At 37.6% G+C, this 43,887-nt stretch carries 40 protein-coding genes and 1 other annotated feature; of the genes, 32 read left to right on the forward strand and 8 right to left on the reverse strand.

Annotation, left to right across the window (positions count from 1 at the left end):
- The first annotated feature begins 94 nt into the window (after positions 1-94).
- From HMPREF0381_RS06180 to HMPREF0381_RS06210, 7 genes are all read left to right on the forward strand, one after another.
- On the forward strand, positions 95-706 hold the full coding sequence (locus tag HMPREF0381_RS06180) for a hypothetical protein (protein WP_008751064.1): 612 nt from the start codon (positions 95-97) through the stop codon (positions 704-706).
- Between the two features lie 20 nt (positions 707-726).
- Complete coding sequence (locus HMPREF0381_RS06185) at positions 727-2,514, forward strand: leucine-rich repeat domain-containing protein (RefSeq protein WP_008751065.1); 1,788 nt, start codon at positions 727-729, stop codon at positions 2,512-2,514.
- 39 nt (positions 2,515-2,553) lie between these two features.
- Positions 2,554-4,242 carry a leucine-rich repeat domain-containing protein gene (locus HMPREF0381_RS06190; protein ID WP_008751066.1) on the forward strand — a complete coding sequence of 563 codons (1,689 nt, stop codon included), beginning with the start codon at positions 2,554-2,556 and terminating at the stop codon, positions 4,240-4,242.
- A 139-nt stretch (positions 4,243-4,381) separates the two neighbouring features.
- The gene (locus tag HMPREF0381_RS06195; protein WP_008751067.1) at positions 4,382-4,792 is read left to right on the forward strand and encodes a hypothetical protein; all 411 of its coding nucleotides are present in this window, start codon (positions 4,382-4,384) and stop codon (positions 4,790-4,792) included.
- Between the two features lie 53 nt (positions 4,793-4,845).
- The gene (gene radA, locus HMPREF0381_RS06200; RefSeq protein WP_008751068.1) at positions 4,846-6,210 is read left to right on the forward strand and encodes a DNA repair protein RadA; all 1,365 of its coding nucleotides are present in this window, start codon (positions 4,846-4,848) and stop codon (positions 6,208-6,210) included.
- Between the two features lie 86 nt (positions 6,211-6,296).
- Complete coding sequence (gene ybaK, locus HMPREF0381_RS06205) at positions 6,297-6,764, forward strand: Cys-tRNA(Pro) deacylase (RefSeq protein WP_008751069.1); 468 nt, start codon at positions 6,297-6,299, stop codon at positions 6,762-6,764.
- A 7-nt stretch (positions 6,765-6,771) separates the two neighbouring features.
- Positions 6,772-9,381, forward strand: a complete 2,610-nt coding sequence (locus HMPREF0381_RS06210; protein ID WP_008751070.1) for a translation factor GTPase family protein — start codon at positions 6,772-6,774, stop codon at positions 9,379-9,381.
- Between the two features lie 24 nt (positions 9,382-9,405).
- Here HMPREF0381_RS06210 and HMPREF0381_RS06215 read toward each other — a convergent pair whose 3' ends face one another.
- The 4 genes from HMPREF0381_RS06215 to HMPREF0381_RS06230 form a co-directional block, all read right to left on the reverse strand.
- Complete coding sequence (locus tag HMPREF0381_RS06215) at positions 9,406-9,546, reverse strand: FeoB-associated Cys-rich membrane protein (RefSeq protein WP_008751071.1); 141 nt, start codon at positions 9,544-9,546, stop codon at positions 9,406-9,408.
- 27 nt (positions 9,547-9,573) lie between these two features.
- On the reverse strand, positions 9,574-11,733 hold the full coding sequence (gene feoB / locus HMPREF0381_RS06220; RefSeq protein WP_008751072.1) for a ferrous iron transport protein B: 2,160 nt from the start codon (positions 11,731-11,733) through the stop codon (positions 9,574-9,576).
- A 9-nt stretch (positions 11,734-11,742) separates the two neighbouring features.
- Complete coding sequence (locus tag HMPREF0381_RS06225) at positions 11,743-11,967, reverse strand: FeoA family protein (protein WP_008751073.1); 225 nt, start codon at positions 11,965-11,967, stop codon at positions 11,743-11,745.
- A 103-nt stretch (positions 11,968-12,070) separates the two neighbouring features.
- Positions 12,071-12,283, reverse strand: a complete 213-nt coding sequence (locus tag HMPREF0381_RS06230) for a FeoA family protein (RefSeq protein WP_008751074.1) — start codon at positions 12,281-12,283, stop codon at positions 12,071-12,073.
- A gap of 293 nt (positions 12,284-12,576) precedes the next feature.
- Between HMPREF0381_RS06230 and HMPREF0381_RS06235 the strand changes: the two genes are divergently transcribed.
- The 5 genes from HMPREF0381_RS06235 to thrS all read left to right on the forward strand — a co-directional run bounded on the left by HMPREF0381_RS06235 (position 12,577) and on the right by thrS (position 19,075).
- Entirely contained in the window at positions 12,577-12,834 is a 258-nt protein-coding gene (locus HMPREF0381_RS06235; protein WP_008751075.1) for a DUF6110 family protein, read from the forward strand.
- A gap of 144 nt (positions 12,835-12,978) precedes the next feature.
- A complete protein-coding gene (locus tag HMPREF0381_RS06240) occupies positions 12,979-15,015 on the forward strand; it encodes a heavy metal translocating P-type ATPase (protein ID WP_008751076.1) in 2,037 nt (678 codons plus the stop codon).
- 138 nt (positions 15,016-15,153) lie between these two features.
- Positions 15,154-15,519, forward strand: coding sequence for a metal-dependent transcriptional regulator (locus HMPREF0381_RS06245; protein WP_008751077.1), 366 nt, complete (start codon positions 15,154-15,156; stop codon positions 15,517-15,519).
- 94 nt (positions 15,520-15,613) lie between these two features.
- Positions 15,614-16,849 carry an FAD-dependent oxidoreductase gene (locus HMPREF0381_RS06250; RefSeq protein ID WP_008751078.1) on the forward strand — a complete coding sequence of 412 codons (1,236 nt, stop codon included), beginning with the start codon at positions 15,614-15,616 and terminating at the stop codon, positions 16,847-16,849.
- A 37-nt stretch (positions 16,850-16,886) separates the two neighbouring features.
- Positions 16,887-17,076: a binding site (T-box leader), on the forward strand.
- Positions 17,077-17,119: 43 nt separating this feature from the next.
- The gene (gene thrS, locus HMPREF0381_RS06255; RefSeq protein ID WP_008751079.1) at positions 17,120-19,075 is read left to right on the forward strand and encodes a threonine--tRNA ligase; all 1,956 of its coding nucleotides are present in this window, start codon (positions 17,120-17,122) and stop codon (positions 19,073-19,075) included.
- Between the two features lie 47 nt (positions 19,076-19,122).
- Here thrS and HMPREF0381_RS06260 read toward each other — a convergent pair whose 3' ends face one another.
- Positions 19,123-19,599, reverse strand: coding sequence for an RNHCP domain-containing protein (locus HMPREF0381_RS06260; RefSeq protein WP_040461224.1), 477 nt, complete (start codon positions 19,597-19,599; stop codon positions 19,123-19,125).
- 228 nt (positions 19,600-19,827) lie between these two features.
- On the opposite strand from HMPREF0381_RS06260, the gene HMPREF0381_RS06265 reads away from it, so the two are divergent.
- Positions 19,828-20,634, forward strand: a complete 807-nt coding sequence (locus tag HMPREF0381_RS06265) for a CAP domain-containing protein (protein ID WP_008751081.1) — start codon at positions 19,828-19,830, stop codon at positions 20,632-20,634.
- A gap of 57 nt (positions 20,635-20,691) precedes the next feature.
- Here the strand turns inward: HMPREF0381_RS06265 and aroA are convergent, their stop codons facing one another.
- Both aroA and HMPREF0381_RS06275 read right to left on the reverse strand, forming a co-directional pair.
- Complete coding sequence (aroA, locus tag HMPREF0381_RS06270; RefSeq protein WP_008751082.1) at positions 20,692-21,942, reverse strand: 3-phosphoshikimate 1-carboxyvinyltransferase; 1,251 nt, start codon at positions 21,940-21,942, stop codon at positions 20,692-20,694.
- A gap of 10 nt (positions 21,943-21,952) precedes the next feature.
- Positions 21,953-23,044, reverse strand: coding sequence for a prephenate dehydrogenase (locus tag HMPREF0381_RS06275; RefSeq protein ID WP_008751083.1), 1,092 nt, complete (start codon positions 23,042-23,044; stop codon positions 21,953-21,955).
- 304 nt (positions 23,045-23,348) lie between these two features.
- Here HMPREF0381_RS06275 and HMPREF0381_RS06280 point away from each other — a divergent pair, with 304 nt between their 5' ends.
- The 4 genes from HMPREF0381_RS06280 (at position 23,349) to htpG (ending at position 30,115) form a co-directional block, all read left to right on the forward strand.
- A complete protein-coding gene (locus HMPREF0381_RS06280) occupies positions 23,349-25,451 on the forward strand; it encodes an elongation factor G (protein ID WP_008751084.1) in 2,103 nt (700 codons plus the stop codon).
- Positions 25,452-25,581: 130 nt separating this feature from the next.
- A complete protein-coding gene (locus HMPREF0381_RS06285; protein ID WP_008751085.1) occupies positions 25,582-26,109 on the forward strand; it encodes a sortase B protein-sorting domain-containing protein in 528 nt (175 codons plus the stop codon).
- Between the two features lie 296 nt (positions 26,110-26,405).
- A complete protein-coding gene (locus tag HMPREF0381_RS06290) occupies positions 26,406-27,929 on the forward strand; it encodes a 4Fe-4S dicluster domain-containing protein (protein WP_008751086.1) in 1,524 nt (507 codons plus the stop codon).
- A 125-nt stretch (positions 27,930-28,054) separates the two neighbouring features.
- Entirely contained in the window at positions 28,055-30,115 is a 2,061-nt protein-coding gene (gene htpG / locus HMPREF0381_RS06295; RefSeq protein ID WP_008751087.1) for a molecular chaperone HtpG, read from the forward strand.
- Between the two features lie 46 nt (positions 30,116-30,161).
- On the opposite strand, the gene HMPREF0381_RS06300 is transcribed toward htpG, so the two are convergent.
- Positions 30,162-30,575 (reverse strand): TOBE domain-containing protein, encoded by a 414-nt coding sequence (locus tag HMPREF0381_RS06300; RefSeq protein WP_008751088.1) that lies wholly within the window; start codon positions 30,573-30,575, stop codon positions 30,162-30,164.
- 206 nt (positions 30,576-30,781) lie between these two features.
- Here HMPREF0381_RS06300 and HMPREF0381_RS06305 point away from each other — a divergent pair, with 206 nt between their 5' ends.
- From HMPREF0381_RS06305 to HMPREF0381_RS06375, 15 genes are all read left to right on the forward strand, one after another.
- Complete coding sequence (locus HMPREF0381_RS06305) at positions 30,782-31,624, forward strand: DegV family protein (RefSeq protein WP_008751089.1); 843 nt, start codon at positions 30,782-30,784, stop codon at positions 31,622-31,624.
- Positions 31,625-31,737: 113 nt separating this feature from the next.
- Positions 31,738-33,024, forward strand: coding sequence for a galactokinase (locus HMPREF0381_RS06310; RefSeq protein ID WP_008751090.1), 1,287 nt, complete (start codon positions 31,738-31,740; stop codon positions 33,022-33,024).
- A gap of 12 nt (positions 33,025-33,036) precedes the next feature.
- Positions 33,037-33,432, forward strand: a complete 396-nt coding sequence (locus HMPREF0381_RS06315) for a DUF4190 domain-containing protein (RefSeq protein WP_242824399.1) — start codon at positions 33,037-33,039, stop codon at positions 33,430-33,432.
- A gap of 18 nt (positions 33,433-33,450) precedes the next feature.
- The gene (nrdR, locus tag HMPREF0381_RS06320; protein ID WP_008751092.1) at positions 33,451-33,903 is read left to right on the forward strand and encodes a transcriptional regulator NrdR; all 453 of its coding nucleotides are present in this window, start codon (positions 33,451-33,453) and stop codon (positions 33,901-33,903) included.
- Positions 33,900-34,421, forward strand: coding sequence for a YqeG family HAD IIIA-type phosphatase (locus tag HMPREF0381_RS06325; RefSeq protein ID WP_008751093.1), 522 nt, complete (start codon positions 33,900-33,902; stop codon positions 34,419-34,421). The genes nrdR and HMPREF0381_RS06325 overlap by 4 nt, the downstream gene beginning before the upstream one ends.
- Positions 34,414-35,289 (forward strand): shikimate dehydrogenase, encoded by an 876-nt coding sequence (gene aroE / locus HMPREF0381_RS06330; protein ID WP_008751094.1) that lies wholly within the window; start codon positions 34,414-34,416, stop codon positions 35,287-35,289. Before HMPREF0381_RS06325 ends, aroE begins: the two co-directional genes overlap by 8 nt.
- Positions 35,286-35,726: a type II 3-dehydroquinate dehydratase gene (aroQ, locus tag HMPREF0381_RS06335; protein ID WP_008751095.1), complete on the forward strand. Its 441-nt coding sequence runs from the start codon at positions 35,286-35,288 to the stop codon at positions 35,724-35,726. The genes aroE and aroQ overlap by 4 nt, the downstream gene beginning before the upstream one ends.
- A 75-nt stretch (positions 35,727-35,801) precedes the next feature.
- On the forward strand, positions 35,802-36,362 hold the full coding sequence (efp, locus tag HMPREF0381_RS06340) for an elongation factor P (RefSeq protein WP_008751096.1): 561 nt from the start codon (positions 35,802-35,804) through the stop codon (positions 36,360-36,362).
- 105 nt (positions 36,363-36,467) lie between these two features.
- Positions 36,468-38,240, forward strand: coding sequence for an arginine--tRNA ligase (argS, locus tag HMPREF0381_RS06345; RefSeq protein WP_008751097.1), 1,773 nt, complete (start codon positions 36,468-36,470; stop codon positions 38,238-38,240).
- 461 nt (positions 38,241-38,701) lie between these two features.
- Positions 38,702-40,048, forward strand: a complete 1,347-nt coding sequence (gene rsxC, locus HMPREF0381_RS06350) for an electron transport complex subunit RsxC (RefSeq protein WP_008751098.1) — start codon at positions 38,702-38,704, stop codon at positions 40,046-40,048.
- Positions 40,048-41,007, forward strand: a complete 960-nt coding sequence (locus HMPREF0381_RS06355) for an RnfABCDGE type electron transport complex subunit D (protein ID WP_040461736.1) — start codon at positions 40,048-40,050, stop codon at positions 41,005-41,007. Before rsxC ends, HMPREF0381_RS06355 begins: the two co-directional genes overlap by 1 nt.
- Positions 41,004-41,615, forward strand: a complete 612-nt coding sequence (locus HMPREF0381_RS06360) for an RnfABCDGE type electron transport complex subunit G (RefSeq protein WP_008751100.1) — start codon at positions 41,004-41,006, stop codon at positions 41,613-41,615. The genes HMPREF0381_RS06355 and HMPREF0381_RS06360 overlap by 4 nt, the downstream gene beginning before the upstream one ends.
- Positions 41,616-41,624: 9 nt before the next feature.
- A complete protein-coding gene (gene rsxE, locus HMPREF0381_RS06365) occupies positions 41,625-42,446 on the forward strand; it encodes an electron transport complex subunit RsxE (protein WP_008751101.1) in 822 nt (273 codons plus the stop codon).
- Positions 42,446-43,024, forward strand: a complete 579-nt coding sequence (gene rsxA, locus HMPREF0381_RS06370; protein WP_008751102.1) for an electron transport complex subunit RsxA — start codon at positions 42,446-42,448, stop codon at positions 43,022-43,024. Before rsxE ends, rsxA begins: the two co-directional genes overlap by 1 nt.
- Before the next feature lie 10 nt (positions 43,025-43,034).
- On the forward strand, positions 43,035-43,850 hold the full coding sequence (locus HMPREF0381_RS06375; protein WP_008751103.1) for an RnfABCDGE type electron transport complex subunit B: 816 nt from the start codon (positions 43,035-43,037) through the stop codon (positions 43,848-43,850).
- The last annotated feature ends 37 nt before the right edge of the window (positions 43,851-43,887 follow it).

Here is a 43,887-nt window from a genome sequence, read left to right on the forward strand (position 1 = left end):
GGTATGATATGGACAGTGAGATAAGGTTAACAGAAAAAAGAAGCTTAAAATTATTATAATAATATCTTTTGTACTGACATTGCTTTTCTCAACAATGGATATTGCAGGATATCTAAATGACAGAAGGATAAATAGAGCGGAGAAATATAGTGTTGAGGCAGGAGTTATTGCAATGCTTGCAGATTTACTAAGAGCGGATCTTGAGTGCATCGACAAGAGAGGAAAGGTTCATGATGTATACAAGGGTAATGATAAGTCATATGCGGTTGAACGGGATATTTCAGATTACATTTACGGGCAAAGTAGGATTCTATATAGATATAAGATTGTAGAAGATGAAAATACACAGAAGTTTATAGATTTTTTTAATGATAATATGAAGCATCTGAGAGTGTGTAAAAGAGATAAAAACGGTAAGCTTACATCACCGCAAACCATATCTGAAGCCGAAGGACTGGAGGAGTTTAAAGAGGTAAATAATTTGGATGAACTTATAAAATATATGTATAAAACAACAGAGGACGGTAAATATTATCTGTATGTTCTTAAATACATGGATTATGACGATTCTGAGTTTAAGGGAAAAATAATATATGAAAGAGAAGACGGGACAGAAAAAACTCTATTTGAGGATAGGGCCATAAGTATATGGGATTTGTTTACTAACAGAGATTATTTATATGTAGCTGTTAAGGTGGTGAAGTAAAATAAAGGGGAAATTTGTGTATGAGCAAAGGAAGAAAAATTAGGCTGATTATTTTAATATTATTGATTGTGTTTATTGCACAGTATGTAATTACTCATGCAAAAAGAAAACTGATTATAGAGGATAATATATTCTATGGTGTTGAGGAAGGAATATTTGAGAGCAAGTTCAGCATGAAGGAGCTGATTGTACCTGCCGGGGTTAAATCAATATCTGCGTATTCCCTTGTAGGATGTGAAAATCTGGAAGCCGTAGAATTGCCTGATACACTTGAAAGCATTGGAGAACTTGCATTTATGGGCTGTAGAAAACTTGAGTGTATTAAAATACCCGGAAATGTGAAAGATATTGAATCATCAGCATTTTACGGTTGTTCACAACTAAAAAATGTAGAATTATCGGATAGTTTGGAAAAACTGGGAAGGGGAGCATTTAGTGATTGTACGGCTTTGGAAAAAATAAATATCCCTGCCGGAGTGGAGGAGATTGGTGGATCAACCTTTTTAAACTGTAAAAATTTGGAGTCAGTAGAACTGAATGAGGGTCTAAAAAAGATAGGCAGTGAGGCTTTTTTAGGCTGTGGGAAAATGCAGAGCATAAAAATTCCGGATTCTGTGGAGGATATAAATGACTTTGCTTTTAAAGATTGTAAGGACCTTTCAAATATAGAAATGTCCAAGGGTATAAAATATATCAGAGAAGGTGCATTTGAAGGTACAAAGTATTATGAGAGAGGTCTGTGGGAAGATGAGGATGGCATATATATAGGTGATGCTCTGATAAAATATGAGAATAAAGGCAGTGAGATAAGGGTAAGAGAGGGCACAAGAGTGATTGCAAGTAAAGCCTGTGCCGATTTGCCTGATTTACATACGGTTGAATTGCCTGAAAGTATTATCATTATAGGAAACGGAGCTTTTGTAAACTGTAAAAGTCTTAAAAATATAAATCTGCCTAAGAATTTAGAATATATTGAAAGCAATGCATTTTTTGAATGTGATATAGAAAGCCTGATTATACCTGTAAAGGTAAAGAGTATAGGAAGCGAGGCATTTGCCAATTGCAGAAATTTATCGAATGTGGATATGGAAAAGACTCCGGATATAATAGATGCAGGAGCATTTGAAAATACATATTGGCTTGATCATTTGGAAAAAGATGAATATGGCTGTAAGTATTTTCAAAATATACTCTTTGATTATGTGCAGGGAGAAAGCCATGTTAAAGTCAGGGAAGGAACAAAAAGCATAAGTGGTGAGGCGTTTTTAAATTCCGACAGATTGGAAAAGATAGATATCCCCAAAAGCGTGGAAATGATAGGCATGGAAGCTTTTAGCGGATGTAAAAATTTAAAGGAATGTATATTTGAAGAAGAAAGCAATATTAAGATAATTTATATCGGAGCTTTTAAAGAATGTACAAGTCTTAAAGAAATAGAGATTCCTGAAAGTACGAAATATCTGGGTGCTCAAGCCTTTAAAGACTGTAGCTCTTTGGAAAAGATTGTATTTAGAGAAGGATGCGATATTAAAGAATTAAATATGGAAGCATTTTCAGGTTGCTCTAATTTAAGAGAGATAAGCTTACCGTCAAAATTGGAAGAGATAAATTATATGGCTTTTTCATATTGTAAAAGCCTGGAAGAAATAAGATTTCCTGAAAGTATAAAGTATATAGACAGTTCATCCCTTTTTATATGTAATAATCTAAAGCGAATAGAAGCACCTTCAAGTATAAAAAATGATTTTAGAATAATCGAAAAAAGGCTTAATTTTGAGAAGGTATACCCTGAAGTTATATATTATTAGGATTTTTTAGATAAAGACGAATCGGAGGGGAGGATTGCTGTGAATCAAAAAAATAAAAATGCTAAAATATATGCAATTACTATAACAGGTATAGTAATTATCATATTTTTATGTTTCTTTCTGAGTAATTTAAAATGTAAGCAGCTTATAGAAGATAAGGTTTTTCTGGGGATAAAAGACGGTCTTTTGGAAAAAAGAAAAAGTATTACAAAAGTGGAAATACCGGAGGGAGTCACAGCTATAGGTGATAGAGCATTTTATGATTGTATTAATCTGAAAAGTATTATTATACCGGAAGGAGTCACAATCATAGGCGAAAGAGCATTTTATAATTGCATTAATCTGGAAAGTATTGTTATACCGGAAACTGTTAAAAAAATAGATATTCATGCTTTTGATAATTGTGTAAAAATAGAGTATATGAAATTACCTGATAATTTGGAAATAATACATACAGGGGCATTTAATAATTGCAGTTCATTAAAGAGTATAGAAATTCCCAAGACTGTGAATGCTGTTTATCCTGAAGTATTTTTAGATTGCAACTCTTTAGAGGAGGTTTCCTTTTTAGGAAATATAATTGAAATAAATAAAAGTGCTTTTGAGGGTTGTGAGAAACTTAAAACAATAAAATTGCCGGAGAGCCTTGAAAAAATAGATGAACTTGCCTTTAATAATTGCAGCAGCTTATCAGATATAGATATACCGGAAGGGATAAAAGCTGTGGGGGAAGATGCTTTCTCGGGAACGGATATTCTTAAAAAAACAGATATTGATGAATACGGTTGTGCATACATGGGAAAGGTATTGATATACAGTAAGGAAGAAAAAGAGTATATTAAGATTAAAGATACCACCAAAGTAATTGCAGATGATGTATTTGATGATTATGAAAATTTAAAGCAGGTCGAATTTCCTGACAGCTTGGAGAGAATAGGAAATAACAGCTTTAGATCTTGTAAATCTTTGGAAGAAATAAGTATACCTGAGGGAGTAAAGAGCATAGGAGAATCCGCATTTATGTATTCGGGATTAAAAAAGGTGAGTTTACCTGATACTGTAGTGGATATAGGTGATTATGCGTTTATGGAATGTATACATTTATCTGAAATAAATTTGCCGAAGAATATAGAAAATATTGGGCATTGGTGTTTTAGTAATACTGACTATCTGCTGGACATGGAGTCTGATGAGTATGGCTGTAAATATGTTGGTGATATACTTCTTGGATACACAGGTAAAGGTGCTAAAAGAATAAAAATTAGAGACGGAACAAGACTGATAGCGGCAGGGGCTTTTGAAGACAGGGAGTTTATAGAAGGGGTATATATACCTAACAGCGTTGAGATAATGGGAGGGGATGTATTTTATAATTGTTTCGCCTTAAAAGAGGTATTTTTTCAGGAAGGCAGTAGGTTGAGTGAACTAAAGCCGGTGACATTCGGACAATGTATATCTTTGGAAGAAATAGAATTACCGGAGAACTTAAAGAGAGTACAAGATCATGTCTTTATAAATTGTGCTTTTAAAACTATAACAATGCCTGAAAATGTAGAATATGTAGATCCTTATGCTATCAGTGAATATGATATGCTTGAAGAAGTCAGAGTACCGAAAAAACTGAAAGGTGAGTATTATTTTGGGGACACATATATTATAGACAGTGAATATCATCCGGGGGATAAATTAAATAAGACTCAAAAAAAACCCGATATTGTATTTTATTAAAATACCGAGATAAATGAATATTAAACTTAATATAATAACTCATATACACCTTATTAATTCTTAATAATATACTTGTTTGGAGTTTTTAAATGTTGTATACTATTCATACAAAAACAACATAGCTTGGTAGGAGGTTGATATGCCGGTAGTAGAGAGTTTGATTTGCAAAGAGGCAGATGGTAAACTTAGTTTTGGCAATTATATTCTTGGTACAAAATCAAAGGTAGAGGATTTTGGACATGATGGAGATGTATACAAGGTGAAGACTTTTAAAGAGATCACAAAGCTTGAAAAGAATTCAGCATTTGTATATGAGTCGGTTCCGGGAAGTACAGTAATGGGATTCGAGACTACCCCAAATTTGACCACATTTGAATTATACGGCTTTGGAGATACTCAGATTACCATAGGGTTGGAAGAGGATACGGAATATGAGGTTTATGTTGATGATGTAAGTATAGGAGGCATGAAGACAAATCTGTCAGGTAAACTTATATTTAGTGTAGAACTGAGTGAAAAAGGCACAAAGGTTTTAATCAAAAAAAGATAGTTACAGGGGGCATCCGGTTTAGAAGATGCCCCTTTTTAAATAGAAAGGTTTTTATGGCAAAAGCAAGTAAAAGCGCATTCTTTTGTAAAGAATGCGGATATGAGTCGCCGAAGTGGCTTGGTCAATGCCCTATATGTAAGGCATGGAACAGTCTTGTAGAAGAGCCTGTAGTAAAGACAAAGACTGTTGCCAAAGGTTTGTCCGGCAATGCCTATAAAAAGCCCTCAAGACTCTCTGAAATACAGTTGGAGGAGGAAGACAGATTCCACACAGGATTTGAAGAACTTGACAGAGTACTTGGAGGCGGAGTGGTAAGAGGCTCACTGGTTTTGGTAGGAGGAGACCCGGGAATAGGAAAGTCTACACTGCTTTTACAGGTCTGTAAAAATATCTCGGACAGTAAAAAGAAGGTTTTATATATCTCAGGAGAGGAAAGTTTAAAGCAGATAAAGATGAGAGCGAAAAGGATTGGAGATATTACTGAAAACTTAAGCTTTCTTTGTGAGACAAATCTGAATATTATAAAAGAAACAGTATTTAGTGAGAAGCCTGATGTGGTGGTAATCGACTCTATACAGACAATGTTTAATGAAGAGGTGGCATCAGCACCCGGAAGTGTAAGTCAGGTAAGAGAGTCCACCAATCTTTTGATGCAGGTGGGTAAGGAAAATAATATTGCAATATTTATTGTAGGTCATGTTACCAAGGAGGGGCAGGTGGCAGGTCCCAGAGTTTTGGAGCATATGGTAGATACTGTGTTATACTTTGAAGGCGATAGATTTGCCTCATACAGAATACTTCGTGCAGTCAAGAACAGATTCGGCTCTACAAATGAGATAGGTGTGTTTGAAATGCAACAGGCAGGTCTTATAGAGGTGAAAAATCCGTCAGAGTTTATGCTTTCAGGCAGACCTGATAATGCTACCGGAGCGGCTGTAGCCTGTTTGATGGAAGGAAGCAGACCTATTTTGGTGGAAGTACAGGCTTTGGTGGTACCTACAGCATTCGGACTTCCAAGAAGGACATCTACAGGAACTGATGTAAACAGGATAAATCTTTTGATGGCTGTAATAGAAAAAAGATGTGCACTTGCTATGAGCAGATATGATGCCTATATAAATATTGCTGGAGGACTTAGAATAAACGAGCCTGCGCTTGACCTCTCAATCATAATGTCGCTTATTTCAAGTATGAAAAACAGGGCAATAGATGAGAAAACCGTAATATTCGGGGAGGTGGGTCTTTCAGGCGAGGTCAGAGCTGTAAGTATGCCTGAAATCAGGATAAGGGAAGCGATGAAGCTTGGATTTGAGGTGTGTATACTGCCGAAAGTGAGCCTTGAAAAGATATCATTTAAAGGAAATATTAAGCTTATAGGTGTAAAAAACATCAATGAGGCTGTGTCATTACTTAGCTGACAGAAGATTTATAAAGATAATGCAAGCCTGATTATAATATATTCAGTGTCATGCAAAATATTTATTGATATAGAAAAGAGAGAAATATGGAAGAGAAAACCAATGTAATGCGACTTTTAGATCAAAAGAAGATAAAATATAATCACTATTCATATGTAGATACTCCGTCCACCAATGGAGTTGAAGTGGCTAAGTTATTGGGGCAGGATGAAAACAGAGTATTTAAGACCTTGGTGACTGTGGGTAAGTCAAAGGTAAACTATGTCTTTGTAATACCGGTTGCAAAGGAACTTAATCTGAAAGAGGCCGCCAAGGCTGTAGGTGAGAAGTCTGTTGAGATGCTCAAGGCTAAGGACTTATTGCCGCTTACAGGCTATGTGCATGGGGGCTGTTCACCTATAGGAATGAAAAAAAGGTTTACAACCGTACTGGATGAGACGGCAGGTGACTATGAGAACATAATATTCAGCGGCGGAAAGATAGGTTATCAGGTGGAGATGTCTCCAAGAGATTTGGATAAATTCGTTCCGGTAAGTTTTGCACCGCTTACATAGGTGAAATATGATAAATATCGGTGTATTGGCACATGTAGATGCCGGAAAGACTACATTGACAGAAGCTATACTCTATAAAACCGGGAAGTTGCGCAAAGTAGGCAGAGTGGATTTTGGTGACAGTTTTCTTGATACGGATGAATATGAGAGAAAAAGAGGTATAACCATTTTTTCAAAGATTGCAAGAACGAAGATAGGAGATATGGATATAAACATTATAGATACTCCGGGACATATTGATTTTGGTGCGGAGATGGAAAGATGTATATCCGTACTTGATATGGCAATTCTTGTTATAAGCGGAAGTGAAGGGGTGCAGTCACATTCACATACACTTTTTAAACTGTTGAAGGAGGCAAATATACCTGTACTTATCTTTGTAAATAAGACAGACAGTGATAAGTTTGATAAAGATAAGGTAATGGAAGGCTTGAAAAAGTCACTCTCAAACAATGTAGTGGACTTTTCGGCAGATAAAAAGATGCTTGAGGAAGAAGTGGCAGCATGTGATGAAAGTTTGATAGAAAAGTTTATTAAAGGTGAGAAAATAACAAAGGAAGATATAACAGAATGTATACAGTCGACAAAGGTATTTCCGGTTATTTTCGGTTCAGCTCTTAAGCTTATAAATATAGAGGGTATACTTGACTTTATAAAAGAGTATATACAGGAAAAGACTTATCCGGATGAGCTTGCCGGAATAATATATAAGATAAAATATGATGAGACCGGAAACAGGCTTTCGTTTATAAAGTTGACGGGTGGAAGCCTTCATGTAAAGGACATTCTAAATGATGAAAAGATAAATCAGATAAGAGTGTATGACGGCGAAAAATATGCTGCAATTGATGTAGCAAATCCGGGAGATATTGTGGCTGTGACAGGACTTACAAAATCACATGCTGGTGATACCTTCGGCAATATAAAAAAACCTGTATCAAAACTTTTGCCTGTACTAAGCTACAATATGATATTTCCGGATACTGTCGGTATAAATCAAATCTATCCGAAGCTTGCACAGATATTTGATGAAGTACCTGAGATAAGAATGGAGTATGATGAGGCACTTTCAAGGATTAAGGTAAATCTGATGGGAGAAGTTCAGATAGATCTTATAAAGAACCTTGTAAATGAGAGGCTTCATATAGGTTGTGAACTTGTAGACGGAGGTATTATCTACAAGGAGAGCATAGTGGGAAGCGTTGAAGGAGTAGGGCATTTTGAACCTATGAAGCATTATGCCGAGGTACATATACTAATCTCTCAAGGCGAGAGTGGCAGCGGTATAGTATATAAAAATGATGTATCTGATGATGAACTGCCAAAGAACTATCAAAGTCAGATAAGAAATATTGTAGAAAACTCCAAGTTTAAGGGTGTGCTTACAGGCAGTGAGCTTACAGATGTGGTGCTTACTTTGGTTGCGGGGAAAGCACATGAGAAGCATACTGAGGGCGGAGATTTTCTTGAAGCGGTACATAGAGCAATCAGGCATGGACTTATGTATGCAAAATCCATATTGCTGGAACCATACTATGACTTTGAAATAAATATCCCTATAGAGAATCTTGGCAGACTTTTAAACGACCTGAACAATATGAATGCCGAAAAGATAAGTTATGAAGGAACAAATGTACTAAGTGTAACCGGATTTGCGCCCACTGTTAATATCCAAAACTACGGAAGTGTACTTTTATCCTATACTAAGGGGCTTGGTCGGATTGCATTCAGCCTTAGAGGTTTTTTGCCATGTCACAATGCAGATGAGGTTATTGCAGAGTATAATTATTATCCTGAGTTTGATGTTAAGAATACACCGGATTCTGTATTTGCTTCACATGGTGAGGGTTTTATAGTACCTTGGAGTGAAGTCTTTAACTATATGCATCTGCCGCTTAAAAGATTTGAGCTTGTAAAAGAAGAAGAAAGAATAGAAACTGTTCGCTCCACCTATGATGCCGCTAGGGCTGACAGTGAAGAGCTGATGGCAATCTTTGAGAGAACATACGGCAAGGTGACTCCGAGAATAGGAGACCGGGATGCCCCTGTTAAGAAGACAACTGAAAGAGAATATATATATAAGGAAAGAGAGAAGAAAAAACACTATCTGCTTGTAGACGGATACAATATTATATTTGCATCAAAGTCACTTAGTGAACTGGCGGATGCAAATATTGACGCGGCAAGAGACAGACTCTTAGAGCTTTTGATTGACTATAAGGCATATAAGGATTATGAGATAATACTTGTTTTTGATGCCTATAGACTCAAAAATCATCCTACAGAGGTGCTGAATTTTTCAGGAGTATATGTAGTCTATACAAAGACTGCCGAAACTGCGGACCAGTATATTGAAAAGACCACACATGAGATGATAAAAAAATATGATGTAACTGTAGCAACATCTGACGGTATTGAACAGATTATAATAAGGGGCAAGGGGGCCATACTTATATCGGCAAGAGAGTTCTTATGTGACCTTGAAGAGACAAAAGAAAACTTCAGAAAAGAACATATAGAAAAACAAAGTGTAAGCAACAGGCTTTTTGATTCACTGGAAGGTGAGTTAAAACAGCAGATAGAAGATATAAGACTTGGAAATAAAAAAGAGCCGTAGCTTTTGCTGCGACTCTTAATTTTTTTAGTGATGACAGCTGCCTGAACAACCGCCACAGCCACCTCCACAGGATGACTTTCCGTTTTTCTTATCATTGTATATAGTTCTTACAATAAGACCTACCACACCGACCAATACAGCTGAAATAATAACTGTTGCTGCCATAATGTTCTCCTTTCTTTAGTAAAACAACTATGCTCTTGCACCTGCCTTTTGTTCAGGATGTCTCTCTTCATAAGGCTTACGTACAAGACCGTAAATAATAGCAATAATACCGATAAATCCGAATATTGTACCGATACCGAACTTACCTGTAATTATAAGTGATCCTATCTGATATATAATCATTCCGACTATATATGCAAACCCACATTGATATCCTACAGCAGTCCAGAACCATTTTACACTGCTCATCTCTCTTCTGATAGCACTCATCGCTGCAATACAAGGAGCACATAAAAGGTTGAATATGAGATATGAGTAAGCCGTTAGAGGAGTGTAGTCAGCTCTAAGAAGTTGCCAGATACCCTCACCTGTATCTTTATCAAAATTTGAAACATGGTATAGAATACCGAATGTACCTACGACATTCTCTTTTGCCATAAGTCCTGTGATAGCTGCAACTGCCGGCTTCCATGTACCCCAACCGAGAGGAGCAAAAATCCAGGCAAAAGTATTACCGAAATGTGCAAGTAACGATACATCCATCTGTTCTTCTGTAAGATATGTGAAAGCACCGTTTACAAAGCCGAAGTAGCTTAAAAACCAAACAAGTATAGTGGCAAGAGTGATGACTGTACCTGCTTTTTTAACAAAGCTTGTTCCTCTCTCAGCCATTGATCTGATTACGGAACCTGCTGTAGGGATATGGTATGCAGGAAGCTCTATAACAAAAGGTGAAGGATCACCTGAAAACATCTTGGTCTTCTTAAGCATGATACCGGAGACGACAATAGCGGCAATACCTACAAAGTAAGCTGATGAAGCAACCCACGGGGAGTTATCAAACAATGCACCTGATATAAGTGCTATAACAGGAAGCTTTGCAGAACATGGAATAAATGTGGTTGTAATAACCGTCATTCTTCTGTCATGTTCACTTTCAATAGTTCTTGAAGCCATAATTCCAGGAACACCGCAACCTGTACCGATAAGAATCGGGATAAAGCTCTTACCTGAAAGACCGAATCTTCTGAATACTCTGTCCATAACGAAGGCGATTCTTGCCATATATCCGCAACCTTCCAATATAGCAAGGAAGAAGAACAGTGTAAGCATCTGAGGAAGGAAACCGAGAACGGCACCTACACCGGCTACAATACCGTTTACAATAAGTCCTACAAGCCACTCGGCGGCACCCACAGACTCTAAAAAGCCTTGAATGCCCGGCTGTATAATGTTTGCGATCAATTCATCATTTACCCAGTCGGTCATTCCTGTACCGATAGTGGTAATAGAGATATAGTAAACCAAGAACATGATGGCTGCAAATATCGGAAGACCTAAGATTCTGTTTGTAACGATCTTATCAATCCTGTCTGAAACACTCACATAATCTTTGTTCTTAACCTTGTAGAAGCTTGCAATTACATTTGAGATATAGTTGTATCTCTCGGATGTGATAATACTCTCGGCTTCATCATCCATAGCATCTTCACAAGTTGTAATTATCTTTTCAATCTTATTAAGTGTGTCATCTGATATATTAAGTTGTTCAATAGCCTTTGCATCTCTTTGGAAAAGCTTAACACCGTACCATCTCTTTTGAAGATCAGGTACACTGCTTGGTAAAAGTGCAATAATATCCTTTACAGCTACTTCAACGTTTTTATCAAAGACATGTCGCTCCTTTGGAAGAGTATGACTCTTTGCAAGTGAAATAGCCTTTTCGGCAGCTTCCATAATTCCTGTACCCTTAAGTGCGGAAATCTCTACAACAGGACATCCGAGACTTTCACTCATTTTATCAAGGTCAAGCTTGTTTCCGCTCTTTTCAAGTACATCAAGCATGTTTACCGCTATAACCACAGGAACACCAAGCTCGGTAACCTGTGAAGTAAGATATAAGTTTCTCTCAAGGTTTGTACCGTCAATTATATTCAGCACGGCATCAGGCTTTTCATTGAGAATATAATTTCTGGCTACAACTTCTTCCAATGTATATGGAGAAAGAGAATAAATACCCGGAAGGTCGGTAATAATAACATCTGAATGTCCCTTTAACTTACCTTCCTTTTTTTCAACTGTAACGCCCGGCCAGTTACCGACAGTCTGATTGGAACCTGTCAGGGCATTAAATAATGTAGTTTTACCGGTATTCGGATTTCCGGTAAGTGCAATTCTGATTGCCATATTAGCTCCTTATCTGGTGATTTCAATATTTTCCGCATCGGCTTTCCTAATAGAAAGCTCATAACCTCTAACAGTAACCTCAATAGGATCACCAAGAGGTGCTACCTTGCGTACATGTATGCTTGTGCCCTTTGTAACACCCATGTCCATGATTCTTCTCTTTACAGGGCCTTCGCCATGAACTCTGGCAACTGTGACGGTGTCACCGATTTTTACATCTTTCAAAGTATCCATTCATTCTCCTTTCCGTAATCTGTAATATAAAGCAACCTCAAAAGTGAACAATGGAAAAAATCCATTGCTATGTAAATAAAAATATTCACATGGTAAACACTAACTAGACCATAATCTTTGATGCAAGTTCTTTACTGATTGCCACTCTGGAATCCTTAACGTTTACTATCAAGTTTCCCGACATGGCATTTACAACAGAAATCTTACCGTCAATAACAAATCCGAGAGTCGCCAAAAAGGTTTTATCCTTCTCACGTCCGTTGATCTGCTTTATTATGTATTCTTCGCCTAAGTTAGCCATAAGTAAAGGCATCATATAACCCAACCCCTCCTTTTCTTTATGTCAAAATACATTCTATAGGTTAGCATACGCTAACATTAATTGCAAGAGATTTTTAAGAAAAAGTTAGAGATTAATTACTAAGTTTATTGACTATTAGCAAAAACTAACTAAAAAGTACTTAAAAAAATACAATATTAGCAGGTAAAAGACAAATTTTGCGTCTATTCCCTATTTACAAGAATACTACTTTATGATATATTATCTGCGTAGTAAATTTTACAAAATAAAATTGTTAATATTAATGAACGCTAACTAGGAGGTATAATATGTTTTTAATTGATTGGAAGAAGATAGGTTTATTTGCAGCAGGTACACTTTTTGGAACAGCAGGAATTAAATTGCTTTCAAGCAAGGATGCCAAGAAGGCTTATGCACAGGGTACAGCAGCCGTACTTCGTATGAAGGAATGTGTGATGGATACAGTTTCATGTGTTCAGGAGAACGCCAGCGATATTTTAGCCGAGGCTAAGGATATCAATGAAGAGCGTGCGGCAAAAGAAGAAGAGGCTAAGATAGAAGAGTAAGAATAGCAGTAACTTTTAAGAAAATATAGTTTTGATAATAAGGAAGAGTCTGACTCTTCCTTAAATTATAATAGTATAATAGATTAGAGGGTTAAAGTGAATTGTAAGATTTTACATGAGTCAAGTAAGCGAATGCGTGTACGCATGGCTCAAAAGAGAATGACTATAAAAGAAGCCGATATGCTTCAATATTATTTAGAGGGTTTTGACTTTGTAAGAAAAGTCATTGTATATGAAAGAACTTGTGATGTCGCTATTTATTATAAGGATAATAAAAGAGAATCTGTTATAAAGAGATTAAAGAAGTTTAACTATAATGATATCGCACTTCTTGAAAATATGCCGAATACTTCAGGCAGACAGATTACAAGAGAATTTCAAGAGAAAATGGTCGGAATGCTTTTATCCTTCGGTGTGAGAAAGATGTTCTTTCCAAATATCCTTAACAGTATTTATACTGTTATTAAGGCGGCTCCGCTTGTATGGAAGGGAATTAAATGCCTTGTTAAGATGAGGCTTGAGGTTGATCTGCTTGACGCTCTTTCGGTAGCAATATCTATCGTACAGGGCAACTATTCAACAGCAGGTTCTTTGATGCTTTTACTTGATATAGGTAATGAGTTGGAGGATTGGACACATAAAAAGTCTGTAGACGATCTTGCAAGAAGTATGTCACTTAATGTGGATAAGGTATGGCTTGTTACAGACAATGAAGAGGTATCTGTACCTATTTCACATGTAAAGACAGGTGATCTTATCAGAGTACATACAGGTAATGTAGTACCGCTTGACGGCGATATGGTAAGCGGTGAAGCAATGTTAAATCAGGCATCACTTACAGGTGAGTCCGTTCCGGTAGAAAAAAGAGCAGGTTCAAGAGTATATGCGGGAACTGTAGTGGAAGAGGGTGAATGTCTGCTTAGAGCAACCGTTACAAACGGTCAGAGCAGATATGACAAGATTGTATCTATGATTGAGGACAGTGAGAAGCTTAAATCCAATACTGAAAATATGGCAAACAGACTTGCCGACAGACTTGTACCGTATTCACTTCTTACAACAGGACTTACATATTTATTTACAAGGAATATAACAAGAGCGTTGTCAGTGCTTATGGTTGACTTTTCATGTGCGCTTAAGTTGTCTATGCCTCTTGCAGTACTTTCAGCGATGAGAGAGGCGGGAAATGACAGGATAACCGTAAAGGGCGGTAAGTTTATGGAGGCGATAGCCAAAGCGGATACCGTTGTATTTGATAAGACCGGTACACTTACCTATGCTTGTCCGAAGGTACAAAAAATCATTGCAATTGACGGAGATGATGAAAATCAGTTGTTAAAGATTGCCGCCTGTCTTGAAGAGCATTACCCGCACTCTATTGCAAATGCTGTAGTAAAAGAGGCCAAGGAGAGAAAAATACGCCACAAAGAGATGCACTCTGAAATTCAGTATGTTGTTGCACATGGTATTGCAAGTACAATTGAAGGTGATAAGGTTGTAATAGGAAGTTATCATTTTGTAATTGAAGATGAAAAGGCACAGCTCAGTAAAGATGCAAAAAGAAAGCTTGAGAACCTTGACCACAGATATTCACATCTGTTTATGGCTATTGCGGGAAGGCTTGCGGCTATTATTGAGATTGCAGATCCGCTTAGAAAAGAAGCTAAGGATGTATTAAAGAAGTTAAAAGCACTTGGTATTAAAAAGACTGTTATGATGACAGGTGACAATCAATATACCGCCGAGGCGATTGCAAAAGAAGTGGGTGTAGATAAGTACTATGCGGAAGTATTGCCTGAGGATAAGGCAAGTTATGTTGAAAAAGAGAAGGCAAAGGGTAGAACCGTAATAATGATAGGTGACGGTATCAATGATTCACCGGCTCTGTCAGCCGCCGACTGCGGTATCGCTATCAGTGAAGGTGCAGCCATTGCCAGAGAAATTGCGGATGTATGTATTTCTGCAGATGATCTGAATGAACTTGTAAAATTAAAGGAGCTTTCAAACAAGCTTACAAAGCGTGTTGAGTCCAACTTCAGATTCATTATGGGATTTAACGGTTCTTTGATAGGTCTTGGTATACTCGGTATACTGGCACCCGGAACATCATCACTTCTTCATAATGCATCTACAGTGGGTATAGCACTTTCAAGCATGACAAATCTGTTGCCTGAAAACTAGAAAATGCATTTGTATTCGGACATCTTAGGATGTCCGTTTTTGTAAAATATACGAACAATTGTAAACAATTGATTTTTATACCGGTTTTAGGTATAATGTTGTTTAAACAGTATTGTGTATTATAAATAAGGAGGATATATGGTTATACAAGAGGCTGCTGAGATGTATTTGGAGACTATTCTCAGATTAAAAAACAGAACCGGTGTTGTAAGAGCGGTGGACATTGCCAGAGAGATGGGTTACTCTAAGCCTACTATAAGTGAACAGATGAAAAAATTCAGGGAGAACGGATATGTCGAGGTAAATAATGAGGGACATATCACACTTACCGACAAGGGAATGGAGATTGCGAGGTCTACACTGGAAAGGCATAATGTACTGGGCAGAATTTTACAAAAGATTGGGGTAAGTAAGGATACCGCTATAGAAGATGCCTGTAGAATAGAGCATTATATCAGCGAAGAGACTTTCAGATGTTTTAAAAAATATTTTGATGAAGAATAAGTTTGTATTTTATCAGATACTTTATTGAAAAATCCGATTTAACACTGTAAACTTAACCCATCTTTATGAAGTATATAGAAGTAAGAGGTAAAAAATGGGATTACATATAGTAAATGAAGCAAATAAATGTTTGCAGTGTAAGAAGCCGCTCTGTAGTATGCATTGTCCTGTGACAACATCAATACCGCAGGTAATATCACTTTTTAAGGAAGGAAAGATAATGGAAGCCGGTGAGATTCTTTTTGAGAATAATCCGTTATCGCTTGTATGCTCAATAGTTTGTGACCATGAAGCTCAATGTCTTGGGAACTGTATAATGAACAGAAAGAACAATCCGGTCAGATTTTGTGATATAGAAAGGTTTATATCAGATTTCTATCTTGACAGAATGGAGTTTGTAAAAAAACCGAGAAAAAATATTATGGTTGCCGTAATAGGCGGAGGTCCCGCAGGAATGACTGTAGCCATCAAGATGATAAAGGAAGGCTATGATGTAACTATTTTTGATGAGAAAAACAGCATCGGTGGAGTACTTCAGTACGGTATTCCTGATTTTAGACTTCCAAAGTCACTGATGAAGAGATACTATGACAAAATGGAAGAGATAGGCATCAAGATAAGAAATAATACCGCTGTAGGCGGTGCCTTAGAGATAAAGGATCTCTTTAGAGACGGATATAAGGCTGTATTTGTCGGTACAGGTGTATGGAGAGCAAAGACTCTGGGTATTGCAGGTGAGAGTTTGCCGAATGTTCATTTCAGTGTTGACTATCTTGCAAATCCTGACGGACATAAGCTTGGTGAGAGTGTTGCAATCATCGGAATGGGAAATGCGGCAATGGATGTTGCCAGAACGGCTCTAAGAAGAGGTTCAAGATCTGTCAGGCTTTATGCCAGAAGCAAAAGAGTTGCAGCAAACTCGGTTGAAATCGAGTCTGCAAAGTATGAGGGTGCGGAGTTTATCTTCGGAAAAGCTATAGAGTCTATCACTTATGACGGACCTGTATTTAAGACTGCCATATTTGATGAAGAAAACAATGTAGTCGGATATGAAAAGGATCTTGACTATGTAGATGCCGATTCTACAATTATTTCTGTAAGTAACGGGCCGAAGAATAAGCTTGTACTTACAACTCCCGGACTTAAAGCATCTGATAAGGGTCTTTTGGTAGTTGATGAAAACTGTATGACAACTGTTGAAGGTGTATTTGCGGCAGGTGATGTGGTACTCGGTTCAAAAACTGTAGTAGATGCGGTAGGTCAGGCTAAGATAGCTGTAGAGGGAATGCTTAGATATTTAGAGGATTTAGAAGCGAAAAAGATTGAATAATGCTTGACAAAGGTAAAATCAAGTAATATTATATTTGGCATAAACGAGGAAGAGAAGAGTAGCATATATTGAATTTACAGAGAGAGTTGGAGGCTGAGAGCAACTTATGGATTTGTATGTGAAGACCGTCTCGGAGTGGCTTTAATAAAGCACGGTGATTCCGTTATAATCAAATGAGGGATATTATATATCCGAATTAAGGTGGAACCGCGTAAATCGCCCTTAAACGAGAGTTTAAGGGCGATTTTTTATAGTTTGAATGGAGGAAATATGAAGATAACATTAAAGGACGGCTCGGTAAAAGAGTATGAGAGTAAGAGAAGTATTATTGATATAGCAAGGGATATCAGTGAGGGGCTTGCAAGGAGTGTAGTAGCAGGCGAAGTAAACGGTGTAATTTGTGATTTAAGAGATGAAATAGAAAGTGACTGTGAATTAAATCTTATCGCATTAAAGGATGAAAAAGGACTCTCGGTTATAAGACATACTGCTTCACATGTGCTTGCACAGGCTGTAAAGAGAATTTTTCCACAGGCAAAACTTGCTATCGGACCAAGTATTGCAGAGGGCTTTTATTATGATTTTGAGCATGAGCCGTTTTCAAGAGATGATCTTGACAAGCTTGAGGCCGAGATGAAAAAGATTATAAAAGAAGGTGAGGCTATAGAGAGATTTGAGCTTCCGAGAGAAGAAGCAATCAAGTTTATGGAAGAAAAAAATGAGCCGTACAAGGTAGAACTTATAAGAGATTTACCGCAAGACGAGAAAATATCTTTCTATAAGCAGGGGGATTTTACAGATCTTTGTGCGGGACCTCATCTTCAAAGGACAAAGGATATAAAGGCGTTTAAGCTTGTTTCATCATCAATGGCATATTGGAGAGGTGATTCAAATAAGGCAAGACTTCAAAGAATCTACGGTACAGCTTATAATACAAAAGAAGAACTTGAAGCATATTTAAAGCACCTTGAGGATATCAAACTTAGAGATCACAATAAGCTTGGCAGAGAGATGGAACTCTTTACTACAGTAGATGTAGTCGGACAGGGACTGCCGCTTATGTTACCTAAGGGTACAAAGATGATTCAAAAACTTCAAAGATGGATTGAGGATCTGGAGGACAATGAGTGGGGCTATGTAAGAACAAAGACACCTCTTATGGCAAAGTCGGATTTATATAAGATTTCAGGTCACTGGGATCACTATCAGGACGGTATGTTTATCTTAGGAGACCCGCAACATGACGGTGAAATACTGGCACTTAGACCTATGACTTGTCCGTTTCAGTACTATGTATACAAGAATACACAAAAGTCATACAGAGATCTTCCCTACCGTATGGGTGAAACATCCACACTCTTTAGAAATGAAGATTCAGGTGAGATGCATGGGCTTACAAGAGTAAGACAGTTCACTATTTCAGAGGGTCACAATGTAATCAGACCTGATCAGGCCGAGGAAGAACTGCAAAACTGCCTGAACCTTGCGATATATGTACTTGAGACACTTGGACTTAGAGATGATGTGACATTCAGACTTTCAAAATGGGATAAGAACAATAAGGAAAAATATCTGGGAGATGAGGCTTACTGGGAAGGTACACAGGCTGCACTTAGAAATATTCTTGTTGAAAAAGGACTTCCGTTTACAGAGGCTGACGGTGAGGCTGCATTCTACGGTCCGAAGATTGATATTCAGGCAAAGAATGTATATGGTAAAGAGGACACAATGATTACAATTCAGCTTGATGCCGCAATTGCAGAAAACTTTGACCTCTACTATATTGACCAAAACGGTGCAAAGGTAAGACCGTATATTGTACATAGAACATCACTTGGGTGCTATGAGAGAACACTTGCATGGCTTATTGAGAAGTACGCAGGTAAGTTCCCGACATGGTTATGTCCTGAACAGGTAAGAATCCTGCCTATATCTGATAAGTATGCAGACTATGCAAATTCTGTTTTGAAAGAACTTAAGAAAAACGGTGTGGATGCTACAGTTGATACAAGAACAGAGAAAATCGGTTTTAAGATAAGAGATGCAAGACTTTCAAGACTTCCATATATGCTTGTAGTAGGTGAGAAGGAAGAGGCTGAGGGAAGTGTATCTGTAAGAAGCAGATTTGCAGGTGATGAGGGAAGTAAGAAACTCTCAGACTTTGTAGATATGATCTGTAAGGAGATAAGAACAAAGGAAATCAGAAAAGAAGAAGTAACTGAATAAGTATAAAAGATATGGCAAAGTCCGCTTTAGGTCTTTGCCATATTTGATTATTTTTTTATAACATCCTCCAATAAATGCAGAGGAAATGGTGGTGATGCCAGCGGTTTTACCGCTATTGACATTAAAAGCAGGGGATTGTCATCTGCTGCAATCCTGTTTGTGCCAAGCTTTCCGCATTTTTTACATCTGTGAACAATAGCCCATTCCCCCTTGTCCTTAACCCAGATAGAAATAGGCTCCATAATACCTTTACAATCACTCTTTCTGTCTCCGGGTTCCACATCCACATGAACGGAAGACAGACAGTAGGGACAGTGATTTCTATGATGTGTACCTGCACCTTCAGGCATGATCATCTTTCCACAGCTTGCACATGGGAAAGAGTCATTACAGGCCTCATATCTGTAGTCTGTTTTCAGTTTAACGGCATTCTTCTTTTTTACAGTTCCATTTCTTTTTTGAGGAGCGGCATCGGTATTGAGGTTTTTAAGTGCAGTCTCCAAATCAAATTTTTCTTGACTCATATTTCCTTTCCTTTGTATATATCTTACAATTAAAATCCTAAGATATATATAAATATCCACTATGAAATGTGTTATATATCTGATATAATCGGATTGTATAAAGCCATAATATGTAATATATTAAAGTGCCGGGCAATCCGGTACCGGTCGTATTATACCTAAGAAATTAATATCTGTAAAATATATTTTATGACTGAAATATTGTATTAAAATTATTTAGGAGGAAAGATGAAAAGAGGAATAGTTGTTTTGGCTGCCGCACTCAGTATGAGTATGGGAATGTCGGCAGCTGCATATGCTGCAAGCTGGGAGCATGATTCAAATGGCTGGTGGTATCTGACAGATGATTATAAATATCCGGTATCACAGTGGAGAAATATTGACGGAAATTGGTATTATTTCAATTCAAGCGGTTATACACTTACAGGATGGCAATGGATAGACGGTAAATCATATTTCTTTAATGACGGAAGAAATAAAAGCTTTCCATACAGTGCAATGCTTAAGAATACAAAATCTCCTGACGGATATGATCTGAATGCTGACGGTGCATGGACACAAAACGGAGTTGTAATGACTAAGTCGGGAGAAGCCGGACTTAGTGTAGCACAGGGAATAAGCGGTGAGAACTCAGGAGAGAGAGCGGATCTCTTCCTGAAACTTAATGAATACAGAAAGTCTAAGGGGCTTCCACAGATGGCGGTAAGTAATGAACTTATGATTGCGGCACAGCAAAGAGCAAAAGAAACCGCAACATCATTCTCACATACCAGACCTGACGGACAGAAGTTTTTTACTGTAAATAATATTACAGACCGTTATGAAGGTTTATCTGAGATAATCACAATGGATAACTCCGCATCTACAGATATGAAGATAAACTCATTTAAGAATTCACAAAAACACAATGAATTGATGTTACAGAGTGAGGGCTATATTGAGAATCTTCCGGCTTCTACAATATATGCGGGAGTCGGCTATTATTACAGCAACGGTAACTACTATGTGGTAATGATTTTCGGACATCAAAAATAAATGGAATTATTGCCGTCAACAATAGGATATTGTAAATCCTATTGTTGACGGCATTTTTTATACATTTACTTTATTCAAATCATTGAAAAATTCAGGATATGATATTTCTACACAATTTTTATTATCAAGTCTTATTTCTCCGTCCGATACCAGATTTAAAACGGCAAAAGTCATGGCAATTCTATGGTCATCATGTGTAGCTATGGTAACATTCCCACAAAGCTTGTTTGTGCCGGTAATTTCCATGCCGTCTTCAGTCTCTACCACATCCACACCAAGTTTAGAAAGTTCATTACACATGACATGGATTCTGTTTGATTCTTTTACCTTCAGTTCCCCGGCATCTTTTATAACAGTAGTACCCTCAGCCAGACAGGCAATGGCCGCAAGTATAGGAAGTTCATCTATAAGTGTGGGTATTATATCTCCTTCAACAGTGGTTGAATGAAGCTTGGAATATGATACCGAAATACCAGCTACAGGTTCAAAAGCATCTGTATGATTTATTATTTCAATATTTGCACCCATTTTTTTTAGTATTCTTATAATACCGTCTCTGGTGGGATTGATACCTACATTTTCAAGCACCAGTTCGGAACCGGGAACCAGTATTGCGGCTGCCATAAAGAATGCCGCAGAAGAGATATCGGACGGCACAGCTATATCACTTGCAAAAAGCTCATTACATGGATTTACAGTAACACTGTTTTTAGAGGAAGTAAGGCTTGCACCGAATTTTTTTAACATCAGTTCAGTGTGGTCTCTTGACTTTGCCGGTTCCGTCACAGTAGTAGGGCTTTGTGCATATAGACCTGCAAGAAGTATTGCGGATTTTACCTGTGCACTGGCAACAGGAGATTTATACTCTATTCCATGAAGCTTACTGCCTGTTATTGTAAGCGGTGCAAATCCGTTATTACTTGTTATATTTGCTCCCATCATAGAAAGTGGTGTGATTATTCGGCTCATAGGCCTTTTTTGTATGGAATTATCACCTGTAAGCACTGATGTAAATTCCTGTGCCGAGAGTATACCGCTTACAAGTCTTGTAGTGGTGCCGCTGTTACCGCAGTCAAGTATCTCTTTCGGTTTTTTCAGACCATAAAGTCCGTTTCCATATACCTTGACTGATGTATCATTAAGTTCTATATTAATTCCCATCTTTTTGAATATTGAAACAGTGGATATACAGTCGGCACCTGTCAAAAATCCTTTTATATAGGTAGTTCCTTTAGCTATAGAACCGAACATTACAGCTCTATGTGATATTGATTTATCTCCGGGAACCCTTAATCTGCCTTTTATCATATTGCCTCCTTTATAGTACTATATAATTATATTCTTTTAACAATTTACCTGCCATTTCACAGGAGTCCGCATCATAGAATGAGATATTTAAAGCACCTTCGCCCTTTTCTCTATTGTGATTGATGCCTATATTTTTGATACTTATGGAGTTTGCAGCCAGTATTGCGGAAATAACGGATATTGCACCCGGCTTATCCTGTATATGTACACTTATATCATGCTTTGAAATAATGACACCACGGCTGTTTGAATCAAAGGAGTTTCTGTACTCACCGGATTTTTCAAACATATTGTTAATATACAGCCCCGATTTGTCGGCCAGATGTGAGTAGACATCCTCCAACATATCGATATATTTTCTAAGCATCATATTTATAGGCTGTGAATTTAACATACATATCTGCTCCCACATGATAGGAGAGGCGGATGCAATCCTTGTGATATCCTTAAATCCTCCCGCTGCAACTCTTTTCATTACCTCATCACTGTAATCATTGTCCTTTATAAGATTTACCAAAGTCGCTGCAAGTATATGTGGCAGATGGCTGACAGCAGCTACTACACTGTCATGCTTTTGACAGTCTATCACAAATGGAATTGCCTTTATCTTTGTGATAATATCTGTAAGTATATCAAGTTTTTCTTTGGAAGTCTTTGATGAAGGTGTAATCATATAGTAGGCATTTTCTAAAAGCAGTGCATCGGATGCCGCATAGCCTGTTTTTTCCGAACCTGCCATAGGGTGACCTCCTATAAAAACATCTTCCATATCAAGTCTTTTTGCCAGTCTGTGAATGGATGATTTGGTGGAACCGACATCAGTGACAATACTTTCTTTTTTCACATAGGGTTTTATCTTTTCAAGATAGTATTCATTAAAATCCACAGGAGTACATAAGAAGATAATGTCACATTCTGAAAGTGAAGCATCTATATTATTTAAAATAATATCAATAACTCCGTCACTTTTTCCTTTTAAAAGTTCAGCGCTGTTCTTTGAATAGGCGCAGATCTTTGATGCCAAACCGTATTTTTTTATCGCTTTTGCTATAGAGCCGCCTATAAGTCCGAATCCTATAAAGGCTATATTATTGTACTTCATAATCCTCCGTTCATATATATTGTATCTTAAGTCCGACATATGAAGTCTATTACATTTGAATGTAATAGTCAAACAATTTTACTTTAACGATTTAAAGTATAAAAAATATTAAATATTATTAACTATTTATCTTGACTAAAACAGTCTATTTATACAAAAATATTATAAAAATTTATTACAAATTAACTACAAAAAAATTGCAAAATACATTGTATAAATTGAATATAAAACTTGAAATTTTAATATATGTTTAGTAAAATATCTTTATCAGAAAGTCTATTGACTAAAAAGGAGGGATTCTCTTATGAAGGTTTATGAAACTAAACAAATTCGTAATGTTGCATTACTTGGTCATGGAGGCTCGGGTAAGACTACAGTGGCAGAGGCTATGAGCTTTGTAGCGGGAAATATTTCCAAGATGGGAAGTATTTCAAGTGGAAATACCATAAGCGATTATGACAAAGAAGAAATAAAAAGAGGTTTTTCCATAAGTACTTCTTTGGTTCCGGTTGAATATGAGGGTGATTCCGGAAGTATAAAGATAAATCTTTTGGATACTCCGGGATATTTTGACTTTGTAGGTGAGGTTGAAGAAGCTGTATCAGCTGCAGATGCCGCCGTTATTGTAGTCAACTGTAAAGCAGGAATCGAGGTAGGCACCATAAAGGCATGGGAGCTTTGTGAGGAATACGGATTACCCAGAATATTCTTTGTAACAAATATGGATGATGACAAAGCAAGCTATCGTGAACTGCTTTTAAAGCTTGAGACACGTTTTGGAAGAAAAGTGGCACCTTTCCACCTTCCAATCAGAGAGAATGAGAAGTTCGTAGGATTTGTAAATGTTGTAAAGATGAAAGGCAGAAGATTTACACATCTGTCAGATTATGTTGAGTGTGAGATACCTGATTATGTAGAGGCAAACCTTAAGATTGCAAGAGAGGCACTTATGGAGGCTGTTGCCGAGACCAGTGAAGAGTATATGGAAAGATATCTTTCAGGTGAAGGCTTCAGTGATGAAGAGATTTCGGGAGCACTCAAGGACAATATTTGCAACGGAGATATAGTGCCTGTTATGATGGGTTCAGGAATCGATGCACAAGGATTTAAGGCACTTATGATGGCTATTGAAAAGTATTTCCCGTCACCGGATTTTAAGGAATGTGTAGGTGTGGATGTAAGCAACGGCGAACATTTCACAGCAAAGTATAATAAAGATGTATCACTGTCTGCAAGAGTATTTAAGACAATAGTTGACCCGTTTATCGGAAAATATTCACTGGTTAAGGTATGCACAGGCACACTTAAGCCGGACAGTGTTATCTACAATGTAGGCAAAGAAACGGAAGAAAAGTCGGGCAAGATATATGTGCTTAGGGGTAAGAGCGCTATAGAGGTACCTGAGCTTATAGCAGGTGATATCGGTGCTATGGCAAAACTTAGTGTTACAACTACAGGAGATACCATTGCATTAAAGAGCGCCCCTATACTGTATCATGGTCCGAAGATTTCATCACCATATACATGTATGAGATATAAAATAGCTAATAAGGGTGAAGAGGATAAGCTTTCTTCAGGTCTGTCAAAGCTTATGGAAGAGGATTTAACTCTAAAGCAGGTCAATGATACTGCAAACAGACAGACTCTTATATATGGAATAGGTGATCAGCAACTTGAAATTATAGTAAGCAAACTTTTAGATAGATATAAGGTAAAGATAGAGCTTTCAAGACCTAAGATAGCTTTTAAAGAGACTATCAGACAAAAGGTGGAGGCAGCAGGCAGATATAAGAAACAGTCAGGCGGACATGGGCAATTCGGAGATGTAAAGATGAGTTTTGAGCCTTCAGGAGATCTTGAAAAGCCGTATATATTTGAAGAGACCGTATTTGGAGGTTCGGTACCGAAGAACTACTTCCCGGCAGTTGAAAAGGGTATTGCAGAGTGCTGTGTTAAGGGACCTTTGGCGGCATATCCTGTAGTAGGTGTTAAGGCGGTACTTTTAGACGGTTCATATCATCCGGTAGACTCATCCGAGATGGCATTTAAGATGGCGGCAACTATAGCATTTAAGGACGGATTTATGAAGGCCGCTCCCGTATTGTTGGAGCCGATATATACATTAAGTGTAGTGGTACCTGATAAGTTTACAGGTGATGTTATGGGTGATCTGAATAAGAGACGCGGCAGAGTGCTGGGTATGGAGTCTATTAACCATGGCAAGCAGATTATAAAGGCGGATGTGCCTATGCTTGAGTTATATGGATACAATACGGATCTTCGTTCTATGACAGGAGGTATGGGAGTATTCAGTTATGAGTTTGCCAGATATGAGCAGACACCGGGTGATATACAAAAGAAAGAAGTGGAAGCCAGAGCCGGTAAACTTGACGGTGATGCGGAGTAAAGAATATGAAGCATTAATGTAAGAATTCTTACTATAATGTTACGGATTAAATAAAACACTTGATTTTTTTTAAATATAGCGATATATTACTTTCAACAAAATAAAGTTTATACAAAAGGAGATATCATTCATGCGTTTATCAAACATTAAAAAAGGTATGTTAGCAGTGGGATTAACATTTGGTTTAGTTTCAGGTAGTATCGTGGCTTTTGCTGAGCCTTCACAGATTATTATACCTGGCAAGACTTTAGTTACTCCAAATACAAAAAGAGCTACAGGATCTAATTCAACACCTTCTATAGCAACTCGTTCAAATACAAGTTCAAGAAGCAGATCTTCAAGCAGCTCAGGCTCAGGCTCCTCAAACAGAGGTGGAGCAGCAAAGCCTGTTACAACAGCACCGGGTGCAAACAATATAGCTCCAAACGGAAGCTCAAATAACTCTAATACAGCTAATATGAACACTACAAGAAACGTAGGTCCTACAGGTCCTAACGGTAGCGGTTCAACAAAGGGAGATGCTACAGGAGCTAAGCGTGGTAAATTAAACGTTCCAAAGACAGCAGATGCTTCAGCAATGGGACTTTATGCCGCATTACTTGGTCTTTCAGCAGCAGGTGGCGCTTATGTAGTAGCTACAAAGAAGAAAGAAGATTAATTAAAGATTATTTAATAAAGATTATTTAAGTTTGATTATATTGATTATAACTTATAGTGTACAAGCGTTTTAGACAGGTTTTACAACCTGTCTTTTTATTTTGCTCAAGTTTATCTGTTTCTTATAAAAAACATGGAATTGCTAAATAAATAACGACCTTACCTTTATTTTATTTTTTAAATATAGTAAAATATGCTTGCTCAAAGGATAGTTATATCGGTTGCGGTTTATATATCTTAGTGTTTGCAACCGGTATACTGTCTGTAAACAAAGGATTTATTTAGTGGAGGAATATTGTGAGAGGTGTTGAAACAAGAATTCAGGAAATAAGGCACAGAATCTTTAGGGAAGTTGCCAGAATGGCATATCACACAGAATGGCCTGTGGATAAGAGAATAGAGGAACTTCCGTATAAGATAATTCCGGGTGAGGTTGGAAATTTTAGAAATAATGTTTTCTTGGAGAGAGCTATAGTCGGAGAAAGGTTACGACTTGCAATGGGATTGCCTTATAGAAGTGCAGCAAATCATGCTCCGCTTTCTGAGGGCATAGAGCAGGCTGATAAAGCTGAAACATACTATACACCACCATTGATCAATATTATAAAATTTGCTTGTCATGGATGTGTGGAAAAGAGAGTCTATGTAACCAACGGTTGTCAAGGCTGTTTGGCACATCCATGTGCCGAGGTATGTCCTACCGGTGCGGTAAAGATTGATAAGGAGAGCGGGTTTTCAAGTATCAATCAGGAAAAATGTATTAAATGCGGCAGATGTGCAAATGTATGTGCATATAATGCGATTATAATACAGACAAGACCATGTGCGGCTTCATGTGGTATGGATGCTATTTCTTCCGATGAAAACGGCAAGGCGGATATTGACTATGATAAATGTGTATCTTGTGGTCAATGTCTTGTAAACTGTCCGTTTGGAGCTATTTCCGACAAGTCACAGATTTTCCAGACTATCAGAGCCATCCAGTCCGGAGAGAGAGTATATGCTGCAATTGCTCCGGCATTTGTAGGTCAGTTCGGACCTAAGGTTACTCCGGGAAAGCTTCGTGCAGCTATGAAGGCACTTGGATTTGCGGATGTATTTGAAGTTGCAATAGGTGCAGACCTCTGTGCAACTCAAGAGGCTGAGGATTTCCTTACCGAGGTTCCTGAAAAACTGCCGTTTATGGGTACATCATGTTGTCCTTCATGGGCATTGATGGCAAAGAAAGTTTTCCCGGATCAGGCAAATTGTATATCAATGGCACTGACACCTATGACACTGACAGCCAGACTTATAAAAAAACATCATCCTGACGGAAAGGTTGTATTTATAGGACCATGTTCGGCAAAGAAGCTTGAGGCTATGTGGACAGAGGTCAGAAGTGAGGTGGACTTTGTATTGACATTTGAGGAGATGGCGGGAATTTTTGATGCCAAGCATATAGATATTGAAAACCTTGAGGAAGATCCGAACGGTGTCAATGACGCTTCCACATCCGGAAGGAACTTTGCTGTAGCGGGAGGTGTTGCAAAGGCTGTTGTAGGTGTTATAAAGAAACAGTATCCTGACAGAGAAGTTAAGGTTATGAATGCGGAAGGACTGGTTGACTGTAGAAAGATGGTCATGATGGCAAAGGCGGGAAAGTATCCTGGATATCTTCTTGAGGGTATGGCTTGTCCCGGAGGTTGTGTTGCAGGACCGGGAACAATGCAAAATATAAAGAAGTCACAGGGTGCGGTAAACCAGTATGCCGCAAAAGCAAGCCATGCGATAGCAAGTGAAACAGAATCTGTAAAAGAGCTTGATAAATTAGTTGAATAAAATTAAAACTATTAGCACTTGAGTTACTTGAGTGCTAATTTTTGTTGACATTTGTATTTTGTCGGTTATAATAGATATATCAGGCAAATGGGAAACATTTGCTAATTTATTTGAGAGGTGATTATATGAAGAAGGGAAATTTATCAATAAACAGTGAAAATATTTTTCCGATTATAAAAAAATGGCTGTATTCAGATCATGATATATTTGTAAGAGAGTTAATATCAAATGCAACAGATGCAATAACAAAGCTTAAGAAGTTAAGTCTTGCAGGTGAGTTTACAAAGCCTCAGGATGAGAAGTATAAGATTGAGGTAGAGATCAGCCCAAAGCAAAAGATTATACGCTTTAGTGACAACGGTATCGGTATGACTGAGGAAGAAGTGGAAAAATATATAAATCAAATCGCTTTTTCAGGTGCGGTTGATTTTATAGAAAAGTATAAGGATAAAGCAAATGAAGAACAGATAATAGGTCATTTCGGCCTTGGATTTTATTCCGCATTTATGGTAGCGGATAAAGTAAGTATTGATACTTTATCATATAAAGAAGGCTCAAAGCCGGTTCACTGGGAAAGTGACGGCGGACTTGAGTTTGAAATGGGTGAGGGAGAAAAAAGCACAAGGGGAACAACCGTTACACTCTATCTCAATGAGAACTGTCATGAATTTGCAAATGAGTTTAGAGTAAGAGAAGTTTTGAATAAGTACTGTTCCTTTATGCCTGAAGAGATTTTTCTAAAGGATATTGATGCGGATGCGGCCACACAGATAATAGAAAGTTCAGAGCTTTTAGACAGTGATACAGTAATAGAGAATATTATAGAGCCGGCAAAGACTGAGGAAAAGGAAAAAGAGAACGGAACCAAGGAAGTTGTGGAAGTGGAACCTGCAAAGGAAAAGGTGAAGATAGTAAAGCGTCCTGTTCCAATCAATGATATACATCCGCTTTGGACAAAGCATCCTAATGAATGCAGCAATGAAGAGTATATTGAGTTCTATAGAAAAGTGTTTATGGATTATAAGGAACCGCTTTTTTGGATTCATTTAAATATGGACTACCCGTTCAATCTAAAGGGTATACTCTACTTCCCGAAGATAAACAGTGAGTATGACTCTATAGAGGGTACTATAAAGCTCTATAACAATCAGGTATTTATAGCCGATAATATAAAAGAGGTTATTCCTGAGTTCTTACTGTTACTTAAGGGAGTAATAGACAGTGCGGATATTCCGCTGAATGTATCAAGGTCGGCGCTGCAAAATGACGGTTCTGTAAGGAAGATTTCAGAGTACATTGCAAAGAAGGTGGCAGATAAACTTTCAGGAATGTGTAAGACTGAAAGAGATAAGTATGAGAAGTATTGGGATGATATAGCTCCGTTTATAAAATACGGCTATCTAAAGGATGAGAAGTTCGGTAAAAAGGTGGAGGACTATATTTTATTCAAAAATATAAACGACAAATATCTTACACTTAATGAACTTATTGAAGAAAGTAAGTCCGGTGAGTCTGAGAATGAAAAAGATTCTGTAGATAAAAAATCCGATACTGATGAAAGTAAGGTGGAAGATAAGGAAGAGTCAAAGACGGATATCTTCTATGTCAATGATGTAAAAGAGCAGAGCCAGTATGTAAATATATTCAAATCTGCCGGTAAGGATGCGGTGGTGCTTCCACACAGTATTGATGTGCCTTTTATATCAACTCTTGAAATGAAGAGAGGAGATGTAAAATTCCTTAGAATTGACTCGGATGTCAGCGATGATATGAGAAGTGAAGATATAAGTGAGGAATCAAAGAAGGCTTATGATGAGCTATGTGAGAAGGTAAAGAGCGCACTTCACAATGACAAGCTTAAGGTATCTGTACAGCTTCTAAAAAATGATGAGATCTCTTCTGTTATTACGGTATCTGAAGAGAGCAGAAGAATGCAGGAGATGATGAAGCAGTACGGTATGATGGGAACGGACCTTTCTATGTTCGGAGGTGAAGGTGAAACATTGGTGCTTAATGCAAATCATCCGCTTGTAAAAGAGTTATTATCAGACAGTCACAAAGAGTATTTTGATATGATTTGTGAGCAACTTTATGATATGGCTTCAATATCACACAGTCCTCTTTCGCCTGAGAGAATGTCGGCATTTATAAAGAGAAGCAATGAGCTTATGTTGAAGCTTAAATAAAAAATGGGTTGTCACAAATGTGGCAACCCATTTTTAAAAATAACACTTATTCAATACCTACCATTACTGAAGTGGCTTTAATAACAGCATATGCCTCTTTACCTACAGAAAGTTCAAGCTCTTCCACAGCATTTTTTGAGATTGTAGAAGAAACCGCACCAAGTTTTGTATCAAGAGTTACCATATCGTTCACAGCACCTTCCTGAATGTTTTTTACAGTACCTTTGAATTTATTTCTTGCAGATATCTTTGGAAGCTCTGTTGCAATCATAACTTCAGTAGCCTTGATAACGGCTATTGCCTCAACTCCCTTTTTAAGCTCTAATTCCTTGATGGCATTCATTGAAATAGTAGATGAAACAACCTCACCGTTTACTTCAATTGAAACGATACCGTTTACAGCACCTTCATTAACATTGGTAACAATCCCTTTGAATTGATTTCTTGCACTTAATTTCATTTTGTCAAACCTCTTGTAAAATAATTTACATAAAGCATGTGGCTTTATGTATTTAAAGATTCTACCATATAGCGGTAAAATATCAAGCTGTTTTATAAAAACACCCGGATAAAAGTAACGCACATTTTACTTATACTTGACTTATATAGGCTATATAATTATAATGAATGTAGTTTTTAAAACTACATTAAACGGAGTTAAAAAATATGACATATAGATTGATTGGGGACAGTTGTACCGATTTGGATGATAATCTGAAGAAGGATGAGAATATAAGCATTGTTCCGCTCACACTTGAAATCGGGGATTACAGTGTTATAGATGATGATAAATTTGACCAAAAAGACTTTATAAGAAGGATGGCCCGGTCTAAGGCGGGTGCAAAGAGTGCCTGTCCTTCGCCTGAGGCTTTCAAAGAGGCTATGGAATGTGATGTGGACATGGTGTTTGTGGTAACACTTTCAGAACACTTAAGCGGGAGTTATCAAAGTGCAGAGATTGGAAAGAAACTTTTTGAAGAGGAGCATGATCACAAGGATATTTTGGTGCTTTCTTCAAAGTCGGCTTCGGCAGGGCAGTACAGACTGATGTTGGAACTTGATAAACTGTGTAAGCAGGGACTTGGATTTGCTGAGATTTCAAAGAGAATCACAAAACTTAGAGATGAGATGAAGACATACTTTGTTATTGAGACTCTTGATACATTGAGGAAAAACGGAAGACTTTCAGCGGTAACCGCATTTATAGCATCAGCACTCAATATAAAACCTATAATGGGTGCAACGGACGGTGTAATAATAAAAAAGGATCAACAAAGAGGTATGCAAAAGGCACTTGCAAAGATGGTTGAGATAGCTGTAGAAGAAGCGGGAGATAACGCAAATGATAAGACGGTTTGTATAACACATATAAATAATCCGGAGAGAGGAGAATATGTTGCAAAGCTTTTTTGTGAGTCTGACAAGTTTAAAGATATAAAGATTGTAAACGGTGCGGGAGTTGCAACAATGTATGCAGGTGACGGAGGTATAGTCATTGCTGTAGGATAAATTAAAAAGTACACAATAATAAATTGTGTACTTTTTTTGATTTTATGATAAACTAATTTTAGAAAACATAGATTTGTTTAAGATTTGTTTTACTAATACTTGGTGAGGTGATTATGAATTTACTTGAAACAAAGTATGCATTAGAGAGTAAAGGTCAGGAAATATTGGGAAAATTATATACTAGGGAGGGAGTTAAGAATAATTTAAAAAGATATGAAAATGTTTTACAGGGATTTGTAAGAGAGTTCGGCAAAAAAGATGTTAAACTGTTCTCGTCTCCGGGAAGAACGGAGATTTCCGGAAATCATACAGATCATAACAACGGCAAAGTACTTGGCGGAAGCATCAATCTTGACTGTATAGCCGCCGCAACTTATAATGATTCAAACTTTGTAAATATTGTAAGTGAATCATTTTCACAAAAGTTTAAGATAGATATAAATGATATAGCACCGGGAATGGAAAAAGCAGGTACAACAGAGTTATTAAAAGGTATTTTGGCAGGCTTTAAAGAAAGAAAAGCCGATATAGGCGGATTTGATGCATATATTACAAGCAATGTTATTTCAAGTGCAGGTGTAAGTTCATCAGCCGCTTTTGAAACTCTTATATGTCAGATAATAAATACATTGTTCAATGACGGAAAGCTCTCAAAGACAGATTATGCATATATAGGAAAGTATGCGGAGAATCACTACTGGGATAAGGCAAGCGGACTCTTAGATCAGATGTGCTGTGCCTATGGGGGGCTTATAAGTATTGACTTTAAAAATCCTGATATGCCTAAGGTTAATGAGATAGATTTTGACTTTGGAGCTGCAAAACATGATCTTATTATAGTTCAGACAGGAAGAGGTCACGCGGATCTTTCGGCAGACTATTCATCTATACCGGCAGAGATGAAGAAAGTGGCGGAGTACTTTAACAAAAAGACATTGTCAGAGGTGGATGAAAAGGAATTTTATAATAATCTACCGAAACTAAGAGAGTATGCCGGCGACAGAGCGGTGCTTAGAAGTATACATTTTTTTGATGAAAATAAGAGAGTGGAAAATGAGGTAAAGGCATTGATAAATAATGACTTTGATACCTTTTTAAAGAATATTACAGACAGCGGCAATTCATCATGGAAATATCTTCAGAATGTATATACAAATGCCGCACCGAACGAACAGGGTATCACTGTAGCACTTGCACTTTCAGAGAGATTTTTGAAAGAGAAAAATGTAGGTGCAACCAGAGTACATGGTGGAGGATTTGCAGGAGTTATCATGGCGATGGTGCCGGAAAAGTACAGTGATGAGTATGTTGCGTATATGGATAAGTTCTTAGGTGAGGGTTCTTCATATAAGATGAAGATAAGACCATACGGTTCTGTTTGTTTGAATGATTTTATTTAAGGAGGATAAATATTGGAAAAACAATATTCGGTAGCATGTTTGATAGTGGGAATACTAAGTTGTGTATTATGTTGTATGTGCCTTGGATTTCCGCTTGGAATAGCGGGGGTGGTATTGTTTATACTGTCCACAAGAAACGGTAACGGAACGGAAACTAAGGCGGCAGTGGGTTTGGCACTTTCTATAGTAGGATTTGTACTTTCAATAATTACTGCAATATATTTAGCTGCCTATATTATGGATTCGTATGACAGCGACTATAGATATTATGATAATGACAGTATATTTGACTATTTTGATTATGACAATGACTCACTTGACTATTACAATGATTACTACAGTTTGCCTTACAAATATGATGAAGGTGTTTTTGACTATGATGGAAGTAATGGAATTAATGAATTTTAAAATATAAAGGATAAGCGTATGAAATGCCCGTTTTGCCAAGCACAGGATACCAAGGTGATTGACTCCAGGCCGGCTGATGACAATTCTTCAATAAAGAGAAGAAGACAGTGTGAGAGCTGTAACAAGAGATTTACCACATATGAAAAGCTTGAGACAATACCTCTTATGGTAATAAAAAAGGATGAATCCAGAGAAAATTTTGACAGATCAAAGATAGAAGCAGGAATCATACAAAGTTGCCATAAGAGACCTGTATCCACTGCGGAAATAAAAAAGACTGTAGATGATATTGAAAATCAAATCTATGCAATGGAAGTAAGTGAGATACCTACAAAAACTATAGGTGAACTTGTGATGGAAAGACTGAAAGATCTGGATGAGGTCGCCTATGTGAGATTTGCATCTGTATATAGAGAGTTTAAAGATGTAAGTACTTTTATGGATGAAATCACAAAGTTATTAAAGAAATGATATTTATGAATAAACTTTTTCCAAGATTGTATAAAAAAGATATATATGATATAGATTACAAAGGGCTGTATGACAGAGGTTTCAGAGCAATACTTTTTGATATAGATAATACCTTGACCACACATGGAACAAAGGCGGACAGTTCAAATGTTGCTTTTTTTAAGAACTTAAGAGATATAGGCTTTAAGACCTGCCTTATATCAAATAATAAAGAAGAAAGAGTATTGCCTTTTGCACAGACGGTGGACTCTCCATATATTTATAAGGCAAATAAGCCTTCAAAAAGAGGATACAAAAAAGCTATGGAGTTGCTTGAGGTAAAAGATACTCAGACCGCTTTTGTAGGAGATCAGATTTTTACAGATATCTGGGGAGCAAACAGTGCGGGAGTTTATTCTATACTTGTAGATCCTATAAGTCCGAAAGAGGAAATACAGATAGTTTTGAAAAGATATCTTGAAAGAATTGTATTGTTCTTTTATAAAAGAGCTGTAGAAAAAAGGAAAAATTATGATTAGTGCAAGTACAGGTGTATATGGTATTGTGGGAAATCCGATAGAACACAGTTTGTCACCGATCTTACAAAATGCTCTGGCAAAAGAGATGAATATCGATATGAGCTATATGGCATTTCATGTGAAAGAGAATATAAAAGAGGCGACAGACGGTGCTTATCTGCTTGGAATAAGGGGATTAAATGTCACTATTCCGTTTAAAAAGGATATGTTAAATATAGTAAAGGATATAGATGAGAGAGCAAAAAAAATCGGAGCTGTAAACACCTTATTAAAGACGGAAGAAGGATATAAGGGATATAATACCGACATTCTGGGATTAAAATACAGTATAGAAAATAACGGGTTAAGTATCAAAGATAAAAATGTGATACTGCTCGGTGCAGGCGGTGCGGCCAAGTCGGCACTTTATCTGGCGGTGGAAGAAAAAGCCAAGTCCATTACTGTAATAAACAGGAATGTTGACAGAGCAAATGAACTGAAAAAAGAGGTTTGTGATACTTTTAAATATATATCAGTCATTGCATTGGACGAACTGAAGCAAAATATAAGTCTTTTAGAGTATGACAATTACTTTGTATTTCAAACTACTGATGTAGGTATGTATCCGAATGTAGATAAATGTATAATAGAAATTGACGAGTTCTATAAAAAATGTGATTGCGGTATCGATCTTATCTATACACCTTTTGAGACAAAATTTATTAAAAATATGCGTAATGCAGATAAAAAATGTATTAACGGACTTGATATGCTTATATTACAGGGAGTTGCAAGCTTTGAGATATGGAACAATGTTAAGGTAAATAAAAATATAATACAAAAAGTAAGGCTTTTGCTTGTAGAAAAGTTAAGAGAGAGAATGAAATGAAAATTTTAGTGATAAACGGTGTAAATATGAACTTTCTCGGTATTAGAAATAGGGAAGTCTATGGAAACAAGGACTACAATTATCTTATACAGATGATTGAAGAAAAGGCAAGAGAACTTAAAGTGGATGTGGAGTGCTTTCAAAGTAATCATGAGGGGGCGATAGTTGATAAACTTCAAGATGCATATTTTGAAAAGGTAGAAGGAATAGTGATAAATCCGGCAGCTTTCACACATACAAGTGTGGCAATAAGAGATGCACTTGAGAGTCTTGATTGTATAAAGATAGAAGTACATATATCAAATATCTCCGAGAGAGAAGAGTTTAGGCATAGGTCTCTTACACAACCTGTATGTAGCGGACAGATAGCGGGACTTGGACTTGACGGATACACTTTGGCTATGGAGTATATAGTAAAGAATGCCTGTCGGCAGTAAATTTTTGCTTGATTTGAATTAAAAATTGTTATAGAATAGCGTGAGTATCGCATGAAAGTTTAGGAGGAGATATAAATGGTTTCAGCAGGTGATTTTAAAAATGGTTTGACATTGGAGATTGAGGAAGGTCAGGTCTTTCAGATACTTGAGTTTCAACATGTTAAGCCGGGAAAGGGAGCCGCATTCGTTCGTACAAAGATTAAGAATGTAATCACAGGTAGCGTTGTTGAGAGAACTTTCCGACCTACTGAGAAATTCCCACAGGCAAGAATAGACAGAGCCGATATGCAGTATTTGTATGCAGACGGTGATATGTACAACTTTATGAATGTAGAAACGTTTGACCAGATAGCGCTTAATAAGGACAAGGTCGGGGATGCATTAAAGTTTGTAAAAGAGAATGAAATGGTTAAGATATGTTCATTCAACGGCAATGTATTTTCTGTAGAGCCGCCGCTGTTTGTAGAGTTGGAGATTACAGATACCGAGCCGGGATTTGCCGGAAATACGGCACAGGGTGCGACCAAGCCGGCTACAGTTGAGACAGGTGCAACTGTATATGTTCCGTTGTTTGTAAATCTTGGTGATAAGATTAAGATTGATACAAGAACAGGTGAGTATCTGTCAAGAGTTTAACGGTTTAATGTTTGACGGTCTTAGGACCGTCCTTTTTTGTAATATTTAAGCCGGACAGCTTTAATAAAGATTTTTGAGAATATTAAGATAAATAAGTGGAGAAGTATGAAGACAATTATAGAGTTGATTTCAGATGAACTTAAATTTGCTTTTGCAAAATTGTATGATGATGACAAGTATGGCAAGGTCAATATTTCAAACAGACCTGACCTCTGTGAGTATCAGTGTAACGGTGCAATGGCGGCAGCCAAGGTATTTAAGAAAAAACCGATTGATATTGCAAATGAGGTTGTAGAACTGCTAAGAGAAAGTGACAGTTTTGATAAAATTGAGGCTGTTATGCCGGGATTTATAAATATAAATATCAGCAATTCCTTTATAGAAAAATATATTAAGGATATGTCAAATGCACCGAAGTATGGAATAGAGTTTGACAGTCCGGCAAAGAAAATCATCATTGACTATGGCGGTGCAAATGTAGCAAAACCGCTTCATATAGGACATCTGCGTTCTGCAATCATTGGTGAGAGCTTAAAGAGAATGGGCAGGTTTTTCGGCAATGGAATGATTGCGGATGTACATCTTGGCGACTGGGGACTTCAAATAGGACTTATAATAGAAGAACTTAGAGAAAGAAAGCCTGATCTTGTGTATTTCAAGGAAAATTATGATGGCGAATTCCCAAAAGAGGCACCATTTACATTGAATGATTTGGAAGAATTATATCCGGCGGCATCAAAAAAATCAAAGGTGGATGAAGGCTTTAGGCAAAGGGCGCAGGAAGCCACATTGGAGCTTCAAAACGGCTACAAACCGTATAGAGCTATATGGCGGCATATTATGAATCTGTCTATAGAGGATTTGAAAAAAAATTACGGTTCATTACTTGTAGACTTTGATCTTTGGAAGGGTGAGTCGGATGCGGATCCTTATATTCCGGATCTGATAAAAGATCTTGAGGATAGAAAAATAGCCAGAGTTTCAGAGGGTGCATTGGTAGTAGACATAGCAATGGATGGAGATAAGAAAGAATTGCCGCCTTGTATTATCAGAAAGTCTGACGGTGCGGCACTTTATGCAACATCAGACCTCGGTACACTGATTGAAAGAGAAAAATTGTATTCACCTGACGAGTATATCTATATAGCCGATAAGAGACAGGAGCTTCACTATACACAGTTTTTCAGAGTTGCAAAAATAGCAGGTATTGTACCGGATAACCATTTGCTTAAGTATATAGGTTTCGGTACAATTAACGGAAAGGACGGAAAGCCTCTAAAGACCAGAGACGGTGGAGTGGTTCGTCTGGAAACTGTTATAAAAGATATTGAAGATGCGGTTTTTGCAAAGATAAAAGAAACCAGAGATGAAGTGTCAGATGAAGAAGCAAGAAATACGGCAAAGATTGTAGGGCTTGCCGCTATAAAATATGCGGATCTCAGCAATCAGGCTGCAAAAGATTATATATTCGATATTGACAGATTTACATCATTTGAAGGAAATACAGGACCGTATATTCTCTATACAATTGTAAGAATAAAGTCTATTCTTGAAAAATATTATGAGAGCGGTAATGAGAAGGTAAGTCTGAATGATTTGACAATTCCAAAAGAGGATATTCATAAAAAGCTTTATATGGAACTTGCAGGATATAATGAGATTATGAGGGCGGCATGGACTGAGCTTGCTCCGCATAAAATATGTCAGTTTATATATTCGGTTTCAAATACATTTAACTCATTCTATCATGAGATAAAGATACTCTCGGAAAGTGATGAGGAAAAGAAGAAAGGTTACCTTGCTACAATTCTTTTGACAAAAAAGATACTTGAATCTGCTATAAACTTACTTGGAATAGAGGCACCGGATAAGATGTAATTAATAAGGACTATCGCTTTAAGGAAAGATTTCGGCGATAGTTTTTTATTTATCAAAAAAATATTTTTGCTATATTATTTTTATTTAGATTGAAATTATCTGTATAAAATTATAGACTTAGTGTAGCATAGTAAAGAAGTGATATATAGATTTATGTTACATAATATTTTGTAATAGATACATCTGCCATATAATTTTGAAAAATGTATGCAAAAAAATGCAATATAAATTCTTGTAAATCGTCTTTAAGTTTGTACAAATGTGGTATAATAAAGAAAAATGAGGGTGAGAAAATGCTTTAGACGGCAGTATACCAAATAACTAAGAATTTGTGCTTGTTTCTTGGTTTATTTGTGTTTTAAGAGAGTATGGTTCGCTTTAACAATTTGCTTATAAGTTGACATTATTTATGCTGCTTTGAATTTACATTTTATTTACCTGAATAAGAAGAGGAGAAAAATATGGGATTAGCTACATTTATCGGTGGTGTGCATCCGTATGAAGGTAAAGAACTTTCGATGGAACACCCTATAACAGTGCTGCAACCAAAGGGTAGCGAGATGGTTTTTCCGCTGGTTCAACATATCGGTGCACCGGCAAAGCCTTTGGTAGCTGCCGGAGATGAAGTACTGGTCGGACAAATCATTGCAGAGGCGGGTGGATTTATTTCAGCCAATGTAGTAAGCTCGGTGTCCGGAAAAGTTAAAAAAATTGAGCCAAGAAGGGTTGCAAACGGTTCAATGGTGAATTCTATTATCATTGAGGATGATAAAGAATACCGCACTGTAGAGGGTTTTGGAGAAAGAAAAGATTATACCAAGCTTTCCAAGGACGAAATCAGGAATATAGTGAAAGAGGCAGGTATAGTAGGTCTTGGCGGTGCAGGTTTCCCTACACATGTAAAGCTTTCACCAAAGAATGAAAATGAGATTGATTATATCATTGTAAACGGTGCGGAATGTGAGCCGTATCTTACAAGTGACTATAGACTTATGATGGAAGAACCTGAAAAAATAATCGGAGGACTGAAGATCATACTTCAGCTTTTTCCAAATGCAAAGGGGATTATCGGCATTGAGAACAATAAGCCGAAAGCTGTTGAAAAGCTGAGAGAACTTGTAAAAAACGAGTCTAAGATAGAGGTGGTGGAGCTTTATACAAAGTATCCGCAAGGCGGTGAGCGTTCACTTATTTATGCATGTACAGGCAGAAAGTTAAATTCAAGCAAGTTGCCGGCAGATGTGGGTTGCATAGTAGACAATACAGATACTGTTATTTCTATCTATAATGCGGTGGCAAAATCAACACCGCTTATCAGAAGAATTGTTACTATAACAGGTGATGCCGTTACAACACCGCAAAACTTTAAGGTTAGAACAGGTATGAACTATCAGGAACTTATAGAGGCGGCAGGCGGCTTTAAGAAAGAACCCAGAAAGGTGCTTTCAGGCGGTCCTATGATGGGTCAGGCACTGTTTACACTTGATATACCTGTTACCAAGGCATCTTCTTCTATAACAACATTTATAAATGATGAAGTGGAAGATAATCCTGAAACACCTTGCATCAAATGCGGAAGATGTATTGATGCCTGTCCAAGTTTTCTTGTTCCGGTACTTATGATGGAAAAGGCATTGGCGGATGATACACAAGGCTTTGAGAAATTAAACGGTATGGAATGTGTGGAATGTGGTTCATGTGCCTATGTATGTCCGGCAAAGAGGCCTCTTACACAAGGATTTAAATATATGCGTCAGGCTGTGGCGGCAAAGAGAAGAGCCGCAGCGGCAAAAAAGGAGGTGAAATGATGGCAGGTAAATTTAATGTTTCATCATCTCCTCATGTAAGAGATAATTCATCTACCGCTGTTATCATGAAGGATGTTTGTATTGCAATGATTCCGACATTGGCTTTCGGATGTTTTCAATTCGGCATATCTGCACTTATAGTTGTTATATGTACGGTTCTTGCATGTGTACTTTCTGAATATTTATATGAGAAACTTATGAATAAACCTATAACTATAGGGGATTTTTCTGCCGTAGTTACAGGACTTATATTAGCCCTCAATATGCCGCCACAGATTCCTGTATGGATGCCGGTACTTGGAGGTATATTTGCAATAATTGTTGTAAAACAGCTCTATGGCGGACTTGGACAGAACTTTATGAATCCGGCACTGGCTGCCAGATGCTTTTTACTTATATCATTTGCAGGAGCTATGACAAATTTCAGCTCTGCGGCACTTAAGTTTGATTCAACATCAACACCTACACCGCTTGGATTTTTAAGAGCTAACGGTATAAAAATAGCACTTGATCAGTACAATCTTTTAAATATTTTTCTTGGTAGAATACCCGGAACAATAGGAGAGGTTTCAACTGTTGCACTTCTTATAGGTGCCCTTTACCTTGTGGTAAGAAAAGTTATTTCTCTTAGAATACCTCTTATATATATTGCAACAGTAGCCGTATTTGTATTTATCTTCGGCGACCACAATTCTACAACAGTACTTTACCATGTGCTTAGCGGCGGACTTATCTTCGGTGCGTTCTTTATGGCAACGGACTATGTAAGCACTCCTGTCACAAAGACGGGACAGGTTTATTTTGCTGTATTTATAGGCATATTGACAGGACTGTTCAGACTTTTCGGAGGTAATGCGGAGGGAGTTTCCTATGCAATTATCATCGGAAATATAGTTGCACCTCTACTTGAGAAGGCGACATTACCGAAGGCATTCGGAAGGGAGGCAAAGAAAGCATGAAAAAGCAATCAGGATTTATAAAAGATGCGATTATTTTATTTGCTATAACTCTTATTTCAGGTCTGATACTTGGCTTTGTATATGATATTACAAAAGCACCTATAGCTGCGGCTGCAAAGGCCGCAAAGAATGAAGCTTATGCGGTGGTATTCCCGGAAGCAAAGGACTTTGAGGCAAACGATGCCGAAACATCAAAAATTGCAGAGACTGCAGATGAAATATTAGGTAAGGGCTTCGGTCATGTAAATATTGATGAAGTTGTGGATGCAAAGGATGAATCGGGAAACAATGTCGGCAGGGTTATCACAACTACATCAAAAGACGGCTACAACGGTACGGTTCAGCTCTCTGTAGGTATAAAATCTGACGGTACGGTAGTAGGAATTACATTCCTTACACTGGCTGAGACACCCGGACTTGGTATGAGAGCGGGTGAAAAGGATTTTTACTCTCAGTTTGCAAATAAGAATACAAAAGAGTTTAAGCTTGTAAAGGGAAGTGCAGGCGGTGATAATGAAATCTCTGCTATAAGCGGTTCCACTATCACAAGCAGTGCTGTTACAAATGCTGTCAATGCGGCACTTTACTTTAATTCAATACTGGAATAAGGAGGAAATATGGACAAGAGTTTAGAACGTTTCTATAACGGTGTATTCAAAGAAAATCCTACCTTTGTTCTGATGCTGGGTATGTGTCCTACACTTGCAGTTACTACATCTGTAGTCAATGCTATAGGTATGGGACTTTCTACAACAGCCGTTTTGATGTTTTCAAATTTGATTATCTCTGCAATGAGAAATATAATACCTGACAGAGTGAGAATACCTGCATTTATAGTTATCGTTGCATCTTTGGTTACAGTGGTACAGCTTTTAATGCAGGGCTATACATCTGAACTTTATAAGTCACTGGGTATCTATATACCGCTTATAGTTGTTAACTGTATTATACTTGGTAGAGCTGAAAGTTATGCATCAAAGAATCCGGCAATCCCGTCATTTTTTGACGGACTTGGAATGGGTTTCGGATTCACAATTTCACTCTCATGTATAGGATTTGTAAGAGAGCTTATAGGTGGAGGTACTTTCTTAAAAGGAATTTTACCGGCGGCGGATTTTCCGAACGGTATAGTAATTATTCCTGACGGATATAGAATTTCCATATTTGTACTTGCCCCGGGTGCATTCTTTGTGCTTGCACTGCTTTCGGCATTGCAAAATCATTTTAAAGCTCCAAGTGCTACAAATACAGGCAATACATCAGAGATGGCATGTGGCGGTAACTGTGCGGCATGCTTTGGTGAGACTAAGCTTGAAAACCATATCACTATTGATAAGGATATTGAAAAGAAAGAACTTGAAGCAAAGAAGAAAAAAGAAGAGGCTCTTGCTAAGGCAAAGGCTGCAAAAGAAAATGCAAATGCAGGGGAGGGTAAATAATGGCTCAACTGATTTTACTTTTGGTTAGTGCGGCACTTGTAAACAATGTAGTGCTTAGCAGATTTTTGGGACTTTGTCCTTTCCTCGGTGTATCAAAGAAGACGGAGACATCTGTAGGTATGGGTGCAGCGGTTATCTTCGTTATCACTCTGTCAAGTATGGCGGCAAGTCTTATATATGCACATATTTTGATACCTCTGCATCTTGAGTATTTGCAGACTATAGTGTTTATTTTGGTTATTGCAGCTTTGGTACAGTTTGTTGAGATGGTTTTGAAGAAAAATATGCCTTCACTGTATGAGGCACTTGGTGTATACCTTCCTCTTATTACAACCAACTGTGCTGTGCTTGGTGTGGCTCTTGACAATGTTGCAAAAGAGTACAATTTTGCACAGAGCTTGGTATATGGTGTCGGTACTGCAAGCGGTTTTGCTTTGGCAATAGTATTACTTTCAGGTGTAAGAGAGAAGATTGAGAACAATGATATTCCTCACACAGTGTCAGGTATGCCTATTGTACTTATTACGGCAGGACTTATGGCTATTGCCTTCACAGGATTCTCAGGACTTATCAAATAGGAGAAAATTTATGAACGGTGTGATTATTGCGGCGACTGTAGTCGGTATAGTCGGTATTCTTATCGGTCTTTTACTGGGAGTTGCCAGTGAGAAGTTTAAAGTAGAGGTAGATGAAAAAGAGATAGCGGTAAGAGAGGCTTTGCCCGGAAATAACTGCGGCGGTTGTGGTTATCCGGGTTGTGACGGTCTTGCAAAGGCTATTGCCGCAGGTGAAGCTCCTGTAAACAAATGCCCTGTAGGAGGACCTCCTGTAGCGGCCGTTATCGGTGAAATCATGGGAGTAAGTGCAGGTGAAGCCGTAAAAGAGGTTGCATTTGTAAAGTGTAAGGGAACTTGTGATAAGACAAAACAAAACTTTACCTACTTCGGTATCACGGATTGTAATTCCGCTATGAATGTTCCGGGTCAGGGCGGCAAAGCCTGTAGCTACGGTTGTATGGGATTCGGCTCATGTGTGAAGGTATGTGAGTTTGATTCTATCCATATAGTAGACGGAATTGCACTTGTAGACAGAGATAAATGTGTTGCCTGCGGTAAATGTGTGGATGCCTGCCCTAAAAAGCTTATTGATTTGGTACCTTATGAGACATTTACATTTGTACACTGCAACTCACAGGATAAAGGTAAGGCTGTTAAGGAAGTATGTGAGGTGGGATGTATCGCATGTACTATGTGTGTAAGGGCTTGTGAAGATGATGCAATCCATATGAACGGAAATGTGGCACTTATAGATTATTCTAAATGTATTAACTGCGGTAAATGTGCCGCTAAATGCCCGACCAAAGTTATTCAGGTTGTAGACGGAAAGCTTGCAATGACGGCATAATAAGGGTACTGACTTAATATCGGATTTTAAGAGAGAA

The organism is Lachnoanaerobaculum saburreum DSM 3986 (genome assembly GCF_000185385.1).
GTDB lineage: Bacteria > Bacillota > Clostridia > Lachnospirales > Lachnospiraceae > Lachnoanaerobaculum > Lachnoanaerobaculum saburreum.

Excerpts from the sequence above, each read along its gene's own strand:
- HMPREF0381_RS06300 (WP_008751088.1), bottom strand. The coding sequence starts at position 30,575 with ATGAAATTAAGTGCAAGAAATCAATTCAAAGGGATTGTTACCAATGTT.
- HMPREF0381_RS06375 (WP_008751103.1), top strand. The coding sequence starts at position 43,035 with ATGAACGGTGTGATTATTGCGGCGACTGTAGTCGGTATAGTCGGTATT.
- HMPREF0381_RS06240 (WP_008751076.1), top strand. The coding sequence starts at position 12,979 with ATGGCTCAAAAGAGAATGACTATAAAAGAAGCCGATATGCTTCAATAT.
- HMPREF0381_RS06355 (WP_040461736.1), top strand. The coding sequence starts at position 40,048 with ATGGCAGGTAAATTTAATGTTTCATCATCTCCTCATGTAAGAGATAAT.
- HMPREF0381_RS06360 (WP_008751100.1), top strand. The coding sequence starts at position 41,004 with ATGAAAAAGCAATCAGGATTTATAAAAGATGCGATTATTTTATTTGCT.
- aroE (WP_008751094.1), top strand. The coding sequence starts at position 34,414 with ATGATTAGTGCAAGTACAGGTGTATATGGTATTGTGGGAAATCCGATA.
- HMPREF0381_RS06250 (WP_008751078.1), top strand. The coding sequence starts at position 15,614 with ATGGGATTACATATAGTAAATGAAGCAAATAAATGTTTGCAGTGTAAG.
- HMPREF0381_RS06310 (WP_008751090.1), top strand. The coding sequence starts at position 31,738 with ATGAATTTACTTGAAACAAAGTATGCATTAGAGAGTAAAGGTCAGGAA.
- rsxA (WP_008751102.1), top strand. The coding sequence starts at position 42,446 with ATGGCTCAACTGATTTTACTTTTGGTTAGTGCGGCACTTGTAAACAAT.
- HMPREF0381_RS06235 (WP_008751075.1), top strand. The coding sequence starts at position 12,577 with ATGTTTTTAATTGATTGGAAGAAGATAGGTTTATTTGCAGCAGGTACA.
- HMPREF0381_RS06325 (WP_008751093.1), top strand. The coding sequence starts at position 33,900 with ATGATATTTATGAATAAACTTTTTCCAAGATTGTATAAAAAAGATATA.
- radA (WP_008751068.1), top strand. The coding sequence starts at position 4,846 with ATGGCAAAAGCAAGTAAAAGCGCATTCTTTTGTAAAGAATGCGGATAT.
- HMPREF0381_RS06210 (WP_008751070.1), top strand. The coding sequence starts at position 6,772 with ATGATAAATATCGGTGTATTGGCACATGTAGATGCCGGAAAGACTACA.
- HMPREF0381_RS06215 (WP_008751071.1), bottom strand. The coding sequence starts at position 9,546 with ATGGCAGCAACAGTTATTATTTCAGCTGTATTGGTCGGTGTGGTAGGT.
- feoB (WP_008751072.1), bottom strand. The coding sequence starts at position 11,733 with ATGGCAATCAGAATTGCACTTACCGGAAATCCGAATACCGGTAAAACT.
- htpG (WP_008751087.1), top strand. The coding sequence starts at position 28,055 with ATGAAGAAGGGAAATTTATCAATAAACAGTGAAAATATTTTTCCGATT.
- HMPREF0381_RS06285 (WP_008751085.1), top strand. The coding sequence starts at position 25,582 with ATGCGTTTATCAAACATTAAAAAAGGTATGTTAGCAGTGGGATTAACA.
- rsxE (WP_008751101.1), top strand. The coding sequence starts at position 41,625 with ATGGACAAGAGTTTAGAACGTTTCTATAACGGTGTATTCAAAGAAAAT.
- HMPREF0381_RS06260 (WP_040461224.1), bottom strand. The coding sequence starts at position 19,599 with ATGAGTCAAGAAAAATTTGATTTGGAGACTGCACTTAAAAACCTCAAT.
- HMPREF0381_RS06245 (WP_008751077.1), top strand. The coding sequence starts at position 15,154 with ATGGTTATACAAGAGGCTGCTGAGATGTATTTGGAGACTATTCTCAGA.
- aroQ (WP_008751095.1), top strand. The coding sequence starts at position 35,286 with ATGAAAATTTTAGTGATAAACGGTGTAAATATGAACTTTCTCGGTATT.
- HMPREF0381_RS06180 (WP_008751064.1), top strand. The coding sequence starts at position 95 with ATGGATATTGCAGGATATCTAAATGACAGAAGGATAAATAGAGCGGAG.
- aroA (WP_008751082.1), bottom strand. The coding sequence starts at position 21,942 with ATGATAAAAGGCAGATTAAGGGTTCCCGGAGATAAATCAATATCACAT.
- nrdR (WP_008751092.1), top strand. The coding sequence starts at position 33,451 with ATGAAATGCCCGTTTTGCCAAGCACAGGATACCAAGGTGATTGACTCC.
- HMPREF0381_RS06275 (WP_008751083.1), bottom strand. The coding sequence starts at position 23,044 with ATGAAGTACAATAATATAGCCTTTATAGGATTCGGACTTATAGGCGGC.
- thrS (WP_008751079.1), top strand. The coding sequence starts at position 17,120 with ATGAAGATAACATTAAAGGACGGCTCGGTAAAAGAGTATGAGAGTAAG.
- HMPREF0381_RS06185 (WP_008751065.1), top strand. The coding sequence starts at position 727 with ATGAGCAAAGGAAGAAAAATTAGGCTGATTATTTTAATATTATTGATT.
- HMPREF0381_RS06265 (WP_008751081.1), top strand. The coding sequence starts at position 19,828 with ATGAAAAGAGGAATAGTTGTTTTGGCTGCCGCACTCAGTATGAGTATG.
- HMPREF0381_RS06225 (WP_008751073.1), bottom strand. The coding sequence starts at position 11,967 with ATGGATACTTTGAAAGATGTAAAAATCGGTGACACCGTCACAGTTGCC.
- rsxC (WP_008751098.1), top strand. The coding sequence starts at position 38,702 with ATGGGATTAGCTACATTTATCGGTGGTGTGCATCCGTATGAAGGTAAA.
- ybaK (WP_008751069.1), top strand. The coding sequence starts at position 6,297 with ATGGAAGAGAAAACCAATGTAATGCGACTTTTAGATCAAAAGAAGATA.
- HMPREF0381_RS06280 (WP_008751084.1), top strand. The coding sequence starts at position 23,349 with ATGAAGGTTTATGAAACTAAACAAATTCGTAATGTTGCATTACTTGGT.
- HMPREF0381_RS06230 (WP_008751074.1), bottom strand. The coding sequence starts at position 12,283 with ATGATGCCTTTACTTATGGCTAACTTAGGCGAAGAATACATAATAAAG.
- HMPREF0381_RS06305 (WP_008751089.1), top strand. The coding sequence starts at position 30,782 with ATGACATATAGATTGATTGGGGACAGTTGTACCGATTTGGATGATAAT.
- HMPREF0381_RS06195 (WP_008751067.1), top strand. The coding sequence starts at position 4,382 with ATGCCGGTAGTAGAGAGTTTGATTTGCAAAGAGGCAGATGGTAAACTT.
- efp (WP_008751096.1), top strand. The coding sequence starts at position 35,802 with ATGGTTTCAGCAGGTGATTTTAAAAATGGTTTGACATTGGAGATTGAG.
- argS (WP_008751097.1), top strand. The coding sequence starts at position 36,468 with ATGAAGACAATTATAGAGTTGATTTCAGATGAACTTAAATTTGCTTTT.